At 63.2% G+C, this 53,326-nt stretch carries 66 protein-coding genes and 1 pseudogene (1 of these 67 cut by a window edge); 51 read left to right on the top strand and 16 right to left on the bottom strand.

Going from position 1 to position 53,326, the window contains the following annotated elements:
• Positions 1-101: 101 nt before the first annotated feature.
• From C5J22_RS28230 to C5J22_RS28270, 9 genes are all read left to right on the top strand, one after another.
• Positions 102-539, top strand: coding sequence for a Na+/H+ antiporter subunit B (locus tag C5J22_RS28230; RefSeq protein ID WP_105405395.1), 438 nt, complete (start codon positions 102-104; stop codon positions 537-539).
• The gene (locus C5J22_RS28235; RefSeq protein ID WP_105440959.1) at positions 539-916 is read left to right on the top strand and encodes a Na+/H+ antiporter subunit C; all 378 of its coding nucleotides are present in this window, start codon (positions 539-541) and stop codon (positions 914-916) included. The genes C5J22_RS28230 and C5J22_RS28235 overlap by 1 nt, the downstream gene beginning before the upstream one ends.
• 324 nt (positions 917-1,240) lie before the next feature.
• Positions 1,241-2,806: a Na+/H+ antiporter subunit D gene (locus C5J22_RS28240; protein ID WP_105440960.1), complete on the top strand. Its 1,566-nt coding sequence runs from the start codon at positions 1,241-1,243 to the stop codon at positions 2,804-2,806.
• Positions 2,803-3,276 (top strand): Na+/H+ antiporter subunit E, encoded by a 474-nt coding sequence (locus tag C5J22_RS28245; protein ID WP_046631444.1) that lies wholly within the window; start codon positions 2,803-2,805, stop codon positions 3,274-3,276. Before C5J22_RS28240 ends, C5J22_RS28245 begins: the two co-directional genes overlap by 4 nt.
• Complete coding sequence (locus C5J22_RS28250) at positions 3,273-3,677, top strand: cation:proton antiporter (RefSeq protein WP_105440961.1); 405 nt, start codon at positions 3,273-3,275, stop codon at positions 3,675-3,677. Before C5J22_RS28245 ends, C5J22_RS28250 begins: the two co-directional genes overlap by 4 nt.
• Positions 3,674-4,018, top strand: a complete 345-nt coding sequence (gene mnhG / locus C5J22_RS28255; protein ID WP_037083993.1) for a monovalent cation/H(+) antiporter subunit G — start codon at positions 3,674-3,676, stop codon at positions 4,016-4,018. Before C5J22_RS28250 ends, mnhG begins: the two co-directional genes overlap by 4 nt.
• A 435-nt stretch (positions 4,019-4,453) precedes the next feature.
• On the top strand, positions 4,454-4,885 hold the full coding sequence (locus C5J22_RS28260; RefSeq protein ID WP_037083991.1) for a MucR family transcriptional regulator: 432 nt from the start codon (positions 4,454-4,456) through the stop codon (positions 4,883-4,885).
• Between the two features lie 313 nt (positions 4,886-5,198).
• Complete coding sequence (locus tag C5J22_RS28265) at positions 5,199-5,630, top strand: helix-turn-helix domain-containing protein (RefSeq protein ID WP_105440962.1); 432 nt, start codon at positions 5,199-5,201, stop codon at positions 5,628-5,630.
• Positions 5,623-6,450, top strand: coding sequence for a DUF6456 domain-containing protein (locus C5J22_RS28270; RefSeq protein WP_105440963.1), 828 nt, complete (start codon positions 5,623-5,625; stop codon positions 6,448-6,450). The genes C5J22_RS28265 and C5J22_RS28270 overlap by 8 nt, the downstream gene beginning before the upstream one ends.
• Before the next feature lie 63 nt (positions 6,451-6,513).
• Here C5J22_RS28270 and C5J22_RS28275 read toward each other — a convergent pair whose 3' ends face one another.
• Positions 6,514-6,837: a helix-turn-helix domain-containing protein gene (locus tag C5J22_RS28275; protein WP_245437525.1), complete on the bottom strand. Its 324-nt coding sequence runs from the start codon at positions 6,835-6,837 to the stop codon at positions 6,514-6,516.
• A gap of 127 nt (positions 6,838-6,964) precedes the next feature.
• Here C5J22_RS28275 and C5J22_RS28280 point away from each other — a divergent pair, with 127 nt between their 5' ends.
• The gene (locus tag C5J22_RS28280; RefSeq protein ID WP_105427581.1) at positions 6,965-7,558 is read left to right on the top strand and encodes an NADPH-dependent FMN reductase; all 594 of its coding nucleotides are present in this window, start codon (positions 6,965-6,967) and stop codon (positions 7,556-7,558) included.
• Between the two features lie 97 nt (positions 7,559-7,655).
• Here C5J22_RS28280 and C5J22_RS28285 read toward each other — a convergent pair whose 3' ends face one another.
• Positions 7,656-8,417 (bottom strand): SDR family NAD(P)-dependent oxidoreductase, encoded by a 762-nt coding sequence (locus tag C5J22_RS28285; protein ID WP_105440965.1) that lies wholly within the window; start codon positions 8,415-8,417, stop codon positions 7,656-7,658.
• Between the two features lie 155 nt (positions 8,418-8,572).
• Here C5J22_RS28285 and C5J22_RS28290 point away from each other — a divergent pair, with 155 nt between their 5' ends.
• Positions 8,573-9,181: a TetR/AcrR family transcriptional regulator gene (locus C5J22_RS28290; RefSeq protein ID WP_105440966.1), complete on the top strand. Its 609-nt coding sequence runs from the start codon at positions 8,573-8,575 to the stop codon at positions 9,179-9,181.
• On the opposite strand, the gene C5J22_RS28295 is transcribed toward C5J22_RS28290, so the two are convergent.
• Entirely contained in the window at positions 9,178-9,600 is a 423-nt protein-coding gene (locus C5J22_RS28295; RefSeq protein ID WP_105440967.1) for a SufE family protein, read from the bottom strand. The two genes, C5J22_RS28290 and C5J22_RS28295, sit on opposite strands and share 4 nt — an antisense overlap.
• 231 nt (positions 9,601-9,831) lie before the next feature.
• Positions 9,832-10,251, bottom strand: a complete 420-nt coding sequence (locus tag C5J22_RS28300) for a DUF5330 domain-containing protein (protein ID WP_105440968.1) — start codon at positions 10,249-10,251, stop codon at positions 9,832-9,834.
• A 465-nt stretch (positions 10,252-10,716) separates the two neighbouring features.
• Here C5J22_RS28300 and C5J22_RS28305 point away from each other — a divergent pair, with 465 nt between their 5' ends.
• The 3 genes from C5J22_RS28305 (at position 10,717) to C5J22_RS28315 (ending at position 13,923) form a co-directional block, all read left to right on the top strand.
• Complete coding sequence (locus tag C5J22_RS28305; protein WP_172746803.1) at positions 10,717-12,252, top strand: HAMP domain-containing sensor histidine kinase; 1,536 nt, start codon at positions 10,717-10,719, stop codon at positions 12,250-12,252.
• A complete protein-coding gene (locus C5J22_RS32005) occupies positions 12,224-13,135 on the top strand; it encodes a peptidoglycan-binding domain-containing protein (protein WP_105440970.1) in 912 nt (303 codons plus the stop codon). Before C5J22_RS28305 ends, C5J22_RS32005 begins: the two co-directional genes overlap by 29 nt.
• 416 nt (positions 13,136-13,551) lie before the next feature.
• Positions 13,552-13,923, top strand: a complete 372-nt coding sequence (locus C5J22_RS28315) for a nuclear transport factor 2 family protein (protein WP_105441005.1) — start codon at positions 13,552-13,554, stop codon at positions 13,921-13,923.
• A 227-nt stretch (positions 13,924-14,150) separates the two neighbouring features.
• Here C5J22_RS28315 and C5J22_RS28320 read toward each other — a convergent pair whose 3' ends face one another.
• Positions 14,151-15,017: a LysR substrate-binding domain-containing protein gene (locus tag C5J22_RS28320; protein WP_105440971.1), complete on the bottom strand. Its 867-nt coding sequence runs from the start codon at positions 15,015-15,017 to the stop codon at positions 14,151-14,153.
• A gap of 107 nt (positions 15,018-15,124) precedes the next feature.
• Between C5J22_RS28320 and C5J22_RS28325 the strand changes: the two genes are divergently transcribed.
• Entirely contained in the window at positions 15,125-15,517 is a 393-nt protein-coding gene (locus tag C5J22_RS28325; protein ID WP_105440972.1) for a tautomerase family protein, read from the top strand.
• A 51-nt stretch (positions 15,518-15,568) separates the two neighbouring features.
• On the opposite strand, the gene C5J22_RS28330 is transcribed toward C5J22_RS28325, so the two are convergent.
• Positions 15,569-15,736, bottom strand: coding sequence for a Thivi_2564 family membrane protein (locus C5J22_RS28330; RefSeq protein WP_007772654.1), 168 nt, complete (start codon positions 15,734-15,736; stop codon positions 15,569-15,571).
• A gap of 139 nt (positions 15,737-15,875) precedes the next feature.
• Positions 15,876-16,211: a GIY-YIG nuclease family protein gene (locus tag C5J22_RS28335; protein ID WP_105405380.1), complete on the bottom strand. Its 336-nt coding sequence runs from the start codon at positions 16,209-16,211 to the stop codon at positions 15,876-15,878.
• Positions 16,212-16,338: 127 nt separating this feature from the next.
• Here C5J22_RS28335 and C5J22_RS28340 point away from each other — a divergent pair, with 127 nt between their 5' ends.
• Complete coding sequence (locus tag C5J22_RS28340; protein ID WP_105440973.1) at positions 16,339-16,683, top strand: DUF1491 family protein; 345 nt, start codon at positions 16,339-16,341, stop codon at positions 16,681-16,683.
• Between the two features lie 4 nt (positions 16,684-16,687).
• On the opposite strand, the gene C5J22_RS28345 is transcribed toward C5J22_RS28340, so the two are convergent.
• Complete coding sequence (locus tag C5J22_RS28345; RefSeq protein WP_205837235.1) at positions 16,688-17,728, bottom strand: DUF2336 domain-containing protein; 1,041 nt, start codon at positions 17,726-17,728, stop codon at positions 16,688-16,690.
• A gap of 658 nt (positions 17,729-18,386) precedes the next feature.
• On the opposite strand from C5J22_RS28345, the gene C5J22_RS31405 reads away from it, so the two are divergent.
• Positions 18,387-18,563 (top strand): hypothetical protein, encoded by a 177-nt coding sequence (locus C5J22_RS31405; protein ID WP_172746804.1) that lies wholly within the window; start codon positions 18,387-18,389, stop codon positions 18,561-18,563.
• Positions 18,564-18,577: 14 nt separating this feature from the next.
• Here C5J22_RS31405 and C5J22_RS28350 read toward each other — a convergent pair whose 3' ends face one another.
• Both C5J22_RS28350 and C5J22_RS28355 read right to left on the bottom strand, forming a co-directional pair.
• On the bottom strand, positions 18,578-19,192 hold the full coding sequence (locus C5J22_RS28350) for a DUF1254 domain-containing protein (protein WP_245440570.1): 615 nt from the start codon (positions 19,190-19,192) through the stop codon (positions 18,578-18,580).
• Between the two features lie 85 nt (positions 19,193-19,277).
• Positions 19,278-19,871, bottom strand: a complete 594-nt coding sequence (locus tag C5J22_RS28355; RefSeq protein WP_105440975.1) for a DUF1214 domain-containing protein — start codon at positions 19,869-19,871, stop codon at positions 19,278-19,280.
• 226 nt (positions 19,872-20,097) lie between these two features.
• Here C5J22_RS28355 and C5J22_RS28360 point away from each other — a divergent pair, with 226 nt between their 5' ends.
• The 3 genes from C5J22_RS28360 to C5J22_RS28370 all read left to right on the top strand — a co-directional run bounded on the left by C5J22_RS28360 (position 20,098) and on the right by C5J22_RS28370 (position 21,499).
• Positions 20,098-20,382, top strand: coding sequence for a type II toxin-antitoxin system RelE/ParE family toxin (locus C5J22_RS28360; RefSeq protein WP_105441007.1), 285 nt, complete (start codon positions 20,098-20,100; stop codon positions 20,380-20,382).
• Positions 20,354-20,674 (top strand): HigA family addiction module antitoxin, encoded by a 321-nt coding sequence (locus C5J22_RS28365; protein WP_105440976.1) that lies wholly within the window; start codon positions 20,354-20,356, stop codon positions 20,672-20,674. The genes C5J22_RS28360 and C5J22_RS28365 overlap by 29 nt, the downstream gene beginning before the upstream one ends.
• A gap of 345 nt (positions 20,675-21,019) precedes the next feature.
• Positions 21,020-21,499 carry a hypothetical protein gene (locus C5J22_RS28370; RefSeq protein WP_172746805.1) on the top strand — a complete coding sequence of 160 codons (480 nt, stop codon included), beginning with the start codon at positions 21,020-21,022 and terminating at the stop codon, positions 21,497-21,499.
• On the opposite strand, the gene C5J22_RS28375 is transcribed toward C5J22_RS28370, so the two are convergent.
• Complete coding sequence (locus tag C5J22_RS28375; protein ID WP_105440978.1) at positions 21,480-23,693, bottom strand: transglycosylase domain-containing protein; 2,214 nt, start codon at positions 23,691-23,693, stop codon at positions 21,480-21,482. The two genes, C5J22_RS28370 and C5J22_RS28375, sit on opposite strands and share 20 nt — an antisense overlap.
• A 186-nt stretch (positions 23,694-23,879) precedes the next feature.
• Between C5J22_RS28375 and C5J22_RS28380 the strand changes: the two genes are divergently transcribed.
• Positions 23,880-24,341 carry a YcgN family cysteine cluster protein gene (locus tag C5J22_RS28380; protein ID WP_046668495.1) on the top strand — a complete coding sequence of 154 codons (462 nt, stop codon included), beginning with the start codon at positions 23,880-23,882 and terminating at the stop codon, positions 24,339-24,341.
• 11 nt (positions 24,342-24,352) lie between these two features.
• On the opposite strand, the gene C5J22_RS28385 is transcribed toward C5J22_RS28380, so the two are convergent.
• Together C5J22_RS28385 and C5J22_RS28390 are read right to left on the bottom strand one after the other, a co-directional pair.
• On the bottom strand, positions 24,353-25,354 hold the full coding sequence (locus tag C5J22_RS28385; RefSeq protein WP_105441009.1) for an NADP-dependent oxidoreductase: 1,002 nt from the start codon (positions 25,352-25,354) through the stop codon (positions 24,353-24,355).
• Positions 25,355-25,412: 58 nt separating this feature from the next.
• Entirely contained in the window at positions 25,413-26,228 is an 816-nt protein-coding gene (locus tag C5J22_RS28390) for an oxidoreductase (RefSeq protein WP_105441008.1), read from the bottom strand.
• An 88-nt stretch (positions 26,229-26,316) separates the two neighbouring features.
• Here C5J22_RS28390 and C5J22_RS28395 point away from each other — a divergent pair, with 88 nt between their 5' ends.
• The 7 genes from C5J22_RS28395 to C5J22_RS28425 all read left to right on the top strand — a co-directional run bounded on the left by C5J22_RS28395 (position 26,317) and on the right by C5J22_RS28425 (position 34,846).
• The gene (locus C5J22_RS28395; RefSeq protein WP_105440979.1) at positions 26,317-26,748 is read left to right on the top strand and encodes a helix-turn-helix domain-containing protein; all 432 of its coding nucleotides are present in this window, start codon (positions 26,317-26,319) and stop codon (positions 26,746-26,748) included.
• A 276-nt stretch (positions 26,749-27,024) separates the two neighbouring features.
• Positions 27,025-28,140, top strand: coding sequence for a helix-turn-helix transcriptional regulator (locus C5J22_RS28400; protein WP_172746806.1), 1,116 nt, complete (start codon positions 27,025-27,027; stop codon positions 28,138-28,140).
• Positions 28,141-28,293: 153 nt separating this feature from the next.
• Positions 28,294-30,255, top strand: a complete 1,962-nt coding sequence (locus C5J22_RS28405) for an acyltransferase family protein (RefSeq protein ID WP_105440981.1) — start codon at positions 28,294-28,296, stop codon at positions 30,253-30,255.
• Positions 30,256-30,352: 97 nt separating this feature from the next.
• Entirely contained in the window at positions 30,353-32,779 is a 2,427-nt protein-coding gene (locus C5J22_RS28410; RefSeq protein ID WP_105440982.1) for a heavy metal translocating P-type ATPase, read from the top strand.
• Complete coding sequence (gene cueR / locus C5J22_RS28415; RefSeq protein ID WP_105440983.1) at positions 32,776-33,201, top strand: Cu(I)-responsive transcriptional regulator; 426 nt, start codon at positions 32,776-32,778, stop codon at positions 33,199-33,201. The genes C5J22_RS28410 and cueR overlap by 4 nt, the downstream gene beginning before the upstream one ends.
• A gap of 296 nt (positions 33,202-33,497) precedes the next feature.
• Complete coding sequence (locus C5J22_RS28420; RefSeq protein ID WP_105440984.1) at positions 33,498-33,698, top strand: heavy-metal-associated domain-containing protein; 201 nt, start codon at positions 33,498-33,500, stop codon at positions 33,696-33,698.
• A gap of 92 nt (positions 33,699-33,790) precedes the next feature.
• Positions 33,791-34,846, top strand: coding sequence for a type I restriction endonuclease (locus C5J22_RS28425; protein ID WP_172746807.1), 1,056 nt, complete (start codon positions 33,791-33,793; stop codon positions 34,844-34,846).
• Between the two features lie 115 nt (positions 34,847-34,961).
• Here the strand turns inward: C5J22_RS28425 and C5J22_RS28430 are convergent, their stop codons facing one another.
• Positions 34,962-35,591, bottom strand: coding sequence for an outer membrane protein (locus C5J22_RS28430; RefSeq protein WP_046668488.1), 630 nt, complete (start codon positions 35,589-35,591; stop codon positions 34,962-34,964).
• 206 nt (positions 35,592-35,797) lie between these two features.
• On the opposite strand from C5J22_RS28430, the gene C5J22_RS28435 reads away from it, so the two are divergent.
• The 4 genes and pseudogenes from C5J22_RS28435 to C5J22_RS28450 form a co-directional block, all read left to right on the top strand.
• The gene (locus C5J22_RS28435) at positions 35,798-37,186 is read left to right on the top strand and encodes an MFS transporter (RefSeq protein WP_172746808.1); all 1,389 of its coding nucleotides are present in this window, start codon (positions 35,798-35,800) and stop codon (positions 37,184-37,186) included.
• A 71-nt stretch (positions 37,187-37,257) separates the two neighbouring features.
• Positions 37,258-38,745: a YdiU family protein gene (locus C5J22_RS28440; RefSeq protein WP_105440986.1), complete on the top strand. Its 1,488-nt coding sequence runs from the start codon at positions 37,258-37,260 to the stop codon at positions 38,743-38,745.
• A gap of 277 nt (positions 38,746-39,022) precedes the next feature.
• Complete coding sequence (locus C5J22_RS28445; RefSeq protein WP_245440571.1) at positions 39,023-39,589, top strand: hypothetical protein; 567 nt, start codon at positions 39,023-39,025, stop codon at positions 39,587-39,589.
• A 460-nt stretch (positions 39,590-40,049) separates the two neighbouring features.
• Positions 40,050-41,255: pseudogene (locus C5J22_RS28450) on the top strand (DNA-packaging protein); the annotation flags it as partial.
• 28 nt (positions 41,256-41,283) lie between these two features.
• Here C5J22_RS28450 and C5J22_RS31965 read toward each other — a convergent pair.
• Positions 41,284-41,409, bottom strand: coding sequence for a hypothetical protein (locus C5J22_RS31965; RefSeq protein ID WP_256386184.1), 126 nt, complete (start codon positions 41,407-41,409; stop codon positions 41,284-41,286).
• A 158-nt stretch (positions 41,410-41,567) separates the two neighbouring features.
• On the opposite strand from C5J22_RS31965, the gene C5J22_RS28455 reads away from it, so the two are divergent.
• From C5J22_RS28455 to C5J22_RS28515, 13 genes are all read left to right on the top strand, one after another.
• The gene (locus tag C5J22_RS28455) at positions 41,568-42,176 is read left to right on the top strand and encodes a hypothetical protein (protein WP_105440988.1); all 609 of its coding nucleotides are present in this window, start codon (positions 41,568-41,570) and stop codon (positions 42,174-42,176) included.
• A gap of 71 nt (positions 42,177-42,247) precedes the next feature.
• Positions 42,248-42,562 carry a Dabb family protein gene (locus C5J22_RS28460; RefSeq protein ID WP_105440989.1) on the top strand — a complete coding sequence of 105 codons (315 nt, stop codon included), beginning with the start codon at positions 42,248-42,250 and terminating at the stop codon, positions 42,560-42,562.
• A gap of 39 nt (positions 42,563-42,601) precedes the next feature.
• Positions 42,602-43,789, top strand: coding sequence for a phage portal protein (locus C5J22_RS28465; protein WP_105440990.1), 1,188 nt, complete (start codon positions 42,602-42,604; stop codon positions 43,787-43,789).
• 54 nt (positions 43,790-43,843) lie between these two features.
• Complete coding sequence (locus tag C5J22_RS28470; protein WP_038541274.1) at positions 43,844-44,104, top strand: CopG family ribbon-helix-helix protein; 261 nt, start codon at positions 43,844-43,846, stop codon at positions 44,102-44,104.
• The gene (locus C5J22_RS28475; RefSeq protein ID WP_046668481.1) at positions 44,104-44,409 is read left to right on the top strand and encodes a type II toxin-antitoxin system RelE/ParE family toxin; all 306 of its coding nucleotides are present in this window, start codon (positions 44,104-44,106) and stop codon (positions 44,407-44,409) included. The genes C5J22_RS28470 and C5J22_RS28475 overlap by 1 nt, the downstream gene beginning before the upstream one ends.
• 222 nt (positions 44,410-44,631) lie before the next feature.
• A complete protein-coding gene (locus C5J22_RS28480) occupies positions 44,632-44,967 on the top strand; it encodes a DUF6107 family protein (RefSeq protein WP_046668524.1) in 336 nt (111 codons plus the stop codon).
• A gap of 212 nt (positions 44,968-45,179) precedes the next feature.
• Positions 45,180-45,761, top strand: coding sequence for an HK97 family phage prohead protease (locus C5J22_RS28485; protein WP_105440991.1), 582 nt, complete (start codon positions 45,180-45,182; stop codon positions 45,759-45,761).
• Positions 45,758-47,038, top strand: coding sequence for a phage major capsid protein (locus C5J22_RS28490; protein WP_105440992.1), 1,281 nt, complete (start codon positions 45,758-45,760; stop codon positions 47,036-47,038). The genes C5J22_RS28485 and C5J22_RS28490 overlap by 4 nt, the downstream gene beginning before the upstream one ends.
• Before the next feature lie 161 nt (positions 47,039-47,199).
• A complete protein-coding gene (locus C5J22_RS28495) occupies positions 47,200-47,769 on the top strand; it encodes a head-tail connector protein (protein WP_105440993.1) in 570 nt (189 codons plus the stop codon).
• Positions 47,769-48,101 carry a phage head closure protein gene (locus C5J22_RS28500; RefSeq protein WP_371412679.1) on the top strand — a complete coding sequence of 111 codons (333 nt, stop codon included), beginning with the start codon at positions 47,769-47,771 and terminating at the stop codon, positions 48,099-48,101. Before C5J22_RS28495 ends, C5J22_RS28500 begins: the two co-directional genes overlap by 1 nt.
• Complete coding sequence (locus C5J22_RS28505; RefSeq protein WP_105440994.1) at positions 48,098-48,496, top strand: DUF3168 domain-containing protein; 399 nt, start codon at positions 48,098-48,100, stop codon at positions 48,494-48,496. Before C5J22_RS28500 ends, C5J22_RS28505 begins: the two co-directional genes overlap by 4 nt.
• A gap of 62 nt (positions 48,497-48,558) precedes the next feature.
• Positions 48,559-48,840 (top strand): DUF1778 domain-containing protein, encoded by a 282-nt coding sequence (locus C5J22_RS28510; RefSeq protein WP_205837236.1) that lies wholly within the window; start codon positions 48,559-48,561, stop codon positions 48,838-48,840.
• Positions 48,841-48,844: 4 nt separating this feature from the next.
• Entirely contained in the window at positions 48,845-49,345 is a 501-nt protein-coding gene (locus C5J22_RS28515; protein ID WP_105440996.1) for a GNAT family N-acetyltransferase, read from the top strand.
• On the opposite strand, the gene C5J22_RS28520 is transcribed toward C5J22_RS28515, so the two are convergent.
• A complete protein-coding gene (locus tag C5J22_RS28520; RefSeq protein ID WP_245440573.1) occupies positions 49,342-50,553 on the bottom strand; it encodes an MFS transporter in 1,212 nt (403 codons plus the stop codon). The two genes, C5J22_RS28515 and C5J22_RS28520, sit on opposite strands and share 4 nt — an antisense overlap.
• A gap of 106 nt (positions 50,554-50,659) precedes the next feature.
• On the opposite strand from C5J22_RS28520, the gene C5J22_RS28525 reads away from it, so the two are divergent.
• From C5J22_RS28525 to C5J22_RS28550, 6 genes are all read left to right on the top strand, one after another.
• Complete coding sequence (locus tag C5J22_RS28525; protein ID WP_105440998.1) at positions 50,660-51,067, top strand: phage major tail protein, TP901-1 family; 408 nt, start codon at positions 50,660-50,662, stop codon at positions 51,065-51,067.
• Entirely contained in the window at positions 51,067-51,414 is a 348-nt protein-coding gene (locus tag C5J22_RS28530) for a gene transfer agent family protein (protein ID WP_105440999.1), read from the top strand. Before C5J22_RS28525 ends, C5J22_RS28530 begins: the two co-directional genes overlap by 1 nt.
• Positions 51,415-51,479: 65 nt before the next feature.
• On the top strand, positions 51,480-51,677 hold the full coding sequence (locus tag C5J22_RS28535; RefSeq protein WP_256386185.1) for a rcc01693 family protein: 198 nt from the start codon (positions 51,480-51,482) through the stop codon (positions 51,675-51,677).
• A gap of 33 nt (positions 51,678-51,710) precedes the next feature.
• The gene (locus tag C5J22_RS28540) at positions 51,711-52,241 is read left to right on the top strand and encodes a phage tail tape measure protein (protein WP_105441001.1); all 531 of its coding nucleotides are present in this window, start codon (positions 51,711-51,713) and stop codon (positions 52,239-52,241) included.
• Positions 52,242-52,262: 21 nt separating this feature from the next.
• Positions 52,263-52,901, top strand: a complete 639-nt coding sequence (locus C5J22_RS28545) for a DUF2460 domain-containing protein (RefSeq protein WP_105441002.1) — start codon at positions 52,263-52,265, stop codon at positions 52,899-52,901.
• Positions 52,898-53,326, top strand: partial view of a DUF2163 domain-containing protein gene (locus C5J22_RS28550; protein ID WP_105441003.1) — the 5' portion only. It continues 447 nt past the right edge of the window; only the first 429 of its 876 coding nucleotides appear in the window; it begins with the start codon at positions 52,898-52,900; its stop codon lies off the right edge, out of view. The genes C5J22_RS28545 and C5J22_RS28550 overlap by 4 nt, the downstream gene beginning before the upstream one ends.

Consider the following 53,326-nt stretch of genomic DNA (forward strand, 5'->3'; position numbering starts at 1 on the left):
GCGAAGCCCCCTCCCCAACCCCTCCCCACAAGGGGGAGGGGCTTCACTCGACGGTCCCGTGGGGGCGTCCCTCGTGCGTGCCGCCCCATGGAGGTGTCCCAATGAACACTCTCATCCTGCGCACCGTCGCCCCGTCTCTTACCGCGTTGATGCTGCTGTTCTCCGTCTTCGTCCTGCTGCGCGGCCATAACGAACCTGGCGGCGGGTTCATCGGCGGGTTGATCGCGGCCTCGGCGCTGGCGATCTACGGCATCGCCTTCGGCGTGCCGTCGGTTCGCCGTGCGATCCGGTTCCACCCGATGGCGATCGCCGGTTTCGGCCTGCTGCTCGCCACCCTTTCCGGCGTGCTGTCCATCTTCTTCGGCGTGCCGTTCATGACCGGGCTCTGGGTCTATCCGGTCATTTTCGACGTGGAGCTGCCGCTCTCGACGGTGATGTCCTTCGATATCGGCGTCTATCTGGTCGTGGTCGGGGCGATTACCTCGATCGCGCTGGCGCTCGAACAGGAGCCGGGCTCCGACGTGGAAGGGGAGGATTGATGGAAGCGCTGTTTTCGATCCTGATCGGCCTGTTCTTTGCGGGCGCCATCTATCTCATCCTGTCGAAATCCACCGTGCGCATCCTTCTGGGCGTGGTGCTGCTCGGCAACGCGGTCAACCTGCTGCTCTTTACCGCCGGCCGGCTCACCCGCGAAGTGCCGCCGATCATCCCGGCCGGCATGGACGTGCTGTCGCCAGGCGCCGCCAATCCTCTGCCGCAGGCGCTGATCCTGACGGCGATCGTCATCTCGTTTTCCTTCTTCGCCTTCCTCCTGGTGCTGACCTACCGCGCCTACCAGGAACTCGGCACCGACGATACCGACGAGATGCGGCTCGCCGAACCGCGGCAGGAACCACTCCCGCCGCTGGGATACTGAGAGGATGGTTTTGCAGTTTGTCATGTTCTTTCCCGCCACCGGCTTTGAATCCCGCGGCACCCCCCTCTGCCCTGCCGGGCATCTCCCCCTCAAGGGGGGAGATCGAATCGTGGCGGCGCCTTGGCCTTCATCAACGACACTGATTGAACCTTCTCTTCCGGGACTAAGGCAGCTTGTGGCAGGTCAGTGCGCCCATCCGATCTCCCCCCTTGAGGGGGAGATGCCCGGCAGGGCAGAGGGGGGTATTCCGGCTTCGACGATAACCGTCCGGGTTCAACCGACAGCGGCGATATTCGCCGACAGCCCACCCGGAGGCATCCACTGATGGCCTCTCCTTCCGTCGACCTCTCCGCAGCCCTGATCCTTGCCGCCCCGGCGCTTCCCGACTGGCTGGTCGTTCTCCCCGTCGCGCTGATGATCGGCCTCGGTGCCGTGCTGATGATGGTGCGCAAGTCCGTCCGCCTGCATGGCGGCATCGCGATTGCCGGTTTGGCGCTGCTCGTCCTCCTCGATGCCGCTCTGCTCTGGCGCGTCTCGGTGCATGGCCCGGTCACCATGGTGATGGGCCGCTGGCTGCCGCCCTTCGGCATTGCGTTTACCGCCGACCTTTTCGGCGCGGTCATGGCGCTCGCCGCGGCCATCGTCGCACTTGCCGCCGGCATATTCGCGCTTGCCGATATCGACGCGAGCGGCCGGCGCTATGGCTTCTATCCGTTCCTGATGCTGCTGATGGCCGGGGTCACGGGCGCGTTCCTGACCGGCGACATCTTCAATCTCTATGTCTGGTTCGAGGTGCTGCTGATCTCGTCCTTCGGCCTCCTGATCCTCGGCTCTGAGCCGGAGCAGATCGATGGCGCGCTGAAATACGCGGTCCTCAACCTGATCGGCACGACGCTGTTCCTGATCGCGGTCGGTTACCTCTATGCGATCTTCGGCACGCTCAACATGGCCGATATCGCCCGCAAGGCGGCAGGCCTGCGCGAGACCGCGCCGCTGACGACGCTGACGGCACTGTTCATCCTGGCGTTTGCGATGAAGGCCGCCGCCTTTCCGGTGAATTTCTGGCTGCCGGCCTCCTATCACACGCCGCGCGTGGTCGTGTCGGCGCTGTTCGGCGGGCTGCTCACCAAGGTCGGCATCTATTCGCTGATCCGCGTTACCATCATGCTCTTCCCCGTCGAGCGCGAGGCGTTGAGCCTGATCGTCGCCATCTCGGCGGCGCTGACCATGCTGGTCGGTGCGCTCGGCGCCCTGGCGCAGAACGATATCCGCCGGCTCGTCGGTTACGTGGTCATCGCCGGGATCGGCAACATGATGGCGGGCGTCGCGATCGGCACGCCGGCGGCCGTCAGCGGCGCCATCCTTTATGCGCTGCATTCGGTGGTGACCATGACGGCGCTTTATCTGGTGGCAGGCGAAGCGGGTAGGCTCGGCGGTACCTGGGCACTCTCCGGCCTCGGCGGACTTTACCGGAAAGCGCCGTGGTTCACGGGCGCCTCCTTCCTGCTGTTCCTCGCCGCTTCCGGCCTGCCGCCGCTTTCCGGCCTGTGGCCCAAGGTGGCGCTCCTGAAAGCTTCGCTCGATATCGGCGCCTGGTGGCTGGCGGCAGCGATCCTCCTTTCCGCCTTCCTGGTGACGCTGGCGCTCGCCCGCGTCTTCCTGCTTGCCTTTTGGCGGCCACAGCCCGACCCTGTTCCCGAGGCTGCGGCTCCGGCCGGCTTGCCTATCGATTGGCGTATCGCCCTGCCGCTCGGCTGCCTGACGGCGCTCGTCGTTCTTTTCGGCCTGCTGCCGGAGCCGCTGCTCGATCTAGCCCAGAGGGCGGCGGAGGGGCTCGGCGAGCCCGCGGCCTATATCCAGTCGGTCTTCCCGGGAGGGACAGCGCGATGATCACCTATATCCTGTCACTGGTCTTTGCCGTCGTCTGGGTCGCGGTCACCGGCAGCGCCACGCTGCATAACCTGATCTTCGGTTTTGCGCTGTCGACGCTCGTGCTCTGGATCGTCCGCGACGAGATGGGCGCCCGCGGTTACTGGCGGCGGCTTGGCCGCATCCTGTCGCTGCTCGCCCTGTTCCTGAAGGAGCTGGCGCTGTCGGCCTGGAAGGTGGCGGTGCTGGTCGTCAGCCCGCGCATGGACCTGAAGCCCGGCATCTTCGCCTTTCCGCTGACCGTGACCCGCGATTTCGAGATCACCCTGCTTGCCAACCTCATCACGCTGACGCCCGGCACGCTGTCGGTCGACGTCTCCGAGGACCGCAAGACGCTGTTCGTCCACGCGATCGACTGTTCCGATATCGAGGCCACGAAACGCGACATCGCCAACGGCTTCGAGCGCAAGATCATGGAGGCGTTCCGATGACGACGGCTGAAACGATCATCTCCTACGCGGTCTGGCTGGCGCTTGTGGTGCTTGGCTTATCCTTCCTGCTCACCGTGTGGCGGGTGATCAAGGGGCCGACGCTTCCCGACCGGGTCGTGGCGCTCGACATGCTGACCGGCATCGTCATCGGCTTCATCGCGCTGATCGCGATCCGCACCGGCTTCACGCTCTATATCGATATCGCCATCTCGCTTGGCCTCGTCGGCTTCCTCGCGACCGTGGCTTTTGCGCGGTTCATCCTGTCGCGCGGCAACAGGGAGGCGCCGAAGGGAGACATGATGAAGACGTTCACGGCGTCGGTGCCCGAATCGCGACGCAAATCCGCGGCAAGGCGCCCATCCGGCACCGGGCCGGCCGTCCGGCGGAAGGCGAAGAAATGATGGATATTCTATTGGCCGCGATCACCGCTCTTCTGATCCTTGGCGGCGCCGGGTTCGCGCTGGTGGCGGCGATCGGCCTCAATCGTCTGCCGGACCTCTATACCCGCATGCACGCCGCATCCAAGGCGGGGACGGTCGGCTCCGGGCTCCTGTTGCTTGCGGTCGGCGTCCATGCGGGCGATCTGCCGACTTTTGCAAGAGCGCTTGCAGGCTTCTTCTTCTTCGTGCTAACGGCGCCGATTTCGGCGCATCTGCTCGCTATGGCAGCACACAAGGTTGGGTATCCACTTTGCGCTGAGTCCGTCCGGGATGAAATGAAGGATTACGATAAGCGAATATAATCCTTTCTGGCCCGAGTTATAACCCCGTCGCGACTGAGCAAATGCCCATCTATTCATCAGTAAAGCTGATGTAGGGGCGATATAGGCGGCAGAAAGGCTGGTAACCGGCAAAATTCGCACTTGGAGATGAAGCGAAGCAGTGGTACTTCATTACAAGTAGAGTGCAGATGTTGTTCTAGATTAGGCGTTCCCTCGTCATTTTGGTGAGTCGACAAGTTCTTCCGATGAGGAACAATAACGCCGTTCACACGCAAGGGAAGGTTCCAATCGAGCGCAATATCCGGTGTGAACCGTTTTCTTTTCCGCATGAAGCTTAGGGGTAGGCTTCGGTCGTAAGACGGCGGGGCGGCATAGGTTTTCTCCGGGAGACTCTACGAACGGGCAGGTGTCGCGGAGGTCGCGGGGCCAGCCAGTCACTTAAACAGGAGACAGGAAATGACAGACGTCGCATTGGGCAAAAGCCCGGATCTGCTGGTAGAGCTGACCGCAGATATTGTGGCCGCCTATGTGAGCAACCATGTTGTGCCAGTCAGCGATCTTTCGAATTTGATCGCGGACGTGCATTCGGCGTTGAGCAACACCTCTTCGCCGGCACCGGTTGTCGTGGCCATCGAAAAGCCGAAGCCCCCGGTTCCGATCAAGAAATCGATCGAGGATGACTATCTCATCTGCCTGGAGGACGGGCAGAAGTTCAAGTCGCTGAAGCGGCATCTGATGACTCACTACAACATGACGCCGGAAGAGTATCGCGAGAAGTGGGGCCTGCCGGCCGACTATCCGATGGTGGCCCCCGCTTATGCGGAAGCCCGCTCCAGGCTCGCCAAGGAAATGGGTCTCGGTCAGCGCCGCAAGCGCGGCAAGGCCTGATCCGGGCGACGCCCGACAAGGCAGGGAGGATTTGAGACCAGCCCGATGAGGACCGATCGCAACAGCGGCGGGGTGGCTGGTTTTGGCATCGACGTAAAGATGCGGATAAAGAACCGGGCCGATTGAGTGCCCGGTTTTTTCCTTTTTGAAACAGGCATCGCGGGGATGGGTAGAGGAAAAAAATCCCATTATCTTTCGGAAGCTTGTGCAAATTATCAACAATTTCAGCTTATAATTGCGTGGAGGCGGTTTCCAGCGTCCCCGTTTTTGCTCTAGGGTGTATGAATTAATTCCTATTAATTGAGGAGTTGTCATGCCTTTCGAGAGATATTTCCAGCCCTCCGTCCCGCCTTCCTCTTTGCCGTTTTCCCCGCCCGTGCCGCTGGATCCGGCCGGTTCGCCGATGCTTCCCGCCAGCCTGCCGCTCAAGAGCGCCTGCCGCATCGTCCGCCAGATGGTCTCGGAGCTGGTACAGCTTTTCGGCGATAGGGTGATGCTGCGCCGCGACCGGCGCCGGCTTTCCTGCCATGTGCGCCAGATCGCCATGTATGTCTGCCATGTGGCGCTCCAGATTTCGATGAGCGACATCGGCGAGGCTTTCGGCCGCGACCGCACCACCGTCGGTCACGCCTGCCACGTGGTCGAGGATCGACGCGACGACCTCGCCTTCGACGAGTTCGTCTCGGCCGTCGAGCGCATCGTCACCGCCGTTTTCGGCCTGTCGGAGGTGGCGGCCCATGACTGAGGCAAATCGGAAACCTGTGAAGGACAAGGCCGCGGACCCGACCCTCAGGCGGCACCTCCTGCGACTGATCCGCCAGCTCGCCCGCGGCGACTGCGCGATCGCGGCGGGCGGGGCGGGCGAGGTCAGGCTGATCGGTGCGGAGGAACGAACCTATCCTGAAGCGGTGATCGCCCAGGCCCGTTCGCTCGGCCTGGCGCAGCTTGGCGACGGAAGGATTGCCGCAAGTGCGGCGGCGTCCAGCTTCCTGCGCCGTGCGCTGGTGACGGGCGAGGAGGCCTTCGTCGAGCAGCATGGCGAGATCGTCGTGGCTTCGGCCGAGATCGACGGCGCCCGCCAGCCGGTGCGCCGCAACCTTGCCGAATCACCGCTCGGCGTGATCGCACGGATGAAGGACCGCGACGGAAAACCCTTTTTGCCGGCCGAAGCCTTGGAAGCGGGCGAGCGGCTGCTCACCGATTTCACCCGCGGACAGCTCCAGCCCCGCGTTACCGCCTCCTGGGAACCGCGGCTCGCCACCCGCGCCAAGGGCACCGCCGGCGGCCAGGCCGACATCGCCGACAGCGCGATATCGGCCCGCAACCGTTTTTCCAGGGCGGTGGAAGCGATGGGGCCGGAACTTTCCGGCGTCGCGGTGGATGTCTGCTGCTTTGCGAAGGGTCTTGAGACGGTGGAACGCGAACGCCAATGGCCGGCACGCTCGGCCAAACTCATGCTGCGCACCGCGCTGCTCGCACTTGCCCGCCATTATGCGCCGCCGGCTCCGGCAAAACGCCGCCAGAACCACCACTGGGGAGCCGAGGATTACCGGCCGGTCCTGTGACGGAAAAGACTTCTGAGGTTGACGCTGCAAATGCCGCCCGTGACCGGCTCCACAAGCACCGGCCTACTGCGCCGCCCGTTTCGCTGCATAGGCGGCGCGGGCGGCGTCGATCCTGGGGGAGTTCGCATGGGTCCAGTCGGCCAGCGCCTGGACCGGCTCCCAGAAATCCCGGCCGAGGTCCGTCAGGGCATACTCCACCTGCGGAGGCGTCGTCGGGGTGACGGTCCGCGTCACGAAACCATTCTCCTCAAGATCGCGAAGAGTGGAAGCCAGCATCTTCTGGCTGATCTCACCGATCTCGCGCTTCAGTGCATTGAAGCGAAGAGGGCCGTTCCCCAGAACGCGCACGACCAGAAGCGTCCACTTGTCGCTGATCCGGGCCAGCATGCGGCTGATTGGCCCGCAGGACACGGTATCCTCGCGGTTACCTGGTTTCCGAAAAGTGCTGTCTTGATGGGGCACCGGATCCTCGGATAGATGGTTACGGACAGAAACCGACATACATGAGGATACCATGGTTCCGAAGCCCAAAATCGCGGTCATTATCGGCTCTACCCGCCCCACCCGCTTTGCCGACAAGCCGGCACAGTGGATGTTGAAGCAGGCGCAGGCGCGTGACGACATCGAGGTCGAACTGATCGATCTGCGCGACCATCCGCTGCCGTTCTTCGACGAGATGGCCTCGAACATGTGGATGCCGAGCCAGAATCCGGAAGCTGTACGCTGGCAGGAAACCGTCGGCCGCTTCGACGGCTACATTTTCGTGGTCGCCGAATACAATCACTCGCTCACCGGCGTGCTCAAGAACGCCCTCGACCAGGCTTACAAGGAATGGATCCGGAAGCCCTTTACCGCCATCGGTTACGGCGGCACGGGCGCGTCGCGCGCCGTGGAACACCTGCGCGGCATTGGTGTCGAGCTGCAGATGGTGTCGACCCACGCAGCGGTCCACATCGGTGGCGGAGACTTCATGGCGGTCGCCCCGAGGGGCGGCAACAAGCCGATCGAGGAGATCGAGGCAAATCTGCTGGCTTCTGCCAAAACGGCGCTCGACGAGCTGGTCTGGTGGGCAAAGGCCACAATGGCCGCCAAAGCAGCGGAAGCCTGATCCCTTGACGCCAAATCCCTGAGCTTCGTTTGAAGCTCAGGGATTTTCAGGCTGGTGACCCGATCCAGACCTCTGTGTCGAAGCTCCGGCTCGGCGCTCAGATTCCGAGACCGCCGGCTACATTCACGGTCTCGCCGTTGATGTAGCCCGCATGGGGGCCGGCCAGGAAGCAGATGGTTTCGGCCACTTCCTCGAGTGTTGCGATGCGGCGGATCGGATGCATGTCGAGGATGGCGTCGCGGTTCGGAAGCTCGCCTGCAACGTCCGCGGCCATGTCCGTCGGCATGATGCCGGGCTGCACCACGTTCACGGTGATGTTGCGCCGGCCAAGGTCGCGGGCAATGCCCTTCGCATATCCGGCAAGCGCCCATTTGGTTCCGGTATAGTCGGCGACGCCGGGGAAGGGGACGTAGGAGCCGAGGAGGGAGCCGACGAAGATGATCCGGCCACCGTCGGTCAACTTTTGCGCCGCCGCGCGGGTGTTGGCGATCGTGCCGAGCACGTTGACCTGCCACTGGCGATTATAGTTGTCCCAGTCGAGTTCCGGATCGTCGACCATCTGACCCTGAATGGCGATACCGGCATTGTTGACGAGGATGTCGAGCCTGCCGAATTCCGCCATCACCCTGCCGATCAGGGGTTTTGCAGAAGAAAGGTCGGCCTGGTCGCTCTTGACCGCAATCGCGCGAGCGCCCTTTGCCCTGAGTCTCTCCACGACGGCTTTCGCCTTGTCGGCCGAGGCCGCGTAGCTGATCGCGACGTCTGCCCCATGATCGGCGAACGCTTCCGCCGTCGCGGCACCAAGGCCGCGCGAACCGCCGGTAATGAGGACGACCTTCCCCTTGAATATGTTGGACATGAGTATCCTTTCTCGATTCGACGAGGGTTCCGCTCGATCCTGCCAAGCGCCGCCCAATTTCATAACGTACGTTACGATAACGATCGGTATGAGATTTGACATGGCCGGTCAAGCGGTTTAATAACGATCGTTATGAAAATAACAGGACAGAGCTGATGGGACGCCATCGCGAATTCGATGTGGAGAAGGCGCTCGACGCCGCGTTATGCGTCTTCTGGCGCAAGGGCTATGAGGGTGCCTCCTATGCCGACCTGACGGAGGCGGCAGGTGTTGAAAGGCCGGCCCTCTATTCCGCGTTCGGCAACAAGGAAGCGCTCTTCCGCAAGGTTCTGGCACGCTATTACGAGCGTTATGTGGACTATCTTCCCGCGGCACTTCAGTTGCCCACGGCGCGCGAGGTTGCGGCGCACGTTCTCCAGGGTGCGATCGACCTCACCACCCGTTATCTCGACCATACGGGATGCCTCGCCATCCAGGGGGTGCTGGCGGGATCGGATGAAGCGGAGCCTGTTCGCCAGGCTTTGATAGAGTCGCGCGCCGAAGGCGAGGCGCAGCTTCGCGAGCGCTTCGAGCGGGCAAAGGCCGAGGGCGACCTGCCGGAGACGGCGAGGCCCGACACCCTTGCGGCATTCCTGATGGCCGTTCTTCACGGCATGGCGGTGCAGGCCAAGGCCGGCTTCAGTCGCGACACGCTGGAGGCCGTTGCCGAGCAGGCGCTCTCAGCCTGGCCCGCGGGCAGGGGGAGAGGGGGCTTTGCGCCCTAAGCCGCAGCCCTGATACGCGCCTCTTCCCGGATGCGCTTGACCATGGAACGCAGCCCGTTGGCGCGCTGGGACGACAGGTGTTCGACGAGCCCGATACGGTCGAAGATCTCGATCGCGTCTGTGGCGGCGATCTGGGAGGCGGTCCTGCCGGAATAGACGGCGAGCACGATGGCGACGAGGCCGCGCACGATATGGGCGTCCGAATCGCCGTCGAAGGTCATCACCGGGTCGGCGCTGCCGTCCCCGAGATGGCTGACCAGCCAGACCTGGCTGGCGCAGCCCTGCACCTTGTTCTCCGCGATCTTCTGGTGCTCGGGAAGGTCGGGCAGCGCCTTGCCGAGTTCGATCACGTAACGATAGCGGTCTTCCCACTCGTCGAGGTATTCGAAATCTTCGATGATCTGCTCGAGGCTGGCCATAAGCGCTCCGGTTCTTCTATCCGCTCCATATAGGCACTGCAGGCCGGGATAAAAGCAAAAAAAACGCCGTGAGGGGTAATCCTCACGGCGTCAGCAAATGCTGAATGACAGGGCAGGCAGATCAGGCACCGGGAACCGTGGCATTGAGAGCCCGGTGCAAGCTTTGAAATTCGGTTTCGGATCAGACGTCCGGTATCAGGTCGATCTGGTGCGCCGACCTGATGCGCGGGATTAGTGGGTAGGCCGTTTCTGCGGGACCGGCACGGTGCCGGTGAAGATCGTGTCGGCGCCGGTGGCGGCTGCCGTTTCGGCCTGCTTGGCCGGGAATGGGGTCGGGTCCGGATCGGCAAGCACCGCGGTCCGGGTGCCCTTGTCGCCGAACTGCTTGTCGAGCAGCTCGAAGGCGACCTGGGCGCCTTGCCTGGCCCTCGTGCCGAGCGCCGAGAAGGTTTCGGCACCCTTTTCGCAGACCTCAGGCTTTTCGGTGCAGATGGCGCTCACATATTGATAGGCTTCGGTCGCAGCCGAAAATGCATTGCTGACCTGCAGGGGCGAAAGCCCGTCGGTCTCGGTCGCCGGCTTGCTGCTGAAGTAGGAGAGTACTACCAGCACCGCCGCGAACCACATACTTCCCTTGATGAGAAACCACATCGTTCTATCCACCTGTTTTTCCCGCTCTTGGGTATCGAGCGGGCCGCCGGATCTGTGCCGGTCTTGAACATGGTTGTACCGCCGGGAAGCAAATATGGCTTTGACGCGATCGTTCGGTTTTTCGGCAAATTTGCTTAAAATGCGAAATATCGGCATTTGCAGCGTCTTTGTCGCGAACTTGAATCGAATTTTAGCGATCGATGTTAAGCATAATTGCGGCGGTCCGCCCGAAACCTAGGGCTTTGTCGGGCGCCGGTTTGCCACAAAGGTTAACGCATTGCGAAAAATCGAAGCAAATCCGCCGCTTACGTCGCGTTAACCACAAACTCGGAAGGCTTGGCCCTTCTGTCCCAAAGCCGGATTTTGGCCCATTGCGGGACTTCCAGACACCCCTTCTTTTATCCTTTCCTTAAGCCACGGAGGCCTATTGTCGGCTTCGATAAACGAGTCTGTGCAGGGTTTTGCGTGCGCGTATTGAGTAACATTGCCGGAAAGGCGGTCATGCTGGTCGACGAGACCGCAAGCCGCTGGCTGACGCGCCTCGGCGAGGGCGACACCGCGTGTCCCGGTGAAATTGCCCAGTTCCGCCGGCTCGTGTTCTGTGGCCTTGCCGCATTCGTCACCGTGCCGCCGGCGCTTGCGCTGCTCTTGCCGCCGGCGCTGGCCCTGCCGGTCGGCGTTGCGCTGGTTCTGTCGCTTTTCCTTCTGGCCGCGGCCGCCTCCTTCGCTTTCCCACGCCATGCCGTGGCGTCCGTTGCCGCCCCCCCGCCGGAAGACGCTGCCTTTGATGCGATGCCGGGCCTGTCGCTCATTCTCGATCCGCATGGCCTGCTGGTGAAGACCGGCGGCCGTGACCAGCATCTGTTTCCGCCAAGCCTGCGCGAGGCGGCCGGTGAGCCGCTTGCCGAGCGCGTCCACGTGTCCGACCGGATCGGCCTCGTCCAGGCTTTCGACATGCTGCGCCAGGGTGTGCCAAGCGCCGCTGCCGATATCCGCATCGAGCGGCCGTTCTCGGCGGCCGGCCGCCAGTTCCTGTCCGTTCGCCTCGACATGACCGCCATCCGCGACGGCGAAGGGGAGCTCCTCTACGTCCTGGCGCAGGCGCGCGACATGTCGGAAGAAGAGCAGCTCCGTCTGGAAGCCGCGGCCAATGTCGCCGAGGCGCGCTCCGCCCATGAGGCGAAGTCGAGGTTCCTCGCTGCCGTCAGCCACGAACTGCGCACCCCGCTCAACGCCATTCTCGGTTTTTCAGACGTGCTCATCGGCGAATATTTCGGCCGGCTCGAAAACGACCGCCAGCGCGAATATGTCGGCCTGATCCGCCAGTCCGGCGGTCATCTCCTGTCCGTCGTCAACACCATGCTCGACATGTCGAAGATCGAGGCCGGCCGTTACGAACTGCTTGCCGAACCCTTCGCCATCGCCGAAGCCGTGGAAACCTGCCGTGCCATGCTCGATCTGACCGCCCGCGAAAAGGGCGTGACGCTGACCAGCCGCGCGCCGCGCGGGCTCGGCGAAGTGATCGCCGACCGCCGCGCCGTGCAGCAGATCCTCATCAACCTGGCCGGCAACGCGATCAAGTTCACCGGCCCCGGCGGCGTCGTGTCGATCGACGCCGTGCTCGAGGGCGATGACGTCAAGATTTCGGTCAGCGACACCGGCATCGGCATCGCGGCGGAAAAGCTGCAATATATCGGCCAGCCGTTCATGCAGGTGGAAAACGCCTATACCCGCACCTACGAAGGTACCGGTCTCGGACTTTCTCTGGTAAAAGGTCTGGTGGCGCTGCATGGCGGTCGGTTCACGATCGTCAGCCGTCCGGGCGAGGGGACCGTGGTGACGATCTCCCTGCCGGCAGACGGCTCGGGCGTCGAAGCAAAACGGGATGACTCCCGGGAGGAAAAAGTCGAATTCCCGCCGCGGCTGAGGGCAGCCCGGCATGCGGCCATGATGGACGAACAGGATTTTATCGATGACCGCGCGGAAGCGAAAATCGCCTGACAGGAAAAAACCTGTCAAGCAACCGGGCATTCTGTCGAGCCTGCTATTGGCGGGAGCGCGGGCTGCTGCGCGCCGGCCGAAGGCCCTGTTCGGCTGCGCTGCCTTCGGCATCGTCTTCTCCTTCGTCGCCGGCAATGCGCTCTGGTACCAGCCGGGCGGCCATCCGTCCCCGTTCCTCGCCACCCGCGATTCCAAGAACCCGAACCAGATCGCCGGTTATCGTCCGGCAAGGCGCACCGCGCCCGCCGACGTCACCACGTTTCGTATCGAGCGGGCAGATCCGAACGTTGTAGCTCCAGCCGCCGCGCCGACCGCAATGCCAGCCGCAGCACCTGCCCAGCCGGCAGCGCCCGCGCCGATGCCGCGCCCGGCGCCGCAGCAGGCGGCCGTCCAGCCGGCAGCACCCCCTGACGCTCAGCCCGCAGCGCCAAAACCCGCCGAGACAGCACGCGCCACACCGGCCGCGCCGGCAAGGCCTGCGCCGTCCCTGGTCCAGCCGCCCCGGCCTGTCTCCCCGACCCGCCCGGCCGAAAGCGCCAATGCGCGCGGCGAAGACCCCGTGGCCGCCGCAATCCGCGCCTCCGAGCGCAAGCCGACGATGACGCCGCCCGCCAATATCCCGAACGGGGCCTCCAGTTCCGGCAGGCCCGTGGCCACGCCCGTCTCCCAGAAGCCGAACGCGCCCGTTCAGCCTACGAACCTGGTACTGCAGATCCAGCGCGGCCTGTCGAACATCGCCTACGCGGATGTCGAAGTGGACGGCGTCGCCGGCGCCCAGACCAAGGCCGCCATCCGCCGCTTCCAGCGCCACTACCGCCTGCCCGAAACCGGCGAGCCCGACGAACTGGTGCTGAAGAAGCTGAAGTCGATCGGCGCGCTGTAGGGCGCCTGCGCCCAATCTCCCGAATGTTCTCTTGTTTATTACGGCCGCTTTTGGCCCGAAGCAGTCATAGTCGGCACGATCTCTGAAGGGCTGCTTTGCGCCTTCATTGCGGTCATTCAACCCGATCTTGCGATGTCCTGAAAGCTACCGGTCCGATTGGTCACTGAGCCCGGCGAACCTAGAAGACGAAGCCGCCAAAGTTCATCACGAATTCTGGCCGAAGCATCTGGGCAAGACATAGTCTCTTTCGTCCGAAATGCTGCTGGGGCAAGCATCGAGGTGGTGTGTCTGGGCCAGTCGGTCGCATCTTTTCAAATTGGTCTTCACCCATTGCCCGCGCAGTAATGCACCTTCTGCAGAGCGGGAGGAAACATGGTAGGATCGCGAGCCCGCTTTCCCTACTGATGGAGACCGTGATGGACTTGCTTCGACGGCTGAGGGATCTGTGCGATGCCTTCAACGCTCATGATCTCGATCTGATCATGACCTACTTCGCTGAAGACTGCATATTGGAGATGCCACGCGGGCGCGATCCATGGGGGGCTCGCTTGGAAGGCAAGACCAAGGTGCGAGAGGCTCTGGCGTCGCGCTTTCAGGGTCTGCCTGACGTTACCTACAACAACGCTGAGCACTTCGTTGATGAAGCATCCGGAACTGGGATATCGAGATGGACCCTCATGGGTACGTCGGTTAACGGGACAAAGACGGAAGTCCAAGGCTGCGATCTCTATACGTTTCGGAATGGTCAGGTGATCCGCAAAGATTCCTATTGGAAGATCGTCGAGTAGCTACAAGACCAGATGTTGACGTTCTTGAAGTGCCTCAGTTTTGAGCCGTCGGTCAACTGCCGGCCCCAATTTGGTCACTCGACTAAGCCGACGCTGTGTCCGCTTCTGGCGCAAAGTCGCCACGGTAGCCCCCACGCCTGGCGGCGTTTGCTGCCGACTGCCGGACATATGCCGCCTCGTTTTGCCACATTCCCGAATGTTCGTGTTTCCAGCGGCGAGCTCGTCGCTCAACGCATCGCCACCGCTTCCAGCACCAGCCGTTTCAGCTCTTCGGCAGGTGGGGCGAGGCGAGTTTCGGCGACGTGCAGTGCAAGCTCGATCGCGCCGAGATCGGGCAGGCCCGCTTCTTTGGCATCAAGCGCGGCAAGCTGCGCCGGTTTGCCCTCGACGATCCGGGGGGTGACGCCGAGCCCTGCAGTCACGGCGGCCCAGAGGCCGGCAAGGCTCGGGCTGGCGAACGCGTGGCGCCAGGCGATGCCGTTGCGATCGAGCGCATCGATCGCGGCCTTGCGGAAGGCGCAGGGTGGATCGAAGGCGACGATCGCAAGTGAGTCTCCTGGCATATGCCGGAAACCATCCGGACCGATCCAGGCGATGTCCCGCCTTGCGACGATCTCCGCCCGCGGGCTGGCGAGCGTGCCCCAGGTCAGCGCCACGTCGAGTTCGCCTTTGTCGATCGCCTGCACCATCGCGACACCCCGGTCGACGCGGGCCTCGACCCGCACCTTCGGATGGATTTTAGAAAAGCGGCCGAGCAGGTCGGGAAGCCAGGTTTCGGCGAAATCCTGCGGCACGCCGATCCTGACCCAGCCTTCGAGCTTGCCGACGCCGCGCACCGCCGCCCGCGCCTCGTCGTTGAGTTCCAGGATGCGCCTGGCATAACCAAGCAGGATTTCGCCTGCTTCGGTCAGCACAAGTCCGCGCCCCTGCTTCTGCAGCAGGGTTTCGCCCACCTGTTCCTCGAGCTTCTTCAATTGCAGGCTGATCGCCGAAGGCGAGCGGCCGAGCCGGTCGGCCGCCTTGGCGAAACTGCCGAGCTCCAGGCCGAGGGCGAAACTTCTCAACGTGTCGATATCGAGATTGATGGGCAACATGATCGTTGAGTTCTACAAAACGGTTTGTTTGAAACTTCGCGATTTTCAAAACGATTGTGCCGAGAGAAGATAGCGGCGTCAACAGAAATCCAAACAAGGAGAACGTCATGCCCTTCGTTCACGTCATCATCGCCGGCAAAAGCATCAAGCCGGAAGCCAGGCGCCGGCTGCAGCAGGAAACCACGGTGCTGATGAACACGATCATGCGCAAGCGCCGCGAGGTCACGGCGGTCCTGGTGGAGGAGGTCGATCTTTCCGGCTGGACGGTCGGCGGCGAGCCGCTGGAAGTGGCCGCCCATGTGGAGGCCAATGTCACGCTCGGCACCAATACGGCCGAGGAGAAGAAGCGTTTCATCGAGGCGATGGACGCCCTTTTGAAGCAGAGCCTCGGCGAGATACCGCCCGCGACCTATGTCATCGTCCGCGAGGTCGAGGCCGACGCCTGGGGTTTCGGCGGGGTGACGCAGGAATACCGGCGTACAAATGCGATGACGGCGTGATCCTCACCGCCGGTTGGATGGCGCCCGGCATGGCCGGGCGCATCTCTGCCCTTAGAAAACGGCGAGGTATTTCAGCAGCGAAATGATGCCGATGATGATGATGATGATCTGCGCGATCTGCTTTGCGCGGCCATCGATCGGCAGGCGCGCGACGAGATAGAGAACCAGGACGATCACCAGGAAGGTGATCAGAATGCTGATCAATGCGGAAGTAGCCAAGCCCCAAACTCCTTTTCATGACAGTGCCGTACGACACCGCCTGTGTAGATATGGTGCATCGGGCGAAAGGAAAGGGCGCGGCGGGGCGATTTTCCGTTTCTTCTCAGGGACTTCCGTGGCCTGGCTCCCGTGGAAGGGCTCAGACCGCCTCGGCGCCGAGCTCCCAAGCCCAGTGCAGATGTCGGTCCTTGAGCGTCCGGTCGCGCAAGTAGCCGGTCAGCTCCTCGTCGATCTCCTCCAGCCGCTCGATCGCGAAATCCTCCGGCCGGTTGGCATTCCAGGCCGCCTGCAGGCTCTTGCTCACATGGCTGCCGTGCCGGAGCGTGAACCAGATGCGGTTCTGGATCTTGTCGAGGTCTCCGGAGCGGCCGATCCATCGCTGCCCCATGGGTGCAAAACGGATGGCATAGATGCCGGCTGGCGCCTTGCGTTCCTTGTAGGCGGAGATCGCCGCTTTCCTGTCGATGGTGTTCATGTCCCGTGCCTTCCTTGATGGAAGTGCAGCTAATATCATCCGGGTAATATTATGGCAATAGTTATATCCGGGTAAAATTGGTGCGAGGCAGGTTTGCGCCCGGTCCCGAAGCACCGTATGAGGGGCCATGCGCCTGAAATCCGAAATCGTCGTCTCCGCCATGATCCGCCGCGTCTTCGGGCTCGGCGGTTTTGCCGCCGTTGAAAAGAAGGGTGCGGAGGCGGCGGGCGCGATCTTCATCCGCCAGCGTTTTCGCGACGGGCTGGAAACGCTTTATGCGCCGGCGCCGCAGAATTTCTTCGGCGACGAGGACGATGGCGGGCGCAAATTCGAGGTGAGGGCGGAACGGGCCGAGCCGGAAGCCATCCGCGAGGTGCTGTCGCGCGAAATGCGCTTCGATCCGGATCTCTGGCTGCTGGAACTGGAGATCGACGACGTCGCCGATCTCTTTGAAGTGGTGAAAGCGATCTGACCGGTCAGCGCACCCGGTAGAGGCCGTTGAGCGGCTTGCGGGCGCTGGCGGTGGTGCGAACCACGCGCGGCTGGCGGCTGTCTTCTGCACGGTTGTCGGCGAACATCGGCTGATGCTGCTGTTCCGGGTAGGTGTAGCTGTCGGCGCGGCGCCAGGCCTCGACGCGTTTACCGCATTCGTCCTCGTCGAGCGCGTCCCAGAGCGCGGTGGCACGTGTCACCCCGTCCTGTTCCGCACCCAGATGGTCGTAGAGCCGCTGCAGGATGAACAGCGCATCGCCCGTCTCCATCGCCAGGCCCTTCAGCGTCGCCGCGAGCTGCTGGCCGGAAATGTCGAGCATGATCCGCTCCGAAAGCCAGTGGCTGGCGGAAAGCGTGTCGGCAAGCACGGTCGCAAACAGCCCGGTCTCGCGGTTGCGGGCGAAGCGGACGAGCAGCGCCTCCTGGATCGGCGACAGGTTGCGCAAGCCCAGCCGGTCTGCGGCGGGGCGGTCGACATGGCCGGCGAGCGCCTTGATGCGGTTGCGCAGCAGTTCGTCGCGCGTGTTGCGCTCGGCCTCGTCGACCATTTCCGGCGTCGGCCTCAGCGGCAGGAGCGCGTTGAGGTTTTCGGGCGCATCGCTGCGCTTGGTGCGGTCGTGGCGCAAGCCCACCAGCGCGTCGATCACCGTCGGCGACAGCGCCTCGCGGCGCACGATGGCGCGGGCATGCGCTTCCCCTTGGGTGCGGGCGATGGCGATCAGCGCATCGTCGGAAAGGCAGGTCGAGGAGGTGAGGAAAGGTGCTGCAACCGCGATCGGCTGGCTGGCGATGAAGAAGGCGACGGCCGGCGGCACGGTCTTGCATTGCGAGAGCGCTGCGACCGCATCGCGGCGGGCCTCTTCGGACGATGCGGAAAACAGGGGTGCGAAGAGCTCGGCGAACTGTCGAAGTTCCGACCGCGAAGGGTACGGAAGACTTTCGAAGCTCGTCACGGTGGCCATCAGCACCACATCCTTTTTACGCATGGCCTGGGGCCTCTCAAGGTCTCGAAACTCATTCGTCACTGGCAAACTCGCAATCAACGCAAAACAAATCCGGAGTGCCGAACGCCGATCAGGTGTGCCGGAAAAGCTCGCCTGGCGTTCTCATCGTACCTTGCCTGGGAAACTCCCGGTGGCGCGCCGTCCGCTCACGCAGCTGTGAGAACATCTGCAGAATGGGGTCGCCTTGGTTTAACCGGATGCTAACTCTTGGAGGGTTAACGGTCTGTAAAAATGGTTCGTTTCGATACGCCGGTAATTTCTTGCAGTGTCGCTGTTTTGCCAGGAAATTGCAGGTCCGATCGACGCCTTCAAAGGCTGTGAACCAAACCGATGCTTCTGCGTTTTGGGGTCGGACAACAGACATGTACCGGTAGCAAGTGCTATATTAGCAGTAATACATTGTTAACGGTGGTCTGGCTGAATCCAGGGGTAACCGGCGCGTATTTGCCGCGTTTCAAATGCCGGATGGCCCCGCGTCCCTGGGACCTTCCCGATAACGGCCGGTTCAGGCGGAACCGGTCGTTCATGCCGAAATGTCGTTGCGCTTTCGAACAAGGCGCACAGGCGAGAAAGGCGCGGATGCCCGGACTTCTGTCTCGGGAAGCGTCAGGCCCTTGGAGAGGGCAGGGTGAGATCGGTCCGTCTTCATCCGTCTCGAATTCCTTGAACGGAGACGAGCATGGCAGAGATCGTAATACTGAACAGATGGCGCAGCGAGCATGCGCGCCGGCCGCAGATCAAGATCGGCGAAAGCGACAACGCCGGGCAGCTTCTGCTGTTCACCGGCGTGCGATACGAACGTTTCGAGGATTTTGGCGACCGCAAGGCTGAAAACCACGCGGTGCGTGCCGAATAGTCGGCAAACGGAGATCAGAACCGGCTTCGGGAGCGCCATTCGAAGGGCGCGCAGGTAGCCTGGTTCAGGAATTGCGACACGATACCCGCAAAGCTTGGTTGCGGGACGAGACTTCTCAAGACCACATATCCCTCCTCCGCCCGTGCTTCCACCAGGATCGACTGCGAAACCGCCTGCGGCAGCGCCTTGCGCAATGCCGTCAGCTGCATCGGCGACGCGATCACCACATCCAGCACGCCGCCGGCCGACGTCCGGTCATTGATGCTGAACACCTCGTTGGACGACTGGTCGTAGACGCCGAGCGACCAGAAGGGCACGCCGCCATTTGCGGCCGCCAGCCTCACCGGCCCTTCCGAGATATCGAAGGCGCAGACCGTCGCATCGACGAACGGGTCGTCCTTGGAAAGCCCGGCCCGGTCCGGCTTCTCCCCCAGCCGGTAGAAACGATAGATCTCGCCTTCCGCCAGCACCCGCGTATAGGCGTCGCGCTCGCTGAAATCGGGCAGCGCCAGCACGATGATCAGGTGCAGCAGCGCCGCACCGACGAGCCCGGTGATCACCGCCAGCAGAACCTTCAGTGCAAAACCCCGGGAATCGGCCTTCCGGGACGCGAAGTCCCTGGACCCCAATCCCAAACCTCTCGGGCGCAGACTTCTAAATCCCAGCCTTCTAAACCCCCAGCGTCTAAATCGCGGACTTCCGAACCCAAGACTTCTAGACATTGCCGCACCCGGTCTTCTCGATGCGCGGCATGGTAAGGTCGATCAGCCCGGAGCTGCCGGCCGTCGGCGTGTCGAACAGCGTCAGCGTCAGCCGGAACGTGCCGGGCGTCGTGACCGCCAGCCAGTTGCCCGGCTTGGCGGTTGCGGAAATTGCGATGTCGAAACCGCCGTCGCTGCTGCTGTTGCGCAGCACGATGCGGGAATTGAGTGCGGTCGGCAGGTCCGATTGCGCCGAGGGCGGGGCGGCACCGGGGGCTGCGGCAAACAGCGTCCAGAAACGCGCCGGCGGCGTGTGGCCGGTGAGGCGATAGGAGCAGTTTCCGGTCAGCCGCTCGCCGGCCTGATCGACCGAGGCGATGAAGGTGAGGCCTTCGGCGCTCGCGTAGATGAGCTTGCCGGCGCTCGCCCGGTGCGACTTCGCGTAAGGGTCCGCCTGCGCGTTCTGCGCGTCAGGAAAGGCTTCCCACGAGCCGAGCTTGATCGCACCGAAACCGATCGTGGCATCCAGTGCCACAAGCGTGGACCATATCCCGCCGCCGAAGGCGATGGTGAGCGCGATCGCGATGAGGAAGGGAACACGGAACACGGGTTTGCTTTGGCCCTCGGACAGCTGTGCCAGAGGGTTAGCATTGATTCTAAAGCATGTCGCGCAAAAGTGTGTGGCGGTTTTGCGATAACGACATGCGTAAAAACAAAGACCTCTAGCGTGTCGTGATCCGAAGGATCGCGGCACGCTAGAGTGCGAAGGAATGGGCCTGCCGGCGAAACCCGGACCCGTTGCACGCTATAACGCATTGCGTTATAGTCTCCACATGCTCATGGATTTTGCCGATCGCGAAGCCGAACGGATCTGGTCCGGCAGGAAAAGCCGGGAATTGCCCGCGGATATGCAGTCGGTTGCGCTGAGAAAGCTGCGTCTTCTCAATCAGGCCCGCGCGTTATCGGACTTGCGCATTCCGCCCGGAAACCGCCTTGAAGTCTTGAAAGGCGACCGTTCGGGGCAGTTCTCGATCCGCATCAACGATCAATGGCGTATTTGTTTCATCTGGACCGAAGGAGGGCCTGCCCATGTCGAAATCGTCGATTACCATGGTTGAGACCGAATGGCTCCCGAACCCGCATCCGGGAGAAATCCTGCTGGAGGATTTCCTGAAACCCATGGAACTCAGCCAGAACGGACTGGCGCGTGCCATCGGCGTGCCGCCGCGCCGGATCAACGAGATCGTGCTCGCCAAGCGGTCGATCTCCGCCGATACCGATCTCCGGCTGGCTCGTTATTTTGGCATGTCCGAGGGCTTTTTCCTCGGCCTCCAGGCGGATTACGACCTGATGCAGCGGCGCCGCGAACTGGGTGACGCCTTGAACAGCATCGAGCCGCGCGCAGCCTGATCCCTCAAGGCCAGCATTGATTCCACTGGAGCAACGGATATGCGTGTCTTTTCGGCACGCTCGTCCCCATGACTTCGGCACGAGGCCGAATCACTCCCTATAAGTCTGCCGTAAGACGCCCGCCGCCCTTCCTCCCAGCCCCGCCTGATCGACGGCGAGAAGCCGCTGCCTGTGCCGGGATCGGCCATCCAAGGCCTTTGCGTACCATTCCCACACAGGAATGATCCGAGGGTTAACCCTTTGATAAGGTTATTCCGAGCGGTTCCTGTGACTAAAAACCGCCGGTATCTTGCCCGGTTCATTCCTTGGTTACCGTGTCTGCGACGACGTTCCGGAGCAGAGACGATGAGAACATGGATGATGGCGAGCGGTGCATTGATAGCCGTGGCTGCTGGATTTTCGGGTGCCTATTACCACCTGAAACCGGCGCCGGGGCCTTCGAGCCCGAAGGACATTTCCCTCGACTTCATGACGCTGACCGAAAGCCAGCCGACGGAGGCGCGCCGCGCCATCGTCGACGGCATCGAGATCTGCCTTCCCCAGCCGGCGCGGGAGGGTTGGACAAGCCCGCCGGTCAAGAACCTCGCGGTTGACAGCTATATCCGCTTTTTCGACCTGATGGGGCAGGAGGTGGGGCAGGCCGAGCGCAGCGCGGAATTCCGGGCCTGGCTTTCGCAGGCAGGCGGCGGCCTGTCGGAGCGGGACCGGATCGCCTTCGGCAAGCTGACCGAGGGCGGCCTGCACGAAGGCGTGACCGCGCTCTGCGTCGCCGCGACCATGCGCGGCAAGCTCGGAAGCATGGGGCTCAGGGGTTTCTGGAACTGACGGTCGTTGCCTCGGCGAGCGAGCCCGTCGCGGTCTTGTCGGCCACCTTGGCGGTGGCAGGTCCGAGCCGCCCGGCCTCTTTCAGCTTTCCGGCGATCTGCCGCAGCAGCCGGGTGGATTCGGCCGACAGGGAACGCGGGCGGATGAGCGCCTGCAATCCGGTATCGGTGGTGCCGTCCTTCTTCTTGGCGACGGCGTTGCCCTTGTGGTCGCCGGTCGGCAGCGGATTGTCGATGCCGGGAATGGCGCGCAACTCGATGCCCTGGTGGGCATAGTCCATCACCGTCTTGAAGGTCGCGGCCGGCAGCGAACCGCCCGTCATGTTGTCCATCGAGGTGAAGTCGTCGTTGCCGAACCAGACGGCGGTCGTGTAGTTGCCGGTAAACCCGATGAACCAGGCGTCGCGATAGCCCTGCGAGGTGCCGGTCTTGCCGGCCGTGACGATGCCGCCGTCGAGCGCCGCCCTGCGGGCCGTGCCGATCACCGGGATCTGCGTCAGGATGCGGTTCATCGACGATGTCGCCTGCTCGGAGAGCACGCGTTTGGCCGGCCGTTCGTCGCGGTTGAAGTCGTAGAGCACGTCGCCGCCGTAGCCGAGAACCTGCTCGATGCCGTGGCGGCGCGATTCCATGCCGCCGGCCGGCATCACGGCGTAGCCCGTCGCCTGGTCGAGCACCGTCATTTCCGACGTGCCGAGCGGGATGGTCTTGTCCTTCCTGAGCGGCGTTTCGACACCGAAGGCCTTGGCGGTCTTCACGATCACGTCGGTGCCCAGATAGTCCTTGGCGAGCCTGACCGGCACGGTATTGAGCGACTGCGCCATGGCCGACAGCAGCGTCACCTTGCCCTTGTAGGAGCGCGCGTAGTTCTGTGGCGACCAGCCGTTCCAGGTGATCGGCGCGTCCGAGATCGTCGATTCCGGCTTGAAGCCGTTCTCCATCGCCGCCGAATAGGTATAGAGCTTGAAGGACGAACCCGGCTGGCGCAGCGCCCTGGCGGCGCGGTTGAACTGGCTTTCGCCGTAGTCGCGGCCGCCGACCATGGCGCGCACGGCCCCGCCGTTCTCGATCATCACGAGCGCGCTCTGCTTGGCCTTGAAGCTCTCGCCATATTCGCGGAGGCTCGATTCCACCGCCGATTCCGAGGCCTGCTGCAGGCCCATGTCGAGCGTCGTGCGCACCACGACCGAATGTTCGTGGAACTTGCCGGCCTGCGCCAGCCGCTGCACTTCGTCGAAGGCCCAGTCGAGGAAATAGTCCGGCGCCTTGACGTCGGCGCGGTCGACGACGGTCGCCGGGCCGCGGCGGGCGGCGATCACCTGACCTTCGGTCATCATCCCGCTCTGCACGAGGTTGGAGAGCACTTCGTTGGCACGGGCGCGGGCAGCCGGAAGGTTGACATGCGGCGCATATTTGGCTGGCGCCTTGAACAGGCCGGCCAGCATGGCGCTCTCGGCAAGGTTCACTTCCGCGATGTTCTTGCCGAAATAGAATTGTGCCGCGGCCGCTGCCCCGAACGTGCCGCCGCCCATATAGGCGCGGTCGAGATAGAGCGACAGGATCTCCTTCTTGGAGAGATTGGCTTCCAGCCACAGCGACAGGAAGGCTTCCTTGATCTTGCGTTCGATCGACCGTTCGTTGGTAAGGAACAGGTTCTTGGCAAGCTGCTGGGTGAGCGTCGAGCCGCCCTGCACGACGCCGCCGGCTTTGGCGTTTTCGCTCATGGCGCGGGCAAGGCCGAAGAAGTCGATGCCGAAATGGTCGAAGAAGCGGCGGTCCTCGGTCGCCAACACCGCCTTGATCAGGTGGTCCGGCAGTTCGTCGATCGGCACGGAGTCTTCGTGGATGATGCCGCGATGGCCGATGATATTGCCGTAGCGGTCGAGGAAGGTGACCGCGAAATCGCCACGGTTGCGCCAGTCCTCGTGGGTTTCCTCGAAAGCGGGCTGGGCGAGCGCCAGGAGCACCACGAAACCCGCTGTGCCCAGGGTCATCGCCTCGCCGGCGAGTTCGAAGCCGAGGCGTTTCCAGCCGCGCACCCGAAACCGGCGGAAGAAGATGGTGATCTCCTCCCAGATTTCGCCGAGCCGGAAACCGAGATTCCAGACGGTGGAATCGATCCAGGAATCGATGCGCAGCAGCAGGTGGCGCTTGCCGCGCGGCCGGTCGTCGGATGACTTTGGCTCGTCCTGCACCTTCGGAATTCCCTGCCCTTTCGATGAGATGTGCTTGACGCGATCCCCGCAAGGGATCAAGAGCTCTAGCCTCTCACCGTTAATCAGCTTTAGCTGACAAATGGTTGATGCGCGATATCAAAATCGCAACAGGTAAAATGCAGATGCGCGGATTTGTTCCGCCCTGCCGCAAATGTGATATCCACGATGACCGACGAACCTTTCTGGAAGACCAAGCGGCTCGACCAGCTGAGCCAAAATGAATGGGAGAGCCTGTGCGACGGTTGCGGGCTCTGTTGTCTCAACAAGCTCGAGGACTGGGACTCGGGAGACGTTGTCTTCACCTCCGTCGCCTGCCGCCTGCTCGACGGGGAAAGCTGTCGGTGCAAGGACTACCAGCACCGCCAGGCGACCGTGCCGGACTGTATCCAACTCACCCCGACGACGGTCAACGAGATCGCCTGGCTGCCGCCGACCTGCGGTTATCGCCTCGTCCGCGACGGCGAGGACCTCTACTGGTGGCATCCGCTGGTCTCGGGCGATCCGAACACCGTGCACCAGGCCGGCATCTCCGCCCGCGGCCGCACGGTCAGCGAAAACGAAGTCGATGTGGAAGATTTCGAAGACTACGTGGTCGACTGGCCGCTGACGGTGGGCGAGGAACGCTAGAGGACGCGGCGTCACTTCACTGCGATGACGACCTTGCCCTTGGCGCGGCCTGTTTCGACATAGTCCAGCGCCTCGTTGGTCTTGTCGAACGGGAAGACCCGGTCCATCACCGGGCGGATGTGGCCCGCCTCGATCAGCGAGGTGATCTGTGCGAGCTGGCCGCCGTTCGCCGTCATGAAGAGGAACGAATAGCCGATCTGCCGGCGTCCCGCTTTTCTCCTGATGCCGAAGCTCAGCAGGCGCATGACCTGTTGAAGCAGCCAGCCGGAGCCGTTCTGCCGGGCGAAATCCGGATCGGGCGGGCCGGAAATCGAGATCAGCTTGCCGCCCGGCTTCAATACATTCAAGGATTTCTCCAGCGTATCCTTGCCCAGGCTGTTCAGCACGACGTCGTAGCCCTGCAGCACCTTCTCGAAGTCGTCTTTCCTGTAATCGACGACGACGTCCGCCCCGAGACTTTTCGCGAGGGCGACATTGGCCGTGCTCGTGGTCGTCGCCACATGGGCGCCTAGATGCTTGGCGAGCTGGATCGCTATCGTGCCGACGCCGCCGGAGCCGGCATGGATCAGGACTTTTTGCCCCTTCTGCAGGTTGGCGCGCTCGACAAGGACCTGCCATGCCGTCAGGGCGACAAGCGGAATGGATGCGGCCTCCACCATGGTGAGATTGCTGGGTTTTCTCGCCACATCGGCCTCGTCCATGGCGATATATTCGGCAAACGTGCCGATGCGGTCCTGGGCCGGACGTGCATAGACCTCGTCTCCCGGCTTGAATTGCCGGACCTTCGCCCCGACCCGGACGACGACGCCCGCCACATCATTGCCCAGCACCAAGGGAAGGCGGTAGGGCAGGATAAGCTTGAATTCTCCGTCCCTGATCTTGTTGTCCAGGGCGTTCACGCCGGCGGCATGAACCTCCACCATGACGTCGTTGTCGCGCAATGCCGGCTCGGGTATTTCGCTGGGCCGCAGGGCGCCGCCTTTGCGATAGCGATCGATCAGGAATGATTTCATCGGACTGACTTCCGTTTCCGTGCTGGCCGGCATCGCCGGCGGGCTCTGCGATGAATGCTCAGGCGGGAAGCCCGTTGAACTTCCGAAGGTTCTTGTCGACGATGGTTTCGGGCAGGAAACGACGTATGAAACGGACCTGTCCTGCCATTTTTCCGGCAGTGTAGCGCCGTTTGGGCAATGCCGCATTGGCGGCCTTCAGGACGGCTTCGGCGACCACTTCCGGTGCATCTCCCTTCGCGACGGCTTCCTGCATCAGCCGTTCCGCACCGGCGCGAACTGTATCATAGACGGAAAGCGGGCGGTCCGCGCGGGTCAGGTTCTCCTCGAAGGCGGTGCGGGTCAAACCGGGCTCGACAAGCACGACGCGGATGCCCTGGTTCCGCACTTCATGGTCGAGAGACTCCGAGTACCCTTCGACGGCGTGTTTGGTCGATGCATAAAGGCCGTTGAAAGGAGCCGGGATCAGCCCGAGTATGGAACTCAGGTTGACGATGCGGCCCTTCTGCTGGCCCCTCATCACGGGCAGGACCGCATTCGTCATCCGGATGGTGCCGAACACGTTGACGTCGAACAGGGCCTTCGCCTGCTCGATCGTGGATTCCTCGGCACCGCCAAGCAGGCCGACCCCGGCATTGTTGACGAGAAGATCGATCCGCCCCGCGCGGCGCAGAACCTCGTTAACGGCACGTTCGACGGATGCATCGTCGGTCACGTCGCAGACCAGCATCGTCACCCCGTCCGCCGTGTCCGGCATCGGCCTCCGGCTGGTGCCGAAGACCTGATAGCCATCCCGCCGCAGCGCCTGCGCCGTCACCAGTCCTATTCCTGAGGAGGCACCCGTAACCAGGGCAACGCCACGTTTTTTCTTGCTCATCGGTTTCGCTTTCATTTTGTGATGGAACATCGTTGAGCGATCAGTTACTATCAAATCCGTATCAAGTCACTACTAAAAAGATATCGACATGAAGAATCTTTCCAATCAGCCCTGCCTGATCGCCCGGAGCCTGGCGCTTGTAGGGGACGCGTGGAGCATGCTGATCATGCGCGACGCCCATGCGGGGCTGACCCGCTTCGACGAGTTTCGCAAGAGCCTCGGCATTGCGCCGACCATGCTGACCGGACGGCTTTCAGGCCTGACGGAGGAGGGGCTTTTGGAGAAACGGCGCTATTCCGATCGTCCGCCACGGGACGAATATCTGCTGACCGAAGCCGGCCGCGATTTTCTGCCGGTCCTGTTTGCGATCGGCGCATGGGGACGCAAGCATCGCGGCGGCGGCAAGGTCACCCGGTTCTTCGACGCCGAGACCGGAACGGAGATCGATCCGGTCACCATCGACCGCGCCACCGGCGCTCCGATCGGAACGCGTCCTATCCGGATCGCCGCATCCGAATGAACCGAAACACCGGTTGAAAGCCGAGCCCTGCATCCTGTTGCCGGCGACTGTCCGTTCCTCGCGCGATGCCGGATCGATCGGCCCTGGGGTTAAACCGGCGAGCGAGAAAGGCGCGCGAAGAGGCTCGAAGCACAGGTTTATTACTTGTCAATGACATAAGTTAAGATGGGCTACGCAAGTTTTTCAGGTAATTCTACCAGTATGCCCGGGCCTGCAGAAACGCTAAGATCATGGTGACATTCAAGATTCATTCCGAATTCATTCGATGGCACCTAGATGAATGCAGAAGGCACGCTGGCAGACCGCCTCTACGAGGCAGCCCTGGTTCCTGAGCTTTGGACGGAAACTTGCGAGAGGATAGCATTGGAGGCGGGGTCCAGTACCGCCTCGATCTTCACCATCGACGGCAGCGGCAATCATCGTTACGTCGCCACTCCCAATATCGCCGACGCGTTTGCCGAGTTCGTCAAGAGCGAGCACCGGTTCGACAATGTCCGGCCCGCGCGCGGAATGGAGCGTTCGCCCTTTTCGTTTGTCCGAGTGACCGATCTCCTGAGCGCGGAGGAATTTGCCAATGATGCGATCCAGCGCGACATCATCGAGCCGCACGGCATGCAATGGGAGGCGGGCTGGGCTTTCCAGGAGCCGACCGGGCACGTCATCGTCATCACCCTGATGCGCGCCAAGGGCCTGACGCATTTCTCCGACGAACAGCTGGCCCGCCTCGATCTCCTGAAGCCGGATCTCGCCCGGGCCGCCTACATGGCGTCGCGGCTTGCCTTTTCCGAGGCGCGTTCGATGACCGAGACGCTGTCGCTGCTCGGATTGCCGGCGGCGGTCATCGGCGACGGCGGCCAGGCAATTGCAATGAACCCGGAGATGGAGGCCTTGAGCCCGCGCATCCGCACCGGCGCCGGCGATCGGCTGGTGCTGGAGGGGACGGGTGCCAGTGCTCTCCTCGACGGGGCGATAGAGCACTACAAGGCGCAGGCCACGCCGACCGTGCAGTCGCTGCCGATGGCGGGCCGCGACGGTGCGCCGCCGCTGATCCTGCATCTTCTGCCGATCCGCCGCGCCGCCCGCGACATCTTCTCCCGCTCGATGGCGGTGCTCGCCGTCACTCAGGTGGGGCAGGTCGGCCCACCGGACATGCGGGTGCTCTGCGGCCTCTTCGACCTCACCCCCGCCGAAGCCCGCGTGGCACGCGGCATCGCCATGGCCCAGACGCCGGAAATGGCCGCCGCCGCGCTGGGCATCTCGCTCGAGACCGCCCGCTCGCACCTGAAGAAGATCATGCTGAAAACCGGCACCACCCGCCAGGCGGAACTGGTGCTGCTGCTTTCAGGCTTGAACGCGCCGAGCTTCGGCGGGGGCGGTCGACCGGAGCCGTGAACGCCTCGCAAAGTGCGTTCGGGTTAAATTGGCCACATTCCTTTGCTGGATGACGTGCACGCATGTGCGAAGTCGCAATTGGCTCAGGCAGGAGCGAGTGCAATCGATCGATGCGCTCGGCTGTCGTGAATTGATGCCGCATTGGGTTGTAGAATGAAATACAGACCGGAAATCGACGGCCTGCGGGCCGTCGCTGTGGTTCCTGTCCTTATATTCCACGGTGGTTTGGGTTTCCGCGGCGGATTTGTCGGCGTCGACGTCTTCTTCGTCATCAGCGGTTATCTGATTACATCGATCATGTATGGCGAAGTCGAAGCGCGGAAATTCAATATCGTCCGCTTCTACGAGCGGCGCCTGCGACGGATCATTCCAGCGCTTGTTTGCGTCTGCCTGGCTTGTCTGCCCTTTGCATGGGCATGGATGCTTCCCTATGAGCTGCGCGACTTTGGTCGCAGCCTCTATCAGGTAAATCTGTTCGTTTCGAACTTCTATTTTTGGAGTAAAACCGGCTATTTCGATGCAAGCAACGACCTGAAGCCGCTTTTGCATACGTGGTCCCTCGGCGTAGAAGAACAGTTCTACATCATATTTCCTGTTGTTCTCATGGCGCTGCGCCGGTTTCGTCGCCAGTTCGTTCTGGCGGCGATCCTCCTGTTGAGCGCAGCGAGTTTCCTTGCCACGCAGGTCGTGCCGCTATTCGATCCTGCGGCGAATTTCTATCTTCTGCCCACGCGCTTCTGGGAGCTTGGCGTCGGCGCCAGCATCAGCCTGGCGAATTTCGATCGAGAAAAGGCCCGCCACGGCGGTGTGGCGGCGGCTTGCGGTCTCGCAATGATCGTCCTGTCCTGCTTCTTCGTTGAAGGCGGACCGTATTATCCCGGCTGGCAGACGCTGCCCGTGGTGGTCGGAACCGCGCTGGTCCTTCTATTTTCATCCTCGGAGAATCTCGCTGGACGGCTTCTTTCCGCAAGAGCCTTGGTCTTTGTCGGTTTGATCAGTTACAGCCTCTATCTCTGGCATCAGCCGGTCCTCGCCTTCGCGCGCTTGCGACTGTTCACGGATGACCTGAGCGCTTCAACGTCCGCTCTTCTGCTTGGCGTCACGGCGTTGCTTGCGGTTGTGAGCTACTATCTCGTCGAGCGGCCGTTTCGCGACGGCAACCGCGTCGGCACAAGGGCTTTCGTCACTCTGGCCGGGGTTACGGGAGCCGCCAGCATCGCTTCCGGGATCATGTTCGAAATGACCGACGGCGCTGCGTTCAGGTCGCCGGGTCTCTACGAGATGACCGAGGTGAGCAAAGGTCTGAGCGAAAACTGTAACGGCGAGATGGCGCCCGAATGCTCCACGTCCGATAATCCGGAGATCGCGGTGTGGGGGGATTCCTTCGGCGCCCACCTCGTGGAAGGAATCCTGGCCTCGGCCCCCGATGTCAAGCTCGTGCAGTTCACCAAAAGCCTTTGCGGACCGTTCACCGACATTACCTACCCGGTTACCAGCGACGGTCGCAGGTCGCCCGAAGGCTGCCTGTCCTGGAACACGGACGTCCTCGACGCCATGGCGGCAACCAGGACGCTTCGATACGTCGCGATAGGCGTCAATCTCGATATCTATACGGAAACTGAAACGTTCGTTCGGAAGGATGGACAGAGTGTACCGGCAAGCCGGGCGCTGCTTCTGGACAACTTTTTAGCGTCCTTGTCCGGCCTGCGGCAAATGGGATTGAGCCCGGTGGTTTTCGCGCAACCTCCGCAGACGGGCACCGATGTCGGCGGTTGTGTTGCTCGTTCGCGATTGCTGGGCATCGCGGCAGACCGCTGCGATCTGTCTGCTGACGACGTGAACCGGCGAGGCCGCGTTGCGAAGGATATCGTGAATGTCGTGGCGCGGGACTATCCGGTGATCGATCTGGGCACCGGCCGGTGCAACGGCACGACCTGCCGGGTTTCCGAGGATGGCGTCTCCCTTTATGCGGATGCGGGACACTATTCTCAGGGTGGAATACGGCTGCTCGGAAAGAAGTACCATCTGTACGATCTTATCGTGAAAGCGGCGACTGAGGGCTGTGGTAATGGCCCTGTCCCCGCTGCCCGACCCGCCGGTTTTTGCCGCCCTTGAGAATATCCACAAGTACCCCTTGACCTTCCCATGATGGGAAGCTCCACATAGGGCGGGACAGTAAAACATCCCGACAAAAAAAGGGGAGATTGCGCCCATGAACCAGACCGTCAAGCCGATCCACAAGGCCGAGCCTTTTACCGTTCCCGTTGAGGGCATGACCTGCGCCTCCTGCGTGCGCCGCGTCGAGAACGCTGCCGCCAAAGTGCCGGGCATCGACAGGAGCGCCGTCAACTTCGCGACCAAGAAGCTGACGGTGGAATCGGCCGAGGGCTTTTCGCCGGAAGAGCTGACGAAGGCGATCAGGAAGGTCGGTTACGAAATCTCGCCCGGCGCCATCGACCATGCGATGCGCGAGGCGGGCATGATGCCGCCTGTGGCGCCGACGGCGCATGCCGGGCACGAGCACCACCACGAGCACCACCACGGGCATTCCGCACCGGAAGCCCACATGGACCATGCCGCCATGGGGCACGACCAGGCGGGCCATGCCGGCGGGCATGACCACATGCATATGCACCAGGGCGAGGAGGGCGTGCTGAAGCGCGACCTGGCGATCGCCTTCGTGCTGACCCTGCCGCTCTTCGTGCTGGAAATGGCAGGCCACGTCTACGATCCGTTCCACCACTGGCTGATGGGCGTGATCGAGACGCAGAACCTTTATTATCTCTATTTCGCACTGGCGACGGTGGTCGTCTTCGGGCCCGGCTTCCGGTTCCTGAAGCTCGGCCTGCCGGCGCTGCTGCGCGGCGTGCCGGAGATGAATTCGCTGGTCGCGGTCGGCGTGCTGGCGGCCTATGGCTATTCGCTGGTGACGACGTTTGCCCCGGACCTGCTGCCGGAAAGCGCGCGCTTCGTTTATTATGAAGCTGCCACGGTGATCGTCACGCTGATCCTGTTCGGCCGGCTGCTCGAGGCCCGCGCCACGGGCCGCACCGGCGAGGCGATCGAGAAGCTGAGCCGGCTGCAGGCGAAGACCGCCCGCGTCGAGCGCGACGGCAAGCTGCTGGACATCCCCGCCGAACAGGTGGTCGCCGGCGACGTGCTGGTGATCCGGCCGGGCGAGCGTATTCCGGTCGACGGCACGGTCATCGACGGCTCCTCGAATGTCGACGAATCGATGATTTCGGGAGAGCCGCTGCCGGTCGAAAAGGCGGCCGGCGCAACCGTGGTCGGCGGCACGATCAACAAGACCGGCTCCTTCCGTTTCCGGGCCGACAAGGTCGGCCGCGATACGATGCTGGCCCAGATCATCCGCATGGTCGAACAGGCTCAAGGGTCGAAACTGCCGATCCAGGGGCTGGTCGATCGGGTGACGGCCTGGTTCGTGCCGGCGGTGATCGCGCTGGCTGTTCTCACCTTCGCCGTCTGGTTATTCGTCGGCCCCGAACCGGCGCTCGCCCATGCGCTGGCCAATGCGGTCGCCGTGCTGATCATCGCCTGCCCCTGCGCCATGGGGCTTGCCGTGCCGACCTCGATCGTCGTCGGCGGCGGCCGGGCGGCAGAGCTCGGCGTGCTGTTTCGCAAGGGCGAGGCGCTGCAGGAGCTGCGCAATGTCCAGCTGGTCGTGTTCGACAAGACCGGTACAGTCACCAAGGGCCGGCCGGAACTGACCGACCTAGTGACGGGCCAAGGTTTTGCCGAGGACGAGGTGCTGGCGCTGGTCGCGAGCGTCGAGGCGCAGTCGGAACATCCGATCGCCGAGGCGATCGTCAAGGCGGCCGAAGCCAAGGGGCTAACCGTGCCGAAGGCGGAACGCTTCGCGTCGGTGACCGGCTACGGCATCGAGGCGGAGGCGGGCGGCCACAGGATATCGGTCGGCGCTGACCGGTTCATGGAAAAGCTGGGGCTTTCGGTCGAAACCTTTGCGGAAGCCGCCGCCCGGCTTGGCGACGAGGGCAAGTCACCGCTCTATGCCGCTGTCGACGGCAAGCTGGCCGCCGTGATCGCGGTTGCCGATCCCCTGAAACCCTCGAGCCGCGACGCGATCAAGGCGCTGCAGGCGATGGGCATCGAAACGGTGATGGTGACCGGCGACAACCGCCGCACCGCGGAGGCGATCGCAAGACAGGTCGGCATAGACAAGGTCGTGGCCGAGGTCCTGCCGGAAGGCAAGGTGAAGGCGATCCACGAGATGCGCTCCGGCGGCAAGAAGCTCGCCTTCGTCGGCGACGGCATCAATGACGCGCCGGCGCTCGCCGAAGCCGATATCGGCATCGCCATCGGCACCGGCACGGACGTGGCGATCGAAAGCGCCGACGTGGTTCTGGTCGGCGGCGATCTGTCCGGCGCCGTTTCGGCGATCGCCATGAGCCGCGCAACCATGACCAACATCAAGCAGAACCTGTTCTGGGCCTTCGGTTACAACGTAGCGCTGGTGCCGGTTGCGGCCGGCGTACTTTACCCCGCCTTCGGCTGGCTGCTGTCGCCGATGATCGCCGCCGGCGCCATGGCACTGTCGAGCGTCTTCGTGCTCGGCAACGCGCTGCGGCTGAAGGCGGTGAAAGTGGGAGAAACCAGATGAATATCGGCGAGGCTTCGAATGCGTCCGGCGTTTCGGCCAAGATGATCCGCTATTACGAGGAGATCGGCCTGATCCGCCCGATGGGCCGCACCGGCAACAATTACCGGGTCTATGGCGATGAGGAGGTGCATATCCTGCGCTTCATCAAGCGCGCCCGCAATCTCGGCTTTTCGCTCGAAGAGGCCGAGACGCTGCTGAAACTCTGGCAGGACAAGAGCCGCGAAAGCGCTGCCGTCAAGGACGTGGCGACCGCCCATATCGGCGATCTCGAACGACGCATCGCCGAGATGCAGGGCATGCTGAAGACGCTGAAACACCTCGCCAACTGCTGCGGCGGCGACAACCGCCCCAACTGTCCGATCCTCGATGATCTGGCGGGAGATGGGACAGTGGCTCCAGCGAAGAACAAGATTCATGCCTGAAAATTTTGCGTGGGAATGCCCCTCATCCGCCTGCCGGCACCTTCTCCCCGTCTTGACGGGGAGAAGGACGCAAACCGCCCGTTCACCGCTCTTTCCGAGACGAGAATATGAGACATACGCCTGCTGCCTCGAGGTCAGGGGAAGCCGGCACGGCGTATGTCCTTCTCCCCGCGTGCGGGGAGAAGGTGCCGGCAGGCGGATGAGGGGCATTCCCACGCGACTGACATGCCAGCCACACACTTGACCTTCCCTCCACGGGAAGCTGCACAACACACACGTCGAACAAGGAGATTCCGATGACTGCGATTTTCACCGTGCCGGACATGACCTGCGGCCATTGCGAAAAGACCGTCCGCGGCGCGCTGGCGGAAGCCCTGCCGGGCGCGGCGGTAGCGATCGATCTGACGGCCAAGACGGTGGCGATCGAAGGCGATGCGGCGAAGGCCGAAGAGGCGATCCGCGAGGCGGGGTATTCGCCGGAACTCGTGGCTGCTTGAAGTCGCAGTCGAAGCATTTCTACTCATGCGAGTGACGCCTTGACGGCGGGTTGAGCTTGGGCCACCCTACTCTGATAACGGGTAGGGGAATCATGAACACAATCGAAGAAAGCCTCCGCGCCATCGCTGAGCGCGTGAAATCACACTCAAGCACGATGGCGACGGAAGAGGCGGTCAAAACGGCTGTCGTGCTGCCGTTTCTGCGGGCACTTGGCTACGATGTCTTTGATCCCACCGAGGTGGTTCCGGAGTTCATTGCGGACGCGGTGGGAAAAAAGGGAGAAAAGGTCGACTACGCAATCAAGATGGATGGGGAGATCCGGATACTGATTGAATGTAAGCCGATCTCCGTCCCTCTGGACAAAAAACACCTCGATCAACTCTATCGCTATTTCAGTGTGACGAGTGCGAAATTCGCCATCCTGACGAACGGCAGGACCTTCAATTTCTATACGGACCTAGATGCGCCCAATAAGTTGGATATTCGCCCGTTTTTCGTATTCGACATCACCGATTTCAATGCCGGTATCGTCACTGAACTCAGGAAATTCGAAAAAGCGTCCTTTGACGTCTCGGCCATTCTGGCGACCGCGGAGCGGTTAAAATATACTTCCGGCGTCAAGCAGGTGATTTCCAAACTGATTGAGGATCCTTCCGATGAATTTGTGCGGATGGCCTCTTCCGGAGTGTACGAAGGGCGCATGACGTCTCAAGTGCGCGAGATGTTTACCGGTATCGTCAGGGCAGCGTTCCGTGAAGTTATCATGGATACCGTGAAAAGCCGTCTCTCCAGCGCTCTGGCGGATACCGAACAGGTCATCGAAAAGATTGACGAGCCGGTAGAAGAAGAGCCGGATGTCGTGACAACGGAGGAAGAGCGCGAAGGTTATATGATCGTGAAGGCGATCGTGCGGGACACGATCAGCCCGATCCGAGTGGTGATGCGAGACCAGAAGTCATATTGCGGCATCCTTATTGACAACAACAATCGAAAACCGCTTGCGCGCCTGTGGTTCAATCGGTCCGTCAAATACATTGGCCTTTTCGACGGAGAAACCGAGGAACGTTTAATCGTCGATAGCCTCGACAAGATATATGACTATTCCGACCGCCTTCGTGCAGCAGCCAAGCGTTATGTCGAAGCATAGATAGGCAACCTGGGCACGGTGCTGGCACGCCCCTGAGGAAGCCGGCCGCCCCTCTCGAAATCTTGCTCCACCTTGTCGCAAGGTGGAGCGTTGAGACGTATCCCGAAGCCGCAGCCTAGAACTTCACGCCGATGCCGACGTTGATCACGTGCTGGCTGAAGTCGAAATCGGCGCCTGCGAGGCTGCCGTTGCCGAAGTCATTGTAACGGTATTCGAGGCGGCCGAAGATATTGTCGGTGAAGGCGTAATCGACGCCGGCGCCGACGGTCCAGCCGTTGAGCATGTCATCGTCGTCAAAGCCGCCGCCGTCGATATGGGCGGTGGTGGCCGTCCAGCCGGCTGCCGCGAAGATCAGCGCCCGGTCCATGGCGTAACCGACACGGCCGCGAACCGAACCGGAGAACCCGGTGTCGACGTCGATGCCGCCGGCATAGCTGTTCTCGTTCCAGTCGTAGTTGACGTCGCCTTCGATACCGGCCACGAAACCGCTGGAGAACTGCCAGTTATAACCGACGAAGCCGCCAAGCCTCCAGCTGTCGAAATCGTCCGAACCGCCGCCTGGGGCATCACCGTCGCCCCAGGCATATCCCGTGTGGGCACCGATATAGGGGCCGTTCCAGGAGAATACGACGGGCGTTTCGACGGCTTGAGGAGCCTGCGGGATTTGCTCGACGGCGTCGGCTGCGTAAGCAACGGAAGAGGCGGTCATGGCGGCCGACGCTGCAAGGATGAAAAGAGCCTTCATGGATATTCCCTCCGATTGGTTGGCAAAAACGCAAATAGAGCGGTTTGCTTGGAAAGCTGTAGCTAAAATACAACATCGGAAAAAATCTGCAATTACGCCTTAAGATACTGAAAATGCGTAATTTTAATTTTCGGCTCATCCCTTGACCTCAATCATGGTTGAGGTTGTAGCGTCCCCGGGACTGAAAAACGGATAAGAGGCAGGGCGTGTTGCAGGATATCAATGTGGGCTGGTCGAGGCTTCTCAAAGGCCGCGAAGGGGCGATGCTGGGGTTGATCTCGGCGGGGATCGGGCTGCATGCCTTCAACCAGTTCGCAATCGTCGCGGCGCTGCCGCCGGCAGCAAGAGAGATCGGCGGCACGGGTTATTTCAGCTGGGCCTATACGCTCTATTTCCTCGGCTCGATAGCCGGCGGCACTGGTGCTGCGGCGATGCGCGACCGGTTCGGCGCGCGTTTCATTCTGCTTCTTTCGGCGCTGGTCTTTGCGGCCGGCGGGCTGCTGGCGCTGTCGGCGCCGGCCTTTTCCTGGATCATGGCCGGGCGCCTGCTGCAGGGCATTGCCGACGGGCTGATCGTGGCGATCTGCTACAGCCTCATCCCGGCCAACTTTCCCTCCGCGCTGATCGCAAAGGTGTTTGCGGTGGAAGCGATCGTCTGGGCGGTGGCGGCAATTGCCGGGCCATTGGCGGGCGGGCTTCTGACCGAGGCCTATTCCTGGCGGGCGTCTTTCCTGGCCGTCTCGCCGTTCGTGCTGCTGCTGGCCGTGTTTGCGCTGACCGCGAAGGTGAGGGTGACGGAGGCGGCGCCGGTGCCGCTCTCCGCCGCCACCATTTCGCTCTGCCTGGCCGCTTCCTTCGTCCTGTCGCTGTCGTCGGTGGTGACCGGAGGGGCGATGCAGGCAGTGGCGGTGGTGGCAGGGGCGGGCCTGTTCCTGCCGGCGCTGAAGCTCGACGGGCGGATCGGGCCAAGGCTGTTTCCGGAAGGCGCCTTCCGGCTCGGTTCGGTTCTCGGGCACGGGTTCTGGGTGCTGTTCCTGATGTCGGCGAGCCACTCGGTCGGCAGCGTTTACCTGGCGCTGATGATCGACGCCGTCTTCGGTTTCCGGCCGGCGGTGGTCGGTTATCTGGTGGTGACCATGGCGCTCTCCTGGAGTGCTGTCGCCGTGGTCGCGAGCAGGATTACGGCGCTTGCTCCGCGGCATCGGTGGATGCGCGCAGGCGCATTGTTTCAACTGGCCGGTTTCCTCTGCCTCGCGGCCGCGTTCGCGAGCGGCTCGCTGGTGCTGCTGCTGGCGGGCCAGGTGGCGATCGGTACGGGCTTCGGCGTCGCCTGGGCAAGCGTCAACCAGGCGGCGATGGAAGCGGCAGCAAGGCAGGAGCGCGATCTCGCAAGTGCCTTGCTGCCGACGATTTCGACCGCTGGTTATGCGATCGGCGCGGGGATCGCCGGGATGATCGCAAGCGCGACCGGCCTGGTCTCGGCGTTGGAGAACGGCGAGGCCGGCGGGCCGGCCCTGTGGCTCTACGGGACTGCGGCTGCCGGTGCGCTGCTGACCTTCCTCCTCGACTTCGGGGTGCGGCTGACCAAGGCTTGAGCGGCGCAACAAAAGCGCATTTCGCTTGTTCGGCGGGACAGATTTCCCATATTTGAAGAAAAGGTCGCCGCATCCCGGCGGCCAAAGGAGTCCTTGCCGTGTTCCAGTTCGACAATTCCTACGCCCGCCTGCCGGACAGGTTTTTCGCCTCCGTCTATCCCGAGCCGGTGGAGGGGCCGAAGCTTCTGAAATTCAACGCGGAACTGGCAGAGGAGCTGGGCGTCGAGGCGGATTTTTCCGATCCCGCCCGGCTGGCGGCGATTCTTGCCGGCAATGTCGTGCCGCCCGGCGCCATGCCGATCGCCATGGCCTATGCCGGCCACCAGTTCGGCAATTTCGTGCCGCAGCTCGGCGACGGGCGGGCGATATTGCTGGGCGAGGTCGTCGACCGCAACGGCAAGCGCCGCGACATCCAACTGAAGGGCGCCGGACCGACGCCCTATTCCCGCAGAGGCGACGGACGTGCGGCTTTGGGACCGGTGCTGCGCGAATATATCGTCTCCGAGGCGATGAATGCGCTCGGCGTGCCGGCGACACGGGCCTTGGCGGCTGTCGCGACCGGCGAGCAGGTGTATCGCGAGACGGTGGAGCAGGGCGCGGTGTTCGTGCGCGTCGCGGCAAGCCATGTGCGGATCGGCACCTTCCAGTTCTTTGCCGCCCGCGGCGACAATGACGGGATCAAATTGCTCGCCGACTACGTGATTGAGCGGCATTACTCGGAGCTGAAAACGACGGACAAACCTTATCTGGCGCTACTACAGGCGGTGGCGGGGCGGCAGGCGGATCTGATCGCCCGCTGGATGGGTATCGGTTTCATCCACGGGGTGATGAACACCGACAACATGACGATATCAGGCGAGACGATCGATTTCGGGCCTTGCGCCTTTCTCGACGAATACGACCCGATGAAGGTGTTTTCCTCGATCGACCAGGGCGGCCGTTATGCCTATCGCAACCAGCCGGGCATCGGCCAGTGGAACATCGCGCGGCTGGCGGAATGCCTGCTGCCGCTGCTGGACGAGGACGAGGAAAAGGCCGTGGAAGCGGCAAATGCCGTGCTGAAAGCGTTCGGCGAGCGGTTCCAGAAGGAGTGGATCGGCGTTTTCCGCGCGAAGATCGGCCTTGCGACCGAGGCTGACGGCGATGGCGACCTGATCCAGGCGCTGCTGGCAGCCATGCACGAGGGGCAGGCGGATTTCACGCTGGCCTTCCGGCGGCTTGCCGACGCGGCGGAGGGCCGGGAAGAGGCGTTCCTCGAGTGTTTTGCCGATCCCGACAAGGCGCAGGTCTGGCTTGCGGACTGGCGCAAGCGGTTGACCACGGAGGCACGGCCGGCCGGCGAATTGGCTGCCGCCCTGCGCTCGGTCAACCCGGCGGTCATTCCCCGCAATCACAAGGTCCAGGAAGCCCTTTCGGCCGCCAATTACGGCGATTTCAGTTTCTTCGAACGGTTGCTGGAGGCCCTGGAAAAGCCATTCGAGGAGCGGCCGGAATTCGTAAGCTACATGCAGCCGCCGAAGCCTGAGGAGCGGGTGACGCAGACGTTCTGCGGGACGTAATCCGCCCGTAAATTAATTGTTGCTAATTAGGAAAATAGTCCTTGACGGCGTGACGGTTGTTTGATAGGTTCTAGGCACAGTCGAAGAATTGCGCCGGTGGATAGCCGGTGGCAAGGCTTCCAGTCAAATTGGCCCGGTCCCAAAGCCGGGCCTTCTTTTTATCTCGACAATCGGCAGCGGGGACGCGCAGCGACCGGAAACGGGCGCGGCGGGATTTTCTGCGCCGAATTTTTGGCCGTCATTTTGGCTCCTATTTTGGCCCCCGGGGATATCCCAGATGGATGAATTCGAGACGTTCGATCCGGCGCTTTTCGGGCTCTGGACGGAGGCGCCCGTCTATGGCGATGCGGTCGTCATGGACGATTCTGTGCTTTCGGACGCGGTGCGCGGCGTGCTGCTGGAGATCAAATCGGCCGAAGGCGCATTCTCTCCCGGCGAGGAACTGCTGCGGCTCTTGAACGAGATGACAGTCGAGATGCGCGACCAGTTTTCGACCTTCCGGCGGATGCGGACGGCGGCGGAGGCGGCGCTCACAGATGGCGACGACGCGGCCCAGAAACTGGCGCGTGCCGACGTGAAGGCCGCGACCGACGCCATGTCGCTGATCGTCCGCACGCTCGAAAAGGTCGACAGCCTGCAACGCCAGCTCGCCCGCGACCGCGACGAGGCCGCCGAGCGCGATGCGGACGAGGGTGGGTATGAGGAGGCCGTGCGTGAGGTCGAGGAACTTATCGAGCAGCGCGCCCAGGAGCGTTTTGAGAAGCGCTGTCTCGCGGCCGGTATTGATATCGGTGAGCCCGGCAGTGCGGGAGGGGATCGAACGGCATCGCCTGACACCGGTTGAAGACGTTGTCGAAGCTGGGACGATCAAAACGCTGGCTGAATACGGGGAAAAGATGGACCGGATCAGCAGCTTGCGGGCTCAGATGAATGGAGCAATGGCAAAGGGTTATGCGGTGCTCGCTGAGCCTGGCTGTGATGAAGGGTCGGCCGAAACGACTGTTATTGAGGTCGGAGCGGGCGGGTGCATCGAACTCCCTCTTCTCCCCAGCGGAGAGAAGTCCCGAGCGAAGCGAGGGGATGAGGGGGTCGGCGACGCTGGAGCGGTCGATCTGGTGGACCGAGGAATGCCTGAAATGGAAATGGTGAGCGGAAAGGTAGCTTCGCCCCCCTCATCCGGTCCTTCTGACCACCTTCTCCCCGCCGGGGAGAAGAGGGAGCTCGTTGAACCGTCGTCGTCCTCAGTAGATTCCTCACGCAAATGGCGTGATAGCACCAACTCACGTCATTCCTGCGCCGTAAGCCGGGACTGGCGCCATGCCGGCCGCCGCGACCAAAAGCCGCCCGAGGGCGATTGGCGCACCTGGTTGATCATGGGTGGGCGCGGCTCGGGCAAGACGCGGGCCGGCGCGGAGTGGATCCATGGGCTCGCATCGGCCGGCAGCAGGTCGGATCTCAGGATTGCGCTGGTGGCGGAAACGCTGGGCGATGCCCGTGAGGTGATGATCGACGGGGTTTCCGGCATCTGCCGGATTGCCCGAAGCAAACGGCCGGATTTCGAAATTTCGCGCCGGAGGCTGGTCTGGCCGAACGGGGCGATCGCGCAGATCTTTTCCTCGGAAGATCCGGAGAGCCTGCGCGGGCCGCAGTTTCATTTCGCCTGGTGCGACGAGCTCGCCAAATGGCGGCATGCGGAGGAAACCTTCGACATGCTGCAGTTCGGGCTGCGGCTCGGGGCCGATCCGCGCCAGCTGGTGACGACCACGCCGCGGCCGGTGCCGATCCTGAAACGGCTGATCGCCGATTCCGGCACGCAACTCGTGCGGATTTCGACCCAGGCCAATGCCGGCAATCTTTCACCCGGCTTCATTTCGGCGCTGGAGGCGCGTTACGGAGGAACGAGGCTCGGACGGCAGGAACTCGCCGGCGAACTGATCGAGGACCGCGAGGACGCCCTGTGGAAACGGGCCGACCTCGAAGCCTTCACGATCCGCTTTACCGGTGCGCTCCGGCGCATCGTCGTCGCCGTCGATCCGCCTTCGGGTTCGGGCGAACATTCCTGCTGCGGCATCGTCGTCGCCGGATTGGAAGCGAGCGGCCGGGCGGTTGTGCTGACCGACTGTTCGGTCGAGGGCAAAACCCCGGCCGGCTGGGCGAACGCGGTGGCGCGCGCTTATGCGCGCTTTCAGGCGGACCGGGTGGTGGCCGAGGTGAACCAGGGCGGCGAGATGGTAACGGCGATGCTGAAAAGCGTCGACGCGGCGCTGCCGGTGACGATGGTGCGGGCGACGCGCGGAAAATTCCTGCGCGCCGAACCGGTGGCCGCCCTCTACGAACAGGGACGGGTAGCGCATGCCGGGCGGTTTGCCGAACTCGAAGACCAGATGTGCGATTTCGGTCCGGACGGACTGTCTTCAGGCCGTTCGCCCGACCGGCTTGATGCGCTGGTCTGGGCGCTGACGGCGCTGATGCTGGAAGGTCATGGAGAGCCGCGCGTGCGCGGTGTTTGAGCGCGGCTCGCTATTCAGGCGATGATGATCAGCGCGGGGCAACCGGCTTCGGCTGGGCGCTTTCGCGCATCTGCTTCCATTCGGATTCGATCCGCTCGACGACATGCTGCGGGATCGGCTTGGAAGGGGCGGCCGGTGCGGGCTGCTGCATCATCATGATCTCCTGTTGTTTAGAAAGCGGACCTGAACGTCGTGTAGAGCCGTTGGTTCCACATCATTAGAAAAAAGTAAACTGCCGCCTAAGGGCTTAAAACGATTTAGTTTTTCTAAACCGATTGAAACCCTGTGACGCGGTATGGGAGTAGGCTCCAGATGGCTCACAACCGGCATACTTTCTTTGATTTGGTACGGACGAAGCTCTTCAAGGGCCGACTCGTCGCCGCCCAAGTGGAGGGGATGACGGCGATTCTCGACGCTTGGCGGGAAAGAGACGGCCAAGGTGAGGCGCAGCCGCTTTCCTATGTGCTGGCGACCGCCTTTCACGAGACGGCCGCCACCATGCAGCCCGTCCGGGAAACCCTGGCGGCCAGCGACAGGTCGGCGATCACGCGGCTGGACGAGGCTTTTGCCGCGGGCCGGCTCGGGTCGGTGAAGACGCCCTACTGGCGGCCGGACGCGGAAGGAAAAAGCTGGCTCGGCCGCGGACTGGTGCAGCTCACCCACAGGCGGAACTACGAGGCGATGTCCGCTGTGACCGGTATCGACCTGGTGGCCGATCCGGGCCGGGCGATGGAAATGCCGGTCTCGGTGGCGATCCTGATCGAGGGCATGCGGCGCGGCAGTTTCACCGGCCGCAAGCTCGGCGACTATTTCGGGCAGGGGCGAGCCGAGTGGGTGGGCGCCAGGAAAATCATCAACGGCAACGACCGGGCGGACCTGGTGGCGCGGCATGCGCGGGTGTTCGCCGAAGCGCTGCAATAGGCCGCGCAATAGGCCGCATTGTCGCCGATGGCAGCCCGTGATAGCGAGGCCTCCGCTTTGCTGGAGGTTCCATGATACGCCATATCGTATTTTTCACGGCGCAAACGGGCGAGATCGAACGGGTACGGGCAGGTCTTTCCCTGCTGACCGGCAATCCGCATGCGCTGACCCTGGAGATCGGCACCAACGTGAAGAGCGACCAGCTCGGCAACGAGGTCGACCTGGTGGTCTACGGCGAATTCGAGGATGCGGCGGCGCTGGCCGCCTACAAGGCACATCCGGTCTATCAGGCCTCGATCGATATCGTCCGCCCGATCCGCGAAATGCGCATTGCGGCCGATTTCGACAGTCAAAGTGCGGTGAAATCGCCCCTGCCGCTTCCCTGAAGCGGGCCCTGGCGCCCGCGAGCGAAAAGGACAGTCACGATGAAATCTCCATTCCGGCGCCCGTGGTTTTCCACGGGTGGGCGACAGACCGTGCCCGAAATCCAGGGAACCGATATCCAAAGGGCCGAGACCAAGATGGCCTCCGGTTTCGCGATCGTGTCTGGCGAGGGAGCGGCGCAGTGGTCGGGGCGGTCCTATGCGGCGCTGGCGCGGGCAGGGTTCATGAAGAACCCGGTCGCCTATCGGGCGGTGCGGATGATCGCCGAAGCCGCCGCAGCCGTGCCGTGGCTTGCCTATGACGGTGCGACGGAGCTTGCCGAACATCCGGCGCTGGCGCTCTTGGCGCGGCCGAACGGCCGGCAGGGCGGGCCTGACTTTTTCGAGGCGCTCTACGGGCATCTTGCGCTTTCCGGCAATGCCTATGTCGAGCCGCTGTCGATCGGCGGGGACTTGCGCGAACTGCATCTGCTCCGGCCCGACCGGGTGAGCGTGGTCGAGGGCCGCGACGGCTGGGTGGCGGGCTACGACTATCGCGCCGGCGGCACCACGCGGCGGCTACCGGCCGAGAGCGATGGCATCGCGCTGCTGCATCTGAAACTGTTTCATCCGCTCGACGACCATTGCGGTTTTCCGCCCCTCGGGGCGGCGGGTGCGGCACTCGACCTGCATAATGCGGCCGCAAGCTGGAACAAGGCGCTGCTCGACAATTCCGCACGGCCTTCCGGCGCGCTGGTCTACCAGCCGAAGGATGGCGGCAACTTGTCCGTCGACCAGTACGAGCGGCTGAAGGACGAGCTGGAGGCGGGTTATTCCGGCGCCGTCAATGCCGGCCGGCCGCTGCTGCTGGAAGGCGGTCTCGACTGGAAGGCGATGGGTCTGTCGCCGAAGGACATGGATTTCATCGAGGCCAAGAACGGCGCGGCACGCGACATCGCACTCGCCTTCGGTGTGCCGCCGATGCTGATCGGCATTCCCGGCGACAACACCTATGCCAACTACCAGGAGGCCAACCGCGCCTTCTACCGGCTCACAGTGCTGCCGCTGATCTCCCGCACCGCGGCGAGCTTTTCTGCCTGGCTGTCTGAAGCTTATGGGGACAGGCTGCGGCTGGAACCGGACCTCGACCGGATCGCCGGCCTTTCCGCCGAGCGCGAGGCGCTGTGGGCGAGGGTCGGGGCGGCGGCGTTCCTGAGCGACGAGGAGAAGCGCGAGGCAGTGGGGTATTAATCTGTAAGCAACGGGTGTAGATTGTAATACATCGTATTACAAATGGAGGCTCTGATGGCCAAGCCCGTTCTTTCAGACCCGATCACGCTGCGCCTGCCGCTCGACATCCTTGAGGACATCGAGAAGATCGCTGAGACAGCGGACAGAAGCCGATCCTGGGTGATCGTCCGTGCGCTGAAATATTATCTGATGGCAGAGGGAAGCGAAATCCTAAGCATCCAGCGTGGCAGGGAGGATATCGAGGCCGGGCGCTTCGTGGAGGCGGAGGAGTTTTTCACCGAGCTTGACCGTCTCAACCGCGAGGACGCCGCCTGATGAAGGTGTTCCTGTCGGAAGAAGCGATACGCTACGTCCAACGGGAAAGGGCGTATCTTGCCCAATTCAGCCGACGGGCATCCATTGCCTTTTCGGAACAGGTCAAGAGGGCGGCACGGTTGATTGCGGATCATCCTCGTGTCGGGACCGCTGTGGCGCCGGTCGAAGGAATTCGCCGTTTCGTATCGGCGCCCTATCATCTGGACTATGTCATCGAGGCGGATCGGATACTGATTGTCTCCATCATGCATGCGCGGCAGGGGCCAGCGGATCTCGAAAAGGACGAAGACGACGACTTCGAATGAAATCGTCGAGGAGGCACACTTCCTGCAGGTCTGCTGAATCGGTCTTCGAACTCACTCAACTTGCGAAGTGCCGGACTCAACTTCGCAGCAGGTAGCGCCAAGCGATTCTGAACATTCATGGAAACTGGATCCGCCGACCCTGGGTCGAGCGCGGAACGGCTGGTGCATGGCAGCAGCGCCGTTTGGTCCATATGCGTGCATCATAAACAAGAGAGATTAAAAATGGCTGATCTCGGAAACGATCCGGGCGCCCTGGCCGGCATCTGGGCTGCCAAGGCGGTGGGCGCCACGGCGGGAGCCGGCGTGTCGCTGATCTATCTGCTGCCGAAGAGCCGCCGCGAGGCGGCGAGCCGGTTTCTGACGGGCCTGAGCTGCGGGATGATCTTCGGCGGCCCGACCGGGCTTTGGCTGGTGGAGCGACTTGGGATCGGCGGAGAGCTTTCCGGCGCGGAAGTGATGCTGACGGGGTCGGCGGCGGCCAGCCTTTGTGCCTGGTGGGTGCTCGGCGCGCTGGCGAGGATCGCTGTCAGATATGGGGGACGGGGCGGCGGGGCTTAACTTCGGTCTTCGCCCGGAGCCCCTCATCCGCCTGCCGGCACCTTCTCCCCGCATGCGGGGAGAAGGAAGTACGACGCGCCCGTTTCCCTCATCTCTGACGCCGTTGGCATGCCAGGGCGTCACCGCGTGTTCCTTCTCCCCGTGACAACGGGGAGAAGGTGCCGGCAGGCGGATGAGGGGCTGGCTCCAATTCAATCGCTAGGAGAATACCAATGCACGCTTATCGCGGGCCGCGTCCGACTGCGCGCAAATTTGCCAATCTGGAACTCGCAGGGCTCACCGGCGACGGGGTGTTTTCCGGTTATGCCAGCGTCTTCGGCGAGGTCGATCTCGGCAAGGATACGATCGAGCGCGGCGCCTTTCGCAATTGCCTCTTCGAGCGTGGGGCGATGGGGGTGCGGATGCTCTATCAGCACGACCCTTCCGAGCCGATCGGCGCCTGGCGGACGATCCGCGAGGATGCCCGCGGGCTGTATGTCGAGGGCATGCTGTCGCCGGGCGTCGCCCGCTCCCGCGAGGTGCTGGCGCTGATGAAATCGGGCGCGCTCGACGGGCTGTCGATCGGGTTCCGCACGGTCAAGGCCCGCACCGACGCCAAGACGGGCGTGCGCAAAATTCTCGAGGCAGACCTTTGGGAAATCTCGGTGGTGACCTTTCCGATGCTGCCATCGGCCCGGGTCTCCAACGTCAAGCATGCGCGGTTCTTCCGCGACAGGGAAACCGAACTCGTCCGCCAGATGCGGCGGGCGGCGAAGATGATGATGAAATCAACCTTCAAAGGAAAAGCGATATGACCGAGCAGGCGAGAACGATGGCAAGCGTGGCGCCCGAAGTGAAAGCCCCCGAAGTCAAGGGAATGCCGGAAACGGTGACGGCGGCCTTCGACGAATTCATGGAGGCGTTCGAGGCCTTCAAGGAGGTCAACGACCGGCGCCTCGGCGAGATCGAGCAGAAGCTGACCGCCGATGTCGTGACCCGCGACAAGATGGACCGCATCAACCGCGCCGTCGACGACCAGAAGAAGATGCTCGACCAGCTGGTGCTGAAGAAGGCCAGGCCGCAACTCGGCCGCGGCGGTTCGGAGCTTTCGGCCGAGGCCGTGGAGCACAAGGCGGCCTTCGACGCCTATGTGCGGCGTGGCGAGGAAAACGGTCTGCGCGAGCTGGAGGCCAAGGCGTTTTCTTCCGGGACGGGAGCCGATGGCGGTTATCTCGTTCCGCCGGAAACCGACACGGAAATCGGCCGGCGGATTTCGGCGGTCTCGCCGATGCGGGCGCTCTCGACCGTGCGCACCGTGTCCTCCGCCGTGCTGAAGAAGCCGTTCGCGGCGGCCGGCCTTTCGACCGGCTGGGTGGCCGAGACCACGGCGCGGCCGCAGACCAACACGCCGCAGCTCACCGAACTCTCCTTCCCGACCATGGAGCTCTACGCCATGCCGGCCGCGACGCAGTCGCTGCTGGACGACTCGGCGGTCGATATCGAAGCCTGGATTGCCGGCGAGGTGGACATCGTGTTTGCCGAGCAGGAGGGCGACGCCTTCATCCGCGGCGACGGCACCAACAAGCCGAAAGGATTTCTGTCCTATCCGACGGTGGCGGAAGGCTCCTGGAGCTGGGGCAATATCGGCCATATCGCCACCGGCGTGGCGGGCGGCTGGAAATCGACCGGTCCTTCGGACACGCTGATCGAGGTCATCTATGCGCTGAAGGCCGGCCATCGCCAGAACGGCACGTTCATGATGAACCGCAAGGCGCAGGGCGACATCCGCAAGTTCAAGGACGGCGACGGCAACTATCTCTGGCACCCGCCGGTATCGGCCGGCCAACCGGCCTCGCTGATGGGCTTTCCGATCGCCGAGGCCGAAGAGATGCCCGACGTGGCGGAAAATTCGCTCTCGATCGCGTTCGGCGATTTCCGCTCCGGTTATCTCGTCGTCGACCGGGCGGGCGTGCGCATCCTGCGCGACCCCTATTCGGCGAAACCCTATGTGCTCTTCTACATCACCAAGCGCGTCGGCGGCGGGGTGCAGAATTTCGAGGCGATCAAGGTAGTGAAGTTTGCGGCGGCATAATTCGGCCTCCGTCATCCTCGGGCTCGACCCGAGGATCCAGCCTTTCTAGCGTGGCGCCTCTCCGCATTGATACCCATCGGGTTCGGCCTGGATCCTCGGGTCGAGCCCGAGGATGACGGAGTATGCGGAGCCGGCGTCGGCCAAGCTCTCCAAGGATCCCCATGACCTACGCCCAAACCACTCCGCCTTCCGCGGAGCCCCTGACGCTTGCCGAGGTGAAGGCGCATCTGCGTCTCGATGGAAGCGATGAGGATGCGCTGCTGGCCTCGCTGATCAGCACCGCCCGCGAACACCTGGAGCGGGAGACGGGGCTTTGCCTGATCTCTCAAGCCTGGCGGCTCTATCTCGACCGCTGGCCGGCGGACGGGGTGATCCGGATTTCGAGATCGCCGGTGCAAGAGATTCAGAACGTTACGGTTTACGACGCTGACGGGACGGCGCTTGAAGTTCCACTGGAAGATCATCTGCTCGACGGCAAGGGCCGGCCGGCGCGGTTGTGGCTGCGACACCCACCGGCGCCGGTCCGGTCGGTCAACGGCATCGAGATCGACTTTTCGGCCGGTTTCGGCGAGGCGGGCACCGATGTGCCGGACACGCTGAAACGGGCGATGTCGATTCATATCGGCCACATGTTTGCCTTCCGCGGCGTCGTTTCGTCCGAGAACCAGCCGGCCGGCATCCCCGACGGCTACGAGCGGCTGATCGCGCCTTTCCGGATGCGGAGGCTCTGATGGTCCTGTTCTTCGATCCGGGGTTGATGACCGCAAGGCTCGACCTCGAGGCGCCTCGGACGGTGCCGGACGGGCAGGGTGGCGCGACGGTGGTCTGGGAGGTGACGCTCTCGCTCTGGGCACGGATCGAGCCGGTTTTGTTCGTGGTAGCCGAACAGGCGGCCGCAGAGGCCGGCACCATCAGCCACCGCATCTGGGTACGGTTCCGCGACGGCATTTCAGCCGGCCAGCGGTTTCGCAAGGGCGCGCGGATCTTCCTGGTGAAGCTGGTGCACGATCCAGACGAGACGCGGCGCTATCTCGTCTGCCAATGCGAGGAGGAAACCCGATGACGGCGGGAAACGCGCTTCTGCAGGCGATCCATCAGACGCTTGCCAATGATGCGGCGCTGGCCGCGATCGTCGGCACGGACGGCATCCGCGACCGGCTGCTGCCGCGGGCAAAGCTGCCCTGCGTGGTGTTCGGCGAGATGGAGACACGGAATTTTTCGACCGCCAGCGAGGCCGGCGAGGAACATCTTCTGGTTCTGGAAATCTGGTCGGATGGCGAGGGACGGCGGCAGGCACAGGAGATCGCCGGCCTGGTGCACGCCCTGCTGCACGATGCGGCGCTGGCGCTGGAGGGTGCGGTGCTGGTGAACCTGCTGCAGGTGGGCACAAGGACGCGGCGGGAGCCGAAGACGAAGTTCTATCTGGCGGAGATGCGGTTTCGCGCGGTGACGGAATAATGAAAGCCTGATCATTGAATATTTCGCCGGAGATGTATATACAATGTATGTGCATTGGGGTGATGGCAGTGGTAGCTCTTCGGAAAAGCGAAACGATCAATTTGAGGATTGATGCCGGCACGCGGGAGGTGATTGCCCGCGCGGCCGAGATTTCCGGCAAATCGCTGACCGCATTCATGACCGAAGCGGCTTTTGCAACGGCCCAGAAGGAGCTTCTGGACCAGCGCTTCATTGGCGTCGACGCGACTGTCTTCGATGCCGTCGAGGATCTGCTTGGCGAGCCTGCTCAGGTCAATGAGAAGCTCTCGGCTCTGCTGAAGTCGAACCGGGAATGGCTCGACTGAGACCATGTATCGCAAGCCGGCCCCGCTGAGTGAACAGCATCACCTTGGAGATTTCGATAGCGGCAAACCGGTTCTCGATGTTTTCCTGAAGGAGATGGCGCTTCACAATCAGGCACAGGGTTACACAAGGACCTTCGTGATCGCGGACGCCGATTTTCGGGTGGTCGGTTACCACTCGCTTTGCGCCGGCATGATTTCGCGCGAAAAAGCGCCCCGTCAGGTCAAGGGCCATCAGGCGCCAGGCGAAATTCCGGTGGCATTGCTGGCCCGGCTTGCCGTGGATCGGCGGCACCATGGGCAGGGGCTGGGTGGCGAACTACTGAAGAACGCTCTTCTGGCGGTGGTTGCGACCTCCGAAGTGGTGGCGTTCCGGGCAGTGATGGTTCATGCGCTCGACGATGAGGCAACAAGGTTTTACCTCAGATACGGTTTCCGCCAGGCCAAGGGGCTGGATCGGACCTTGCTGTTGCCGGTCAAGGATATCATCGCGTCAATCAGCGATTAAACGGCCGTCCGCGCATTCGCCCGCCGCACCAACCTCACCAGCATCAGCACCAATACCAGCGAGATTGCCGAGAGCACGGCGCCGGTCACCAGCGCCGCGGTGACGCCGGCGCGGTCGAGGATGGCGGTGAAGATGACCGGGGCGGCGGCAGTGGCAAGGTTCTGCGGCAGCGACAGGCGGGCCGATTGCAGGCCGAATTCGCGCGGTGAGAACAGCGACAGCGGCAGGAGTGCACGGGCGACTGCGAGCACGCCGGTGCCGAAGCTATAGAGCAGCATGAAGACCACCAGGACCGGGGCGGAGGGCGTGACGGTCGCGGTGAGCAGGAAGCTGAAGAGGATCAGGCCGGTGCCGACGAGCGAAGTCAGAAGCGCATTGCCGCGTCTGCCGAGAGCCATGTCGACGAAGCGGGCCGAAACGCCGATCGCGCCACGCGCCGAGCCGAGCTGTAGCGCAAGCGCCGGCGAGGCGCCGGCCTGTTGCAGCAGGGCCAGCAGCGAGGGCGACAGGCCGAAACTGATGAACGAACTGATCGCCGTTGCCGCCGCCACCAGGAAAAAAGCGCGACGACGTTCCGGCGGCGTGAAATCGACAGGGACCGTATCCGTGGCTTGGGTTTGCTCGCTGCGGTCGATCGGTTTGGGAAGACCGAACAGATAGAGCGGCAGGCAGATGAAGAGCTGCAGCATGGCTGAAAATACGAACGTCATCCGCCAGCCGACGAGATCGTTCATCAGCGCCAGAAGCGGCCAGAAAATGGTCGCCGAAAGCCCGGTGAACAGCATCAGGATGGCGATGATGCGCTTGCCGTCCAGGCCCTCGCGCTCGACGACCGCCGTATAGGCCGGCGCCGACAGACCGAGCGCACCGCCGATGCCGATAACGATCCAGGCGAGCCCGTAGACCAGGATCTCGTGGGCGCTCGCGAGCAGCAGCAGGCCGATCGCGAAGATGACGGACGCGCCGGCCATGACTTTTGCGGCGCCATGGCGGGCGAGCAGCCGCCCGGTCGCGGGACCGGCGAGCGCACTGACCAGCATCATGACCGACAGGCCGAAGAACACGACCTCGTTCGGGAGGTCAAGTTCCGGCGCGACGATGCGGCCCATGACCCCGAGCATGTCGAAGGTCGTGCCCCAGGAGATGATCTGGGTGACGGCGAGCACGGCGATCGTCTGCGCCGAGCGCAGCGGGAGGATCTTGGGCATGGCGGCGGGAGGCATTCGCGAAAGGGATGGTTGAGCGCCCGATGCTCTAGCACCGCTTTTTACGGTGCGGAAGCGACAAACGGATAACAGCGGAAAGGACTTCCACATGGTGGCGCAGAAGGGCAAGGACCTGCTCTCGAAGATCGACAATGACGGCGCGTTCCTGACGGTGGCGGGGTTGCGCTCGAAGCGGCTTGCCTTCAATGCCGAGACCGTCGACATCACCGATGCCGAAAGCGCCGGACGCTGGCGCGAGCTCTTGGGGGGCGCCGGTGTGCAGCGCGCGTCTCTGACTGGTGCCGGCATTTTCAAGGACCAGGAAAGCGACGCGCTGGTACGGGCTGCGTTCTTTGCCGGCAGCATTCTGGCCTGGCAGATCCTGATCCCCGCCTTCGGCACGTTGAGCGGACCGTTTCAGGTGACGGCGCTCGAATATTCCGGCGAGCACAATGGCGAGATCCGCTTTGAACTGGCACTGGAATCGGCCGGCAACCTGACCTTCGGAGTGCTGTGATGGCGGGCGGACACGCAAACCGCAGGCGCGGCGAGGTGGAGGCGGTGATCGACGGCGAGCGCCGCATTCTCTGCCTGACGCTCGGCGCATTGGCGGAACTGGAAACTGCGTTTTCCGTCAGCGACCTCAACGGGCTGGCGGACCGGTTTTCCTCCGGGCGGCTGAAGGCGGCGGACATGATCCGGCTGATCGGTGCCGGCCTGAGGGGCGGCGGCAATCTGCTCTCCGACGACGAGGTGGCGGCGATGAGCGTCGAGGGCGGAATTTTAGGCTACGCGCGGATTGTCGGCGATCTGCTGGCGGCGACGTTTGGGGCGCCGGGCGGGGAGGCCGCGGCAAACCCTTGAGTGCCGCAGCGGGAATCGGGCCAGTCGCAGGAGGAACTTCGAGTGGGTTCTCCGCCACAACTGCGATCGAAGAGGCGAGGCGACCGTTCCCGTGGGATGCGGTGATGCATGCCGGCCTCTGCCTGCTGCGGCTTCCGCCGAGGGATTTCTGGGCGCTGACGCCAGTCGAGTTTTCTGCCATGGCCGGCGGACTGGGGGGACCTGGCGCGGGTATGGAGAAGGCGGGGTTGGACGCGCTGATGCGGGCGTTTCCGGATCGGTGAGTTAGGGCCGCGGCGACGAAACGGGAGTTCACCATGGAAGACGACAATAGTTTGGCGGGCACCCTGTCCGGCGCGGAGGCGCTGACCGGCGTGATGGCGGATCTCGAAGTGCGTTCGCAACGCTTCGGTGCGGCGCTGACCGGGGCGCTCAGGTCCGCGACGACAGGCGGCCGCGGGCTCGAGGACGTACTCAAGGGGCTCGGCAACCGGCTTTCGGACATCGCGCTTGCCGCCGGCCTGAGGCCGTTGGAAAACATGCTGGGCAATGCGATCGGCGGGCTTGTCGGATCGGTGACGCCATTTGCCGACGGTGGTGTCGTGCGCTCCCCGAGCTTCTTTCCGATGGGCGGCGATATGGGCCTGATGGGCGAGGCGGGGGCGGAAGCGATCCTGCCGCTCAGACGCGGGCCGGACGGCGCGCTCGGCGTTGCGGCGGCCGGCGGAGCAACGCCGCAGATCGTCTTCAACGTGACGGCGAGCGACGCCGCGAGCTTTCGGAAAAGCGAAGGGCAGATTTCCGCCATGCTGGCGCGCAGTGTTTCGCGCGGTCGGCGTGGCCTGTGACGATGATGTTGCGAGGATGAGATGAGCGGTTTTCACGAGGTTCGGTTCCCGTTGCGCCTGGCGCTCGGGGCAACCGGCGGGCCGGTGCGACGCACCGATATCGTCAATCTTTCCAACGGACGCGAGCAGCGTAACCAGCGCTGGAGGGATTCAAGGCGCAGCTATGATGCCGGCTCGGGGGTGAAGTCGCTCGCCGATCTTTATGCGGTGCTGGAATTTTTCGAGGCGCGGGGCGGGCAGCTTTACGGCTTTCGGTTCCGCGATCCGGTCGACGGGAAATCCTGCGCGCCGGGCGAGACGGTATCGGCGACCGATCAGGCGATCGGCACGGGCGACGGGGAGACCGCGGCATTCCAGCTCGTCAAAACCTATGCGGATGGCGCGGGGAGCTGGACGAGGCGGATCGCCAAGCCGGTCACTGGCTCGATCGTGGTGTCGGTGGACGGCGTCGCAGTACCGACGGAGGTCTGGTCCGTCGATGCGGCAACGGGGATCGTCACCTTTGCCGCCGGGCATGTTCCGCCGGTCGGGGCGGCGGTGCGGGCGGGTTACGAATTCGACGTGCCGGTGCGGTTCGATACGGACCGGATCGATGTCAACCTCGCGCATTTCAATGCCGGGCATATTCCAACCATTCCGCTGACGGAGGTTTTGGCATGAGAACGGTACCGGCTGATCTGGCCGAACATCTGGCGCAGGAGACGACGACCACCTGCCATGCATGGCGGGTAACGCGGCGTGACGGGGCGGTGCTGGGATTTACCGAGCACGACCACGACCTGACATTCGGCGGCACGACCTTCCTGGCGGCGAGTGGCTTTTCGGCAAGCGAGGCAGAAGCGGCAACAGGGCTTTCGGCGGGTGCCGACGAGGTGGCCGGCGGATTTTCGAATGCGGCGATCCGCGAGCAGGATCTGGCGACCGGCAGGTATGACGGTGCGCGGGTGGAACTGTTTCTCGTCAACTGGGCGGCGCCGGACCAGCATGTGCTCTTGAACGTGCGGGAGATCGGCGAGGTTTCCCGCGCCGGCGGGCAGTTTCGCGCAGAACTGCGCAGTCTGGCGCATCGGCTGAGCCAGCCGCAG

The sequence above is a fragment of the Neorhizobium sp. T25_13 genome (genome assembly GCF_002968675.1).
GTDB lineage: Bacteria > Pseudomonadota > Alphaproteobacteria > Rhizobiales > Rhizobiaceae > Neorhizobium > Neorhizobium tomejilense.

Coding starts and splice junctions, on each gene's coding strand:
- C5J22_RS28460 (WP_105440989.1), top strand. CDS start 42,248: ATGATACGCCATATCGTATTTTTCACGGCGCAAACGGGCGAGATCGAA.
- C5J22_RS28270 (WP_105440963.1), top strand. CDS start 5,623: ATGACTGAGGCAAATCGGAAACCTGTGAAGGACAAGGCCGCGGACCCG.
- C5J22_RS28385 (WP_105441009.1), bottom strand. CDS start 25,354: ATGAAATCATTCCTGATCGATCGCTATCGCAAAGGCGGCGCCCTGCGG.
- C5J22_RS28485 (WP_105440991.1), top strand. CDS start 45,180: ATGCACGCTTATCGCGGGCCGCGTCCGACTGCGCGCAAATTTGCCAAT.
- C5J22_RS28370 (WP_172746805.1), top strand. CDS start 21,020: ATGAGAACATGGATGATGGCGAGCGGTGCATTGATAGCCGTGGCTGCT.
- C5J22_RS28455 (WP_105440988.1), top strand. CDS start 41,568: ATGGCTCACAACCGGCATACTTTCTTTGATTTGGTACGGACGAAGCTC.
- C5J22_RS28240 (WP_105440960.1), top strand. CDS start 1,241: ATGGCCTCTCCTTCCGTCGACCTCTCCGCAGCCCTGATCCTTGCCGCC.
- C5J22_RS28395 (WP_105440979.1), top strand. CDS start 26,317: ATGAAGAATCTTTCCAATCAGCCCTGCCTGATCGCCCGGAGCCTGGCG.
- C5J22_RS28505 (WP_105440994.1), top strand. CDS start 48,098: ATGACGGCGGGAAACGCGCTTCTGCAGGCGATCCATCAGACGCTTGCC.
- C5J22_RS28495 (WP_105440993.1), top strand. CDS start 47,200: ATGACCTACGCCCAAACCACTCCGCCTTCCGCGGAGCCCCTGACGCTT.
- C5J22_RS28250 (WP_105440961.1), top strand. CDS start 3,273: ATGACGACGGCTGAAACGATCATCTCCTACGCGGTCTGGCTGGCGCTT.
- C5J22_RS28275 (WP_245437525.1), bottom strand. CDS start 6,837: ATGCTGGCCCGGATCAGCGACAAGTGGACGCTTCTGGTCGTGCGCGTT.
- C5J22_RS28315 (WP_105441005.1), top strand. CDS start 13,552: ATGGACTTGCTTCGACGGCTGAGGGATCTGTGCGATGCCTTCAACGCT.
- C5J22_RS28510 (WP_205837236.1), top strand. CDS start 48,559: ATGGCAGTGGTAGCTCTTCGGAAAAGCGAAACGATCAATTTGAGGATT.
- C5J22_RS28500 (WP_371412679.1), top strand. CDS start 47,769: ATGGTCCTGTTCTTCGATCCGGGGTTGATGACCGCAAGGCTCGACCTC.
- C5J22_RS28230 (WP_105405395.1), top strand. CDS start 102: ATGAACACTCTCATCCTGCGCACCGTCGCCCCGTCTCTTACCGCGTTG.
- cueR (WP_105440983.1), top strand. CDS start 32,776: ATGAATATCGGCGAGGCTTCGAATGCGTCCGGCGTTTCGGCCAAGATG.
- C5J22_RS28480 (WP_046668524.1), top strand. CDS start 44,632: ATGGCTGATCTCGGAAACGATCCGGGCGCCCTGGCCGGCATCTGGGCT.
- C5J22_RS28360 (WP_105441007.1), top strand. CDS start 20,098: ATGCTCATGGATTTTGCCGATCGCGAAGCCGAACGGATCTGGTCCGGC.
- C5J22_RS28410 (WP_105440982.1), top strand. CDS start 30,353: ATGAACCAGACCGTCAAGCCGATCCACAAGGCCGAGCCTTTTACCGTT.
- C5J22_RS28400 (WP_172746806.1), top strand. CDS start 27,025: ATGAATGCAGAAGGCACGCTGGCAGACCGCCTCTACGAGGCAGCCCTG.
- C5J22_RS28320 (WP_105440971.1), bottom strand. CDS start 15,017: ATGTTGCCCATCAATCTCGATATCGACACGTTGAGAAGTTTCGCCCTC.
- C5J22_RS28245 (WP_046631444.1), top strand. CDS start 2,803: ATGATCACCTATATCCTGTCACTGGTCTTTGCCGTCGTCTGGGTCGCG.
- C5J22_RS31965 (WP_256386184.1), bottom strand. CDS start 41,409: ATGATGCAGCAGCCCGCACCGGCCGCCCCTTCCAAGCCGATCCCGCAG.
- mnhG (WP_037083993.1), top strand. CDS start 3,674: ATGATGGATATTCTATTGGCCGCGATCACCGCTCTTCTGATCCTTGGC.
- C5J22_RS28285 (WP_105440965.1), bottom strand. CDS start 8,417: ATGTCCAACATATTCAAGGGGAAGGTCGTCCTCATTACCGGCGGTTCG.
- C5J22_RS28490 (WP_105440992.1), top strand. CDS start 45,758: ATGACCGAGCAGGCGAGAACGATGGCAAGCGTGGCGCCCGAAGTGAAA.
- C5J22_RS28325 (WP_105440972.1), top strand. CDS start 15,125: ATGCCCTTCGTTCACGTCATCATCGCCGGCAAAAGCATCAAGCCGGAA.
- C5J22_RS28300 (WP_105440968.1), bottom strand. CDS start 10,251: ATGTGGTTTCTCATCAAGGGAAGTATGTGGTTCGCGGCGGTGCTGGTA.
- C5J22_RS28465 (WP_105440990.1), top strand. CDS start 42,602: ATGAAATCTCCATTCCGGCGCCCGTGGTTTTCCACGGGTGGGCGACAG.
- C5J22_RS28470 (WP_038541274.1), top strand. CDS start 43,844: ATGGCCAAGCCCGTTCTTTCAGACCCGATCACGCTGCGCCTGCCGCTC.
- C5J22_RS28420 (WP_105440984.1), top strand. CDS start 33,498: ATGACTGCGATTTTCACCGTGCCGGACATGACCTGCGGCCATTGCGAA.
- C5J22_RS28530 (WP_105440999.1), top strand. CDS start 51,067: ATGGCGGGCGGACACGCAAACCGCAGGCGCGGCGAGGTGGAGGCGGTG.
- C5J22_RS28365 (WP_105440976.1), top strand. CDS start 20,354: ATGTCGAAATCGTCGATTACCATGGTTGAGACCGAATGGCTCCCGAAC.
- C5J22_RS28265 (WP_105440962.1), top strand. CDS start 5,199: ATGCCTTTCGAGAGATATTTCCAGCCCTCCGTCCCGCCTTCCTCTTTG.
- C5J22_RS28520 (WP_245440573.1), bottom strand. CDS start 50,553: ATGCCCAAGATCCTCCCGCTGCGCTCGGCGCAGACGATCGCCGTGCTC.
- C5J22_RS28515 (WP_105440996.1), top strand. CDS start 48,845: ATGTATCGCAAGCCGGCCCCGCTGAGTGAACAGCATCACCTTGGAGAT.
- C5J22_RS32005 (WP_105440970.1), top strand. CDS start 12,224: ATGACCGCGCGGAAGCGAAAATCGCCTGACAGGAAAAAACCTGTCAAG.
- C5J22_RS28405 (WP_105440981.1), top strand. CDS start 28,294: ATGAAATACAGACCGGAAATCGACGGCCTGCGGGCCGTCGCTGTGGTT.
- C5J22_RS28295 (WP_105440967.1), bottom strand. CDS start 9,600: ATGGCCAGCCTCGAGCAGATCATCGAAGATTTCGAATACCTCGACGAG.
- C5J22_RS28540 (WP_105441001.1), top strand. CDS start 51,711: ATGGAAGACGACAATAGTTTGGCGGGCACCCTGTCCGGCGCGGAGGCG.
- C5J22_RS28475 (WP_046668481.1), top strand. CDS start 44,104: ATGAAGGTGTTCCTGTCGGAAGAAGCGATACGCTACGTCCAACGGGAA.
- C5J22_RS28335 (WP_105405380.1), bottom strand. CDS start 16,211: ATGAACACCATCGACAGGAAAGCGGCGATCTCCGCCTACAAGGAACGC.
- C5J22_RS31405 (WP_172746804.1), top strand. CDS start 18,387: ATGGCAGAGATCGTAATACTGAACAGATGGCGCAGCGAGCATGCGCGC.
- C5J22_RS28340 (WP_105440973.1), top strand. CDS start 16,339: ATGCGCCTGAAATCCGAAATCGTCGTCTCCGCCATGATCCGCCGCGTC.
- C5J22_RS28545 (WP_105441002.1), top strand. CDS start 52,263: ATGAGCGGTTTTCACGAGGTTCGGTTCCCGTTGCGCCTGGCGCTCGGG.
- C5J22_RS28445 (WP_245440571.1), top strand. CDS start 39,023: ATGGATGAATTCGAGACGTTCGATCCGGCGCTTTTCGGGCTCTGGACG.
- C5J22_RS28280 (WP_105427581.1), top strand. CDS start 6,965: ATGGTTCCGAAGCCCAAAATCGCGGTCATTATCGGCTCTACCCGCCCC.
- C5J22_RS28235 (WP_105440959.1), top strand. CDS start 539: ATGGAAGCGCTGTTTTCGATCCTGATCGGCCTGTTCTTTGCGGGCGCC.
- C5J22_RS28425 (WP_172746807.1), top strand. CDS start 33,791: ATGAACACAATCGAAGAAAGCCTCCGCGCCATCGCTGAGCGCGTGAAA.
- C5J22_RS28380 (WP_046668495.1), top strand. CDS start 23,880: ATGACCGACGAACCTTTCTGGAAGACCAAGCGGCTCGACCAGCTGAGC.
- C5J22_RS28260 (WP_037083991.1), top strand. CDS start 4,454: ATGACAGACGTCGCATTGGGCAAAAGCCCGGATCTGCTGGTAGAGCTG.
- C5J22_RS28525 (WP_105440998.1), top strand. CDS start 50,660: ATGGTGGCGCAGAAGGGCAAGGACCTGCTCTCGAAGATCGACAATGAC.
- C5J22_RS28290 (WP_105440966.1), top strand. CDS start 8,573: ATGGGACGCCATCGCGAATTCGATGTGGAGAAGGCGCTCGACGCCGCG.
- C5J22_RS28390 (WP_105441008.1), bottom strand. CDS start 26,228: ATGAGCAAGAAAAAACGTGGCGTTGCCCTGGTTACGGGTGCCTCCTCA.
- C5J22_RS28430 (WP_046668488.1), bottom strand. CDS start 35,591: ATGAAGGCTCTTTTCATCCTTGCAGCGTCGGCCGCCATGACCGCCTCT.